We start from the raw sequence: 54,892 nt of genomic DNA on the forward strand, positions 1-54,892 counted from the left end.
CGCGCAGGGGATGGACAGACTTTGGGCTGATTTGCCCGTCGAGTTGATTTGTCGCACCCAAAGCATCCACGTCGTCATTGCGAGCCAGCGGGGCGCGCGTTCGCGCGACCCGCTGGCTCGCAATGACGGCGGCTGTCATGCCGGGGCGATGCGATAGCATCGAGCTATGATGTGCAATTGCACATCGGAGAATCCATTTTTCCGCTTGCGCAAGTGGACGAATGGATTCCGGGCTCGCGCTTCGCGCGCCCCGGAATGACGGTGGGATTTTGCGGCGAGGGAATGACGGATTACGCTGTTCGCGCGGGAGGACAAGCCAATCCGCCCTGCATCACTAGGCCACCGCCACCGTCAGGCTGGCGCCGTCGGCGCTGACAACCTTGACGCGGCTGCCGGCTGGGGCGTCGGGGCCGGCGACGCGCCAGATCGTGTCATCGATCCGCACCGTGCCTGAGCCGTCGATGATCGGCTTCTCGAGCGTGAACTCGCGGCCGATCAAGGCTTCGGTGCGCCGGTTGAGGAACGGACTGCTCGCACTTACCGAGGTCCCGCTCCTGGCAAAGTGCCGCCATGCCGGCACAGCAGCGACTGCGAACGCGGCGAACATCAGGAACTGCGTCTGCCAAAGCGGATTGATGACGAACGACACCAGTCCGACCATGAGCGCTGATAGCCCGAGCCAGAACAGGAACACGCCGGGCGCCGCCAATTCCAGCGCCATCAGGATGAAGCCGAAGATCAGCCAGTTCCAGGTACCCAGTGTCGAAAACATCTCGGTCATGACACGACCTCTAATTCCGCAGACGCAATGCTAGCACGCCCGCGCCCTCACCGCGCCGGCGCGATTGGCGGCGGCGTCGGGCCGGCCTGCGGCACCGAGGAGCGGCGCGCGGCGGCGGCTGCTGAAGCTGTGCTTTCGCCGAAGGTGGCGCGCGCGATCTCGCCGATGCCGGCAAGCGAGCCGAGCACGCTCGATGCCTCGATCGGCAGCATCACGATCTTCTGGTTCGGCGCTTCCGCCAACTGCCCGAACGCCTTGATGTACTTGTCGGCGATGAAGTAGTTCAGTGCGGCGACGTCGCCCCTCGCGATCGCTTCGGACACCATCTGCGTTGCCTTCGCCTCAGCCTCCGCCAGTCGCTCGCGCGCCTCGGCGTCGCGGAAGGCGGCTTCGCGGCGACCTTCGGCCTGCAAAATTTGTCCCTGCTTGGCGCCCTCGGCGCGCAAAATCTCCGATTGCCGCTGGCCTTCGGCCTGCAGGATGTCGGCGCGCTTGACGCGCTCGGCCTTCATCTGCCGGCCCATCGCCTCCACGAGATCCGCCGGCGGCACGATGTCCTTGATCTCGATGCGATTGACCTTGACGCCCCAGGGCGAGACCGCGGCGTCAACGACGCGGAGCAGCCGCTCGTTGATCTCATCGCGATGCGACAGCACCTGGTCGAGGTCCATCGAACCCATCACCGAGCGGATGTTGGTCATGGTCAGCACCGTGATCGCCTGGTGCAAATTGGCGACTTCGTAGCTCGCCTTCGCGGCGTCGAACACCTGGAAGAAGAAGGCAACGCCGTCAACGGTGACGGTGGCATTGTCCTTGGTGATCACCTCCTGCTCGGGGATGTCGATCACCTGCTCCATCATATTCATCTTGCGCCCGATGCGGTCGAAATAGGGCACGATGAGATTGAGGCCGGGGAGCAACGTGCGGGTGTATTTGCCGAAGCGCTCGATGGTCCAGCCATAGCCCTGCGGAACGGTCTTGACCCCGGCGAACAGCGTGACGATGACGAGCAGAACAAGGGCGATGGCGAAAATGTCGAAACCACTCATAAAGTCCTCCAAGACCGGCGAAAGCCGGCGCGGTCCTGCATTTGGTCTGCAAAACCGCAACGCCGGTTCAGCCGGCTGTTGGTTGACACATAGTTAAGGAGCGGTTTGCGAGGCTGCCAGATATAGCCTGCGAACGTAAATGATGTGTCAGGCGCTGCGCTCGACTTCGCCTCTCCCGCTTGCGGGAGAGGGAGCGTACCGTGGTCCCAACTCGGCTAAATCCAGCCCTGGAGTTCGCGCAGCACGAGTTGGCGGATCACGTCCATGCCGGGCTCGCTGTCGTTCAGGCAGGGAATCGCCGCAAACTGCTCGCCGCCATTTTGCTTGAAGATGTGCGCGTTCTCCTGCGCGATCTCTTCCAGAGTCTCCAGACAGTCGGCGGAGAAACCGGGCGTGACGACGGCAATTCGTCGCACGCCGTCCTTGGCGAGCTTTTCGACGGTCTTGTCGGTATAGGGCTGCAGCCAGACATCGTTGCCGAAGCGCGACTGGAAGGTCAGCATCAGCCTGGAGGCATCGAGCCCGAGGCGCTTGCGCAGGCTTTCCGTCGTGGCGACGCACTGGGCGAAATAGGGATCACCCTGATCGACATATTTCTGCGGCATGCCGTGGAAGGAGGCCAGGATCAATTCCGGCTCGAACGGCAGCGTCGCCAGGTGCGCGTTGATCGAAACCGAGAGCGCGTCGATATAGACAGGATCGTCATAGTATGGCGAGGACACCCGCAAGGTCGGCTGCGCACGCAAGCTGGAGAGCACCCGGAACGCCTCGTCGCAGACGGTCGCCGATGTCGCGGCGGAATATTGCGGATAGAGCGGCACCACCAACAGCCGGTTACAGCCCTGCGCCGTCAGCGCCTCGATCCCCGCCCGGATCGAGGGATTGCCGTAGCGCATCGCCCAATCGACCACGACATGATCTTCCCCGATCGCCGCCGCTAGCTTCTCGGCCTGCGAGCGCGTGATCGTCTTCAGCGGCGACTCGTCCTTCTCGGTATTCCAGATCTTCCGGTAGTCGAGAGCCTTGGTGCGCGGCCGCGTGCGCAGGATGATGCCGTTGAGGATCAGCTTCCACAGCAGCCCCTGATCCTCGATCACGCGCGGGTCGGAGAGGAATTCCCTCAAATAGACCCGCACGCCCGGGGCGTCGGCGGTGTCGGGCGTGCCGAGATTGACCAGCAGCACGCCGATGCGATCCGGCTGGGCTTGCGCTGCCGGCGTCGTGTTTCGGACTGGGACGGCCACGGTCATGACGGCCGTGGCTTCGCGCGTTGCCCCATTCTTGTCAAGACAACGCACCGTTAGCTAGGCTCCCCTCCGCAATGCGGGGGAGGAACCATGACGGTTGCCGAATGGTGCGTGTTCGGAACGTTGATGCTGTATTTGTTGACGCTCGCAGCCGCCAAGTGGACTGCGAGCGGCCGTTTCGACAATTCCAACCCGCGCGATCCCGCCTTCTACGACGACCCGATCCGGGCCCGCGCGCTCGGCGCCCACCAGAACGGGATCGAGGCGTTTCCGTTCTTCGCCTTCGCCGTGCTGCTCGCCGAATTCCGCGTGGGACCGTTCCGGCTGATCGATGAGCTCGCGGTGCTGTTCCTGATCGTGCGGATCGCTTACGTCTTCACCTATCTCGGCAACCGCCCAACCCTGCGCTCGATCCTCTGGACCATCGGTTTTACGATCAATGTCGCAATTTTTTTCCTGCCGATGATAAGGGGGTATTTGACGGTCTAAGTTCTCCCTCTCCCACTTGCGGGAGAGGGTCGGGGTGAGGGCTCTCTCCGCGAAAAGAACAGAGAGTGTCTTTGCGCGGAGAGAACCCTCACCCGGCGCTGCGCGCCGACCTCTCCCGCAAGCGGGAGAGGTGACTTTAGAGGCACGTGACGCGTTCGGCGGCGAGGTAGCCGAACAACAGGCCGAGCCCGAACAGCAGCACCAGACCGGCCGCAGCGAACTCAATGCCGCGCATGAAGAGCGTGCCGCCGCCGTCGCGACCGGCGCTCAGGCGCTGGGCCACGCCGCGGGCGGACACGGCGAGGATCGCGATGGTGGCCACCGTGATCGCGGTGCCGAGCCCCATCACGAAGGTTGCGGCGATGCCGGCCCAGAACAGGCCCTGCGCCAGCGCGAACACCAGCACCAGGATGGCGCCCGAGCAGGGCCGAATGCCAACGGTCACGATCGCGCTCAGGCCACGCCGCCAGCCGCCGGGACCGGCGAGCTCGCTCGGCTTGGGTCCGTGCGAATGGCCGCAATGCTCGTCATGGACATGCGCGTGCGCGTGGCCGTGCTGGTGGCCGTGGCCCTGATCGTGGTGATGATCATGGCCGTGGTCATGATGATGGTCCCGATGATGGTGACCGTGATCATGCCGACGAAGTGGGACGCCGGCGATGGCCGGTTCCGGCACATGCGTCTGCAGCGCGCGGAAGAATCCGCCGCCCTTGCTCCAGACCAGTCGCGCGCCGAACGCCGCGATCAGGGCGTAGCTGACGATCTCGATCACCCTCTCCGCGCCGCACATGGTCGTGGCGGTGGCATTGAGCAGCCAGGCGAAGATGCCGACGATCACCACCGCGACCAGCGACTGCATCAGGGCCGATGCAAACGACAGCGCAATGCCGCGCCGCGCGGTTTCCCGGTTGGCGACCAGATAGGAGGAGATCACCGCCTTGCCATGGCCGGGACCGGCGGCGTGGAAGATCCCGTAAGCGAAGGAGACGCCAAGCAACGTCCAGACTGCATAGCCATCGGTCTTGGCAGCACGGATGGACGCGGAAATCTCGCGGTAGAATTCCCCCTGCTTGGCGAGCAGCCAGCCGATGATACCGCCGACCTGCGGCTCGGCCGCCCGTCGCGGGGCGCCGAACGGGTTTTGCGCTGAGAGCGCATGCATCGCGGCATCGGCCAGTGCAAAGGCTGCGAGCGCCACGGCGGCAATCGCCAGGCTACGCGCGACGGATGATCCCTGCTTCATGGACACTCCACCACGATCTTGTTGGCGAACATCGCGCCGAAGTTGGAGCTTTCGCCGCTCAGGAAGTTCTGCTCCCCGAGCTGCTGCGCGCTCGCGGTGCCGTCATTCGGCCGCTGGAATTGCAGCTTGCAGTCGGCCGGTGCGCCGACCAGCTTGGCGGGGTCCTTGTCGGCATATTTGAAGTCGATGAAGAAGGCGGGGTCGAACACTTCGAGCGAAAGCTGCCTGGTCTTGAACGGCGTCTTCGCCGGCAGCGTGAAGTGCAGCGTCAATTCCGTGTTGTTGTATTCGAGGAAATAATCGACCGGCTCGGTGAATTTCTGCTTCTTGCCGTCGGCCTTGGCGAAGGTGAAGTAGGCGTATTCCTTCAGCGACTCGACATTGGTCTGGGCGAGCGGCGCCAGCTCCTCGCGGGTGTAGGCGCCCTTGGTCTTGGCCTCTATGCCCTGCAGCGCATAGGTCGAGAACATGTCGTCGAAGGTCCAGGCGTGGCGGACACCGGTGATGGTGCCGTCGGGCGCATAGATCACCTCGCTCCTCGCGGTGATCCAGACATGCGGATGGGCTTGTGCGGCGGCCGCGCCGAGCATCACGGCGCCGGCGGCCAGGAGGCCGAGCCAGTTGCGGGACATGCGCCTCACTTCAGGCGGCCTCGGCAGTCTCGAGCAGCCCGCGCCGGCGGAGCAGTGCATCCGGCTCCGGCTCGCGGCCGCGGAAGGCGACATAGGCCTCTTCCGGATCGCGCGAGCCGCCCGACGAATAGATGTCGTCGAGCAGGCGCTTTGCGGTCGCGGGATCGAAGATGTCGCCGGCCTCCTCGAAGGCGCCGAAGGCGTCCGCGTCCATTACCTCCGACCACATGTAGCTGTAATAACCGGCGGCATAGTGGTCGCCGGAGAAGATGTGGCCGAACTGGGTCGGCCGGTGCCGCAGCGCGATCTCGGCGGGCATGCCGATCTTCTCGAGCTCCTGCTTCTCGAAGGCCCTGACGTCGCGGCTGGCGGCCGCCGGCTGGGTGTGGAATTCGAGGTCGATCAGCGCCGAGGATACGAACTCCACGGTGGCAAAACCCTGGTTGAACTTCCGCGCGGCGAGGAAGCGCCGCAGGAGATCGTCCGGCAGCGGCTCGCCGGTCTCATAGTGCCTTGCGAAGCGCTGCAGCACCTCCGGCCGCTCCTGCCAGTGCTCGTAAAGCTGCGACGGCAGCTCGACGAAATCGGTGAACACGGAGGTGCCCGACAGCGAGGGATAGGTGACGTTGGACAGCATGCCGTGCAGGCCGTGGCCGAATTCGTGGAACAGGGTGCGGGCATCGTCCGGCGACAGCAGCGCGGGCTCGCCGCCCGCGCCCTTGGCGAAATTGCAGACATTGATGACGAGCGGGGCAACCGCGCCGTCGAGCTGCTGCTGATCGCGCAGCGAGGTCATCCAGGCACCGGAGCGCTTCGAGGGGCGGGCGTAATAGTCGCCGTAGAACAGCGCCTTGTGCTTGCCGTCGCGATCCCTGACTTCCCAGACCCGGACGTCGGGGTGCCAGGCCGGGATATCCTTGCGCTCCTCGAAGGTGACGCCGAACAGGCGGGTGGCGCAGTCGAAGGCGGCCCCGATCATGTGGTCGAGCACAAGATAGGGCTTGATCGCGGCGTCATCGAAATTGGCGCTGATCTGCCGGAGCTTCTCGGCGTAGTAGCGCCAGTCCCAGGCTGCCAGCGCAAAATTGCCGCCCTCCTCCGCGATCAGCGCCTGCATCGCGTCGCGGTCGGCGAGCGCCCGCGCCCTCGCCGGCTTCCAGACCCGCTCCAAGAGGCCGCGCACGGCGTCCGGCGTTTTCGCCATGGAATCCTCGAGCCGGTAGGAGGCGTAGTTCGGGAAGCCCATGATCTTGGCGGCTTCCTCGCGCAGCGCCAGGATCTCGACGATGGTCGCGTTGTTGTCGTGGGCGTTGCCATTGTCGCCACGCGCGGTGAAGGCCTTGAAGACCTTTTCGCGCAGGTCGCGGCGATCGGAGGTTTTCAGGAACGGCTCGACCGAGGAGCGCGACAGCGTCACGATCGCCTTGCCGGCCATCCCGCGCTCTTCCGCCGCGGCCTTGGCGGCGGCGACAAAGCTGTCCGACAGCCCGGCGCGGTCGTCCTCGCCGAGCTCCATGAACCAGTCCTGCTCGTCGCCGAGCAGATGGTGGCTGAAGCTGGTGCCGAGATGGGCGAGCCGCTCGTTGATCTCGGCCATCCGCGCCTTGGCGGCGTCGTCGAGGCCGGCGCCGGCGCGGCGGAAGCGCGTATAGGTGCGCTCCAGCAGCCTGAGCTGTTCGCCGCTCAGGCCGAGCGAGGCGCGGTTCTGGTGCAAGAGCGCGATGCGGCCGAACAGCACGGCGTTCATCAGGATCGGGTTCCAGTGACGCGCCATCCGCAAGGAGACTTCCTTGTCGATCTCCAGGATCTCCGGATTGGAGTGCGCCGACACCAGGTCATAGAACACCGCCGAGACCTTGGAGAGCAGCTTGCCGGAACGTTCCAGCGCAGTGATGGTGTTGTCGAAGTCCGGCGCCGCCGGATCATGAACGATCGCGCCGATCTCGGCGGAGTGATCGGCGAAGGCCTGCTCGAAGGCGGGCAGGAAATGCTCGGGCTTGATCTCGTCGAAGGGCGGCGTCTCGAACGGCGTCTGCCAGCCCTGCAGCAGCGGGTTGGCCAAACCTTGCGAACTTGCCGACATGCGAAATCCTATTTTTGTCCAAGATATTGCGGCAAACTATACCACACCGTGCGGCAATTTTGGGCCTTTTGCGCTTGATCGCAGGGCCCATTTCAGGGACATTGCGCCCCTCAAAAAGGACCTTCTTCCATGAGCCTGCAGCCCTCCTCCACCGGCAACCGCCAGATCGTCTGGCCGAGCGTGATCACCGTGATCAGCGCGGCGATCCTGATCGGCGCGGAAGTGTTCGGCGCTGCCTTTGCCGGCGGCTGGGCGCTCGCGATCCTGCTCGGGCTCGAGGACACCGCCGCGCACATCCTGCAAGCGGTGCTGTTCGCGCTCGGCGTCCTCGTGATGATCGCGTTCATCCGCGCGGCGCAGCGCATCGAGCCGTTCACGCGGCGCGCGTGAGGCGCGACTGCGAAAACACTGTGGCAGAAGGCTCCAAACGCGCAGCCGACTGCTAGCTTCTCTTAACGTCCATTCATATTCGACGCGGTGCGCGCGTGCAGCGACAAACAATCGCAAGCTCGCGTTAGGGAAATCTGCGCGCAGCCCAAAAAAATTCTTGCGCAGCTGAGTCAAAACACTTATTTCCAGCCTTGCCCAATTTCGCACGTGCCTGTGGTCGTGTGTCAGTCGGTAGGTATCCGGACAAGAGGCCGGACAGCCGCCAAGGGATGAAGAACCGAGGGTCGCCTCTGAAGCGGCCAGCATCTCTCTCAAGGGATGCCGATGAAGGTCTCTCCATCTCTTGCAACCGTGACTGGCAGCCGGAGGCGAACCGGCGCACCCCGCTCTCAACGGGGGACGCGACTTAAAGCAACGACGGAGCGGGCTTTTTTGGTCTCTACCGGCATTCCAACGCCGGCGCGGGCTACTGAAAAGGCTTGTCCTTCATTGCCAGGTGAGCGGGCGGGAAATCTCCCAACCAATCCACGGCAGCACAGTCTGGTTTGAGTTTTTTGGCTTCGTTGCGCCTCCATCGCGCAATTCGGCCAAGGCACTCTTATCCGACGTCACGTTTTTTGAATGCGGCCCCGTCGCTGGGGTCGTTGGGAGAGTGCCATGACCGAGCGCATCCAGGAATTCCTGCGTCACCGCCGCAGCGAGGGCCTCGACACCGAGCCGTGCCTCGTCGTCGACCTCGAAGTCGTGCGCGACAACTACCAGAGCTTCGCGAAGGCGTTGCCGGACAGCCGCGTGTTCTACGCGGTGAAGGCCAACCCGGCGCCGGAAGTGCTGTCGCTGCTCGCCTCGCTCGGCTCCTGCTTCGACACCGCGACCGTCGCCGAGATCGAGATGGCGCTGGCGGCAGGCGCGACGCCGGACCGCATCTCCTATGGCAACACGATCAAGAAGGAGCGCGATATCGCGCGTGCCTTCGCGCTCGGCATTCGCCTGTTCGCGGTCGACTGCGCCGCCGAGGTCGAGAAGGTCGCCCGTGCCGCCCCCGGCGCGAAGGTGTTCTGCCGCATCCTCTACGACTGCGCCGGCGCCGAATGGCCGCTGTCGCGCAAGTTCGGCTGCGACCCGGAGATGGCGGTCGACGTGCTCGACCTCGCCAAGCGGCTGGGGCTGGAGCCTGTCGGCATCTCCTTCCATGTCGGCTCGCAGCAGCGCAAGGTGAAGGCGTGGGACCGCGCGCTGGCGATGGCCTCGACCGTATTCCGTGACTGCGCCGAGCGCGGGATCAACCTGTCCATGGTCAACATGGGCGGCGGCTTCCCGACCAAGTACCTGAAGGACGTGCCGCCGGTGGTGCAGTACGGCCGCTCGATCTTCCGCGCGCTGCGCAAGCATTTCGGCAACCAGATCCCGGAGACGATCATCGAGCCGGGCCGCGGCATGGTCGGCAATGCCGGCATCATCGAGACCGAAGTCGTTCTGATCTCCAGGAAGAGCGACGAGGATGAGGTGCGCTGGGTCTATCTCGACATCGGCAAGTTCGGCGGTCTCGCCGAGACGATGGACGAGTCGATCCGCTACGCGATCCGCACCCCGCATGACGGCGCGGATATGACGCCGTGCGTGCTTGCTGGCCCGACCTGCGACTCGGCCGATGTGCTGTACGAGAAGCTGCCGTATCCGCTTCCGGTGACGCTCGAGATCGGCGACAAGCTGCTGATCGAGGGGACCGGCGCCTATACGTCGACCTACTCGTCGGTGGCCTTCAACGGCATCCCGCCGCTGAGGACCTACCACATCTGACGTCTCTTACCTCTCGCGCTTGCGGGAGAGGGAGAAGAAAACAGGGAGCCGGCCTGCCGGCTCCCTCCCCGACATTTTCGAATTTTCGAACGACGCTTTCACCGGTGTGCCCCGCCGCTGGAAGCGGGGACTGACGTGCCATGACTGCTTTGCGGAAGACCACCGTCGCCCTCACCCCGAGCGCCGCTCCGTTCGCGATCCGTGCGGAACGTTCCTCGGACGTCGAGGCGCGTGAAATGCTGCTGGATGCCTGCTTTGGCGAGAACCGCCATCAGCGCACATGCCAGCGCCTGCGCGACGGACGCGCGCCCGCCGAAGGCCTTGCGCTGTCGGCGGTCGCAAGCGGCCGGCTGGTCGGTACCGTTCGGTTGTGGCACGTCAGCGCCGGGGGCAACCCCGCGCTGATGCTGGGGCCGCTGGCGGTGGATTCCACCTGCCGCGGCCTCGGTGTCGGCGCCGCGCTGATGGGCCGCGCGATTTCGATCGCGCGGACGCGCGGCCATGGCGCGGTGATCCTGCTCGGCGATGCGCCCTATTACGCCCGCTTCGGCTTCTCGCCGGAGAGGATGAGCGAACTCGTGCTGCCTGGCCCGTTCGAGCGCGACCGGCTGCTCGGTCTCGAACTTGCCGAGGGCGCGCTCGACGGCGCCAGCGGCATGGTCACCGCGACCGGCGCATTGCTGCTCAACCGCAAGGCACGCGCATTGCGCGCCGTGCCGCAGGCCGCGTGACGGTTGCGATCATGGCCGAAAACCTTCCCGCAACCAGCGACGTTGCGCGCCCAGTTCTGCGCAGCATCATCACCACCATCGTCCTGATCCTGATCTCGGTCATGATCGTCAGGGACATCTTCGTGCGCCGCTGGAGTTCGCCGTCCGCTCCGGCAGCAGATACGACCCAGCACTCCCGCTGATCGCAAAACCGAAACCAAAGGTTGCGCGGGCGGGAAAATCCCGTAAACCCGCGCAAGTACCCGTATGTCCCGCAACGCTGAGAATAGGAGGTCCTGAATGTCCCGACGCCTGATTTCGACCGGCTCGCCTTTCGAGAAGACCGCCGGCTACAGCCGCGCCGTGATCGATGGCGATTTCGCCTTCGTCGCCGGAACCACCGGCTATGACTACACGACGATGACGATGCCTGAAGATGTCACGAGCCAGTCACGGAACTGTTTCAAGACCATCGAGGCCGCCCTGAAGGAAGGCGGCTTCGCGCTGGCCGACATCGTCCGCGCGACCTACTACCTGACGGATGCCAAGGACGCGGACGCCCACTTCGCGGTCTGCGGCGAGTTTCTCGGCGACATCCGCCCGGCCGCCACACTCTTGATCGTCGCGGGACTTTTGAAACCCGAGATGAAGGTCGAGATCGAAGTCACCGCGAAACGACGTACTGCCTGATCCATCAACGTCCACCAACCATCCACCCGCTCGAGCCATCTCCTGGAGAAAATGATGAGCCCCTCCTCGCAGATCCACGCCAAGATTTCCGGCCCCATTGTCATGATCGGCTTCGGCTCGATCGGCAAAGGCACGCTGCCTCTGATCGAGCGGCATTTCGACTATGACAAGTCGCGCTTCGTCATCATCGATCCGCATGAGGACGGCGAGCTCGCCAAGAAGCATGGCGTGCGCTTCATCAAGGATGGCGTCACCCGCGACAATTACCGAGAACTGCTGGTGCCGCTGCTCACCGCCGGCGGCGGCCAGGGCTTCTGCGTCAACCTCTCGGTCGACACCTCCTCGGTCGACATCATGACGCTGTGCCGCGAGATCGGCGCGCTCTACATCGACACCGTGATCGAGCCGTGGGCCGGCTTCTATTTCGACAAGAACATCGGCACCGAAGGGCGCTCGAACTACGCACTGCGCGAGACCCTGCTGGCCGCCAAGCGCAAGAACCCGGGCGGCACCACAGCGGTCTCGACCTGCGGCGCCAATCCCGGCATGGTATCCTGGTTCGTCAAGCAGGCGCTGCTCGACATCGCCCGCGACACCGGCGTCGAATTCAACGAGCCGAAGAGCCGCGAGGGCTGGGGCCAGCTCGCCCATAAGCTCGGCGTCAAGGGCATCCATATCGCCGAGCGCGACACCCAGCGTTCGAAGAAGCCGAAGCCGATGAACGTCTTCGTCAACACCTGGTCCGTCGAGGGCTTCGTCTCCGAGGGCCTGCAGCCGGCCGAGCTCGGCTGGGGCACCCATGAGAAGTGGATGCCGGAGAACGGCCGCACGCACGCGCATGGTTGCCAGGCCGCGATCTATCTGCTGCAGCCGGGCGCCAACACCCGCGTGCGCTCCTGGTGCCCGACTCCAGGCGCGCAATACGGCTTCCTCGTCACCCATAACGAGTCGATCTCGATCGCGGATTACTTCACCGTGCGCGACGGCGAGAAGGTGATCTATCGCCCGACCTGCCACTACGCCTATCACCCGGCCAACGACGCCGTGCTGTCGCTGCACGAGATGTTCGGCGCTGCGGGGCGGATGCAGCCGAAATGGCACATCCTGGACGAGAACGAGATCGAGGACGGCATCGACGAGCTCGGCGTGCTGCTCTATGGCCACGCCAAGAACGCCTATTGGTACGGCTCGCAGCTCTCGATCGAGGAGACCCGCCGGATCGCGCCCTATCAGAATGCGACCGGCATGCAAGTGTCCTCGGCGGTGCTCGCCGGCATGGTCTGGGCCTTGGAAAATCCGCAAGCCGGCATCGTCGAAGCCGACGAATTGGATTTCCACCGCTGCCTGGAAATCCAGCGGCCGTATCTCGGCCCGGTGAAGGGTTTCTACACCGACTGGACCCCGCTGAACGACAGGCCGGGCCTGTTTGCCGAAGACATCGACACGTCCGATCCCTGGCAGTTCCGGAACGTGCTGGTGCGCTGACGCGGGCTCTCGCCTCTCGTCATTCCGGGGCGCGCGTAAGCGCGAGCTATGATGTGCAATTGCACATCAGAGAATCCATCGGACCGCGGGCGCGGGCGGAGAAATGGATTCCGGGTTCGGCGCTGCGTGCCGCCCCGGAATGACGGAGGCTACTTTTGCAAGGCCGGGATTTATCTGCGGCCTTCATCCTCCTTCACGAAACGTCCGACCGGATTGTCCAAGAGGTCGATGACCGCCTCCGACGGCCTGCACAACCGCGCGCCCTTCGGCGTGACGACAATGGGACGGTTGATCAGGATGGGATGCGCCATCATGAAATCCAGCAATTCGTCGTCCGACCATTTGGGATCATCGAGGCCACGTTCCTTGTAGGGCGTGCCCTTCTCACGCAGCAGGGCGCGCGCCGGGATACCCATCGCAGCGATCAGCTCCTTGAGCTTCTCGCGCGACGGTGGCGTCTTGAGATATTCGACGATCGTGGGCTCGACGCCGCTCTGCCGGATCATGGCAAGCGTGTTGCGGGACGTGCCGCAAGCCGGGTTATGATAAATGGTGACGCTCATGTGGTTGTCTCCGCAATTGGGACCGGGCCGCGCGCCTGAGGTCGCCCGAGCAGCCAAATCATCAACAGCATGCCGGCGAACGCTCCGCACAGCTCGGCAAGTATGAAGCCGGGCAAATCTAGCGGGCGAATGCCTGCAAACGTGTATATATGACCAAGTCAACCCAATTCAGCATACCGGGATAGGCGGACTTATTTCGAATATTCTAGAAATATAGTTTGACAAGGAGACGGGTCGCGCTCATCTTGGTCTCCATGAAGCTCGACGAAGCAGCAGCCCGCCTCGAAGCGCTGGGCAACCCCACCAGGCTGAAAATCTATCGCGCGCTGGTCCGCGCAGGGCGTGCAGGCATGCCGGTCGGGCGCCTGCAGGAGCGGCTCAAGATTCCGGCGTCGACACTGTCGCACCACATCAAGGCGCTGGTCTCCGTCGGTCTGATCTCGCAGGTGCGCGAGGGCACGACACTGGCTTGCCACGCCGAATACGACACGATGCAGGGCTTGGTGGATTTCCTCGTTGCTGAATGCTGCATCGACGAGACCCAATGCAAAGACGCTCAGACGGCGGCCTGATTTTTTTGTCCGATAATTCGGTAATTCTAGAAGGTTGGGAGAAGCAAAATGAGCGCAGCAAAGACCGTCGCGATCATAGGAGCCGGACCCGTCGGCCTGGCGGCAGCCGCGCACGTGTTGGAGCGCGGCATGACGCCCGTCGTGCTCGAGTCCGGGCCAGAAGCGGGACATGCGGTCCGTCAATGGCAACACGTCCAGCTCTTTTCACCCTGGGAATACAACGTCGACCGGGCGGCCGCGCGGCTGCTCGCGCCAACAGGCTGGAATTCGCCGGACCCGCAGGTGTATCCGATCGGCGGCGAGCTCTTGGCACAGTACCTTGTCCCACTCGCGACGCGCACGCGCTTGAAGGACGTGATCCGCACGTCGAGCCGCGTCACCGCCGTTTCCCGTGTCGGCTTTGACAAGGCGAGGACGAAGGGCCGGGAGGCGGCTCCCTTCGAGATACGCTACCAGAACGGCAAAGGGCCCGAGACCCTGCGCGCCGATGCTGTCATCGACGCCTCCGGAACGTGGGCCTCGCCGAATCCCGCCGGCGCCAATGGCCTGCCGGCGATCGGCGAACGCGAAGCACAAGCGAGGATCGCCTACGGCATGCCGGATGTCCTCGGGAGAGACCGTGAGCGCTACGCGGGCAAGATTGTCGCCGTGCTGGGCGCCGGACACTCGGCGATCGGTACCCTGACCGACCTGGCGATGCTGGCCCGTCAGGTGCCGGACACCCGCCCGATCTGGCTGCTCCGGGGCAATGATCCGGCCAAGGCATTCGGGGGCGGCGCGAACGACAAGCTCGCTGCGCGCGGCGAACTCGGCACACACTTCGCATCGCTGGTCGCATCAGGTGAGGTGCAGGTTGAGGCCGAATTTTCCGTCTCGGCGATCTCGCCGAGCGACGGCCGGCTTCGGATCGCGACGTCGTCAGCCTGCTGCGGACGCAGCGTCGTCGCCGACGAGCTGGTCATCGCAACCGGCTTCCGTCCGGACCTCTCCTTCCTCGGCGAGATTCGGCTCCGGCTCGATCCTGCGATCGAGGCGCCCGTCGCGCTCGCACCGCTGATCGATCCCAACGAGCACTCCTGCGGCACCGTGCGCCCGCATGGCGCGCGCGAACTGCAGCAGGACGATCCGGGCTTCTACCTCGCCGGCATGAAATCCTACGGCCGGGCGCCAACCTTCCTCATGATCACCGGCTACGAACAGGTGCGCTCGATCGCTGCCGATATCGCCGGCGACAAGAAAGCTGCCGAGCGCGTCGAACTCGAGCTCCCCGAAACCGGCGTCTGCACACGCGGCGGCGTGGAGGGCGGTATCGCCGCATCCGGCTGCTGCGGAGGGCCGGCACCCGCCGGCATCGACGCCTGCTGTTCCGACGACGCTATCACGAAAGCCGCCGGCAAGCCCGGCTGCGGCTGCTAAGGCCGCCCGCGTGAACGGACAACGCTTGCGGGTGGTTGCCGCGCTGGGGACCGCCCAGACGCTGGCCTGGGGATCGAGCTACTATCTGCCGGCGATCCTGGCAGACCCCATTGCCCACGATCTCGGAATTTCGACCAACTGGTTCTTCGCCGCCTTCTCGGCCTCCCTGGTGATCTCCGGATTATTGGGGCCGCGCGTCGGCCGCCAGATCGACCGCGTCGGAGGGAGGCAGGTCCTCTGTATCTCGAATGTGGTTTTTGCAGGCGGGCTCGCATTGCTCGGCGCATCGGCCTCGGTGTGGATGATGTCGGTGGCCTGGCTCCTGCTGGGCATTGGCATGGGCCTCGGACTCTACGACGCGGCGTTCGGCGCGCTGGGGCGTATCTACGGCAGCGACGCGCGCGCCTCGATCACCGGCATCACGCTGATTGCCGGCTTTGCCAGCACGGTCGGCTGGCCGCTGAGTTCATTCGGGCTCGAGACGATCGGTTGGCGCGAAACCTGCTACGCTTGGGCGATCGCGCACATCGTGATCGGTCTACCCCTCAATCTCGCGCTGCCCAGCACGGCAAAGCCGGTCCGCTCAGAAGGACCCGTGGCGAAGCCACATATTACGATCGACCGCACCATGGTTCTGCTCTCATTCGCGTTCGCGGCCGCCTGGACGGTGACATCGGCGATGGCGGCGCATCTGCCGCGAATCGTCGAAGCATTCGGCGCGACGCCAGCGCAGGCGGTGTTTGCCGGTATGATGATCGGACCCGCGCAGGTCGCAGCCCGTGTGATGGAAGCGAGCCTTCTTAACCGTTTCCACCCGCTCGTCTCGACACGGCTTGCCTGTATTACTCATCCGATCGGAGCGTGCGTAATCGGTATTTTCGGCGGTGGTGCTGCCGGCGTCTTCGCTCTGCTACATGGGGCCGGCAATGGTATTCTGACCATTGCACGAGGAACGCTCCCATTGGCGATTTTCGGACCGGAGAACTACGCCTATCGACTTGGATTGATCGGCGCACCCTCCCGCATTTGCCAAGCATTGGCGCCCCTTGGGTTCGGGCTGCTCATAGACACTCTTGGCCGATCGATAGTGATCGTGTCGGCCGGACTGAGCCTTTCGGCACTGATAGCACTCTTGTCGCTGCGCCAATCTTCGGCGGTCAAAGCGTGATGATTTTTGTTCGAATCGGCGTGACCGCAGTCGTTCACCTCTCCCATAGGGAGAGGTCGGCGCGCAGCGCCGGGTGAGGGGTTACGGTTCCTCGATGAAGCTCATCCCCCTCACCCGGATCGCATCTCACGATGCGATCCGACCTCTCCCCGATGGGGAGAGGTAAGGCACTTCCAGCGTGGCGCCAACTCGACCTGATCTCATCACGCCTAAAGCGACAGCGCAGTCGCCCGTGGATAGCGCCGCCTGATCGGTGATCCGTGACGCATGCCGGGCCGGCGCTGCGGCCAACGAGGTCATGCGCGGCCTCGCGCCGCGCATGCACGCTTCGCCTCAGTTGGCCAAGACGTCGATGGCCGGGTCAAGCCCGGCCATGACGAAGCCGCGAGGGTCAGGCGCCGCCTCCGGTCATTTCGCCATGTAATCGAACGCCACCGTGCCGAGCCCGAGCGTCAGGTCCGCCTTGAAATGCAGGGCGGAGACGACCTCGCGGACCGGAAGCCGCGCGACGTCGCAGAGCGCGTGTGGAAACAGGCCGAGAGCGGCAGGGCCGGTCCAGGATTCCTTCAGCGTGATCTCTTCGAGATTGAAGCGCACGAGCTCGCAGATGCGCGGGCTGCCGTCGACATGCGGGATGATCTTCAGGATGAAGTTCGGCGCCTTCATGCCCTTCAGTACGGTATCATGATCGACCGGACGGTGTTTGTAGCCCATAGTAGCGGAAGCGCAGAGCACCGAGCCGTAATGCAGGGAGCCGACCAGCACGTCGCTCTCGACCTCGATCTTCGGCCTCGCCAGTTTCTTCGGGAATCCCCATAGCTCGCGGCCGCCGGCGATCGGCCCTTCGTCGTCCAGATACATCGCGTGGGTGTAAGCCCCCTCCTCCCCTTTGAAGCGAACCGGGATCACCTGGCCGGTCTCGGTGTAGTCGCCAAAGCCGGTGGAGTCGGGCATCCGGATGAATTCGTATTTCACCACGGGCTCGGCGACCTCGAGCGGCTCGGGCACCACGGCGGCGAGCGCTTCGGGATCGGTCCTGTAGGTGATGACGAAATATTCTCGGTTGAAGAAGCGATAGGGCCCCGGCGGAAACGCGGGGCTGGTGAGCGGCATCGAATAGGCACTTCGCCTGACATCGTCGATCTTCATCTGCTGACCCCAAAGGTTGTTGGCGTGTCGTTGGCAGATCGCGATTATGCGGCGACAGAGGGACGCAGGCGAGACCGTAAATTCGGCAGGATCCGTTCAGGCCGATCCCGGGGAATGAGAGGACATCACTTTTTCTGGACCGGCGGAGCGGTCTTCTCTGCGGGCGCCGGTGGCAGCGCGGGCTGTGCACCGGTCTTCTGCGCGTCCGGGTCGGGACGTGCGGGCTCGGGCGCCGGCGTGGTCGGCCGCTCGCCGCCTGGCTTTGACTCGGCTGGCTTCGTCTGCGGCTCGGGCGGGGAAGACTGCACTGGCGGCGTCGCCTGCGCCACCTCCTCAGATTGACGCGCTGCGATCTCCACCAGCGAAGCGGTCGAAATCACCAGTCCGCCCACAAACAGGGCGGATGCGATCAGAAGATCCTTCCGGTAGCTGCGCTGCCTGTCGGTCGCCATCTCGTTCTACCCGCGTCATTGTCCGCGGGTTCAACGATTCCAGCGAGACCTGGTTCCGCGCGCGGGGCAACGGGAACTGTACCGACCTGGGGCGTGTAGTCCTGGATCGAGGCGCTGCGAGAACGCGTTCGATGCCTGCTATTCCTCTGGCTGCGGCGCGAATGCGGGAATTGCTGGGGCGCGGGATTGCCCGGGATCGCTTAAGTCCACGATATTATCCGCAGCGCCAAGGACGGATCTTCGGTGCGTGATGGCCAGCACCGTGACATCGCGCACGAGGGTGCGAACGTGGTTCATGATGTCCCGCTCGGTTGCGTCATCGAGCGCAGAGCTCGCCTCGTCGAGGAAAAGAACGGTCGGGTTGCCATACAAAGCGCGGGCGATTGCGATGCGCTGGCGCTCTCCGCCCGACAGCTTCAGGCCGCGTTCGCCGACCTTGGTCTCGAAGCCCTCCGGGAGCGCATCGATGAAAGACAGGATAGCCGCCTTATCCGAGACGTCGCGAAGCCGGGCCTCATCGCGAGGGCGACCCAGAATGATGTTGTCTGCAAGGCTTTCGTTCAGCAGCGCGACGTCCTGAGGCACGACCGCTATGGCGCGGTACCAGTCGGCGCGCGCGATGCGCAGGAGGTCGATGTCGTCGACCAGAATGCGACCTGAATGCGGCTCGATGGATTTCAGCGCGAGCTTGAAGATGGTCGACTTTCCAGAGCCGGTCTCGCCTACGATAAAGGTGATGGAGCCGCGGCTTGCCGTGAAGCTGATGCCATCGACCCCACGACCATTGCCGTAATCGTACCTGATATCGTCGAAGGTGATGCGTCCCTCTCGGGGGACAAAGGTCTCTGCATGCGGCGATTCATTCTCTTCCGGAGCCCGCCACATGTCCGCGAGCGGAATGAGTTGCGCTCGGGAACGCGCGAAAACGTCCATCGTCTGGGCGATCATCTCGAACGGCAGGTTGAGCTGGAGCAACAGGGCGTTGAACAGCACGATATCGCCGACCGTCGTCGCTCCGGCCTGATGGCGGGGCAGCAACAGCAGGAAATTGACGGCGAATTGGATCGAGAGACCCAGGCCCAGCAGGGCCGACGAGCCGGCGCGACGGAATGTGTAAGCCCGCCAGCCATCCTTTACCGCGCGAGCCTTCTCGGTGAAGCGGCGGCTCATCCACGCATGACTGCCGAGATGACGCAACGTCTCCATCGCGTTCATCGCGTTGCCGACGAATCGAGCATTTTCCTGCGCAGCCGAGACGGCGGCGTCGAGAAGGGCCTGCGATCGACGCGTCGAGACGAATGTCACCGTGATCATGGCGGCGCCGTAAGCGGCGACGATCGCCACAACCTCGATGCTCAAGAGAGCGCCGAGGGTGACGAGCGTGAGCGCGATCTGCGTTGCGCCCGGAATGAACACGATCAGCGCGATGTGCATGATCGTCGTCAGCGCGCCACGCCCCTGGGCGCCGGCGGTCTGGATCTCGGCCGGGTTGTGCTCGACGAAGAAGTCGGACCTTTTCCTCAAGATGCGTTCGAAGAACCGCGTGCTCACGATGAAGCCGAGGTTTTCGGCCGTCATCACCGACAGGTGTTGCACCGCGCGCTGCAGCGCCGAGGCAACGCCCACCAGCGCGGCGTAGAGCAGGAACGCCTATAGAAGGTCCGAGACAACAGTCTCTTTGGTCAGCCGGTCCACAAGGCGGGAGAACAGGTACGGCGCAGCGATGCCGCTGGCGCTCGACAGGAAGACGACCGCCGCCACCAGCGACAGCGCCCGCCAGTCGGATTTCCAGTAGGCATGGAAGATTTCGGCGATAGGGGCGTTGCTCGCGGGCTTGGTCATAAGTTTCTGATTTGCAGCGATTCACGCAAATTGCGGTTGGCCAATTCTGTCTCAGAGGCCATGACCGATCAACGACAGCGGCGACGGCTTTGGGAAAAAACGTAAACCTTCTACTCAATGGGAGCATGGTCGGGTACCCCAGTCCGCACTGAACACCCGCGAACGGTGTGAAGCTGCTCACATTGCTCGTGTGAGTTTCCTGCTAAATTGACGATGATCCATCCGATACCGGAGGGCACGGCCATGCAAAGCACAGCTTGGTTGGAATGGATACAGCGTTGGCGTAAGCGGGGATCGCTTGTTGCTTTTGTCGCCTGCTGCAGCATCTGCCTGATCTCGGCCTCTGCCACCTGCGCTGCCCAGGCAACCTTCAAACCCGCCGATCAGCCTAACGGCACGCCATCGGAAGACCTGGCAGCAACCGCTGTCTTCATTGTCGACGCAAAAAAGTGCGAGAAGATGGCTTCCGACGCCTGGTCGGAACCTGAGGTATGGGCATGGCAACAAATCTGCCGGCATCTCAACGTCGATTTCGACGAGAAGGAAGCGAACGACTACGCGGACAGACAGGAGAAGAATTCACCCAAGCGCGATGCGGTGTACCGGCAGAAGCTTGAAGCTCTTCGAACGGAGAACAATGAGAACCCCGAGAAGCTGGCCACCGACGAATCGCGAACGCTGAGCGGCAAATTTCTGGCAATGATTTTCGGCGACCCTGAATTGAGGCGTCACACGTGGAACGTACCGCTCAGGTTGTTTGGGTTCAGTACCGACCGACTTGTTATCGACACCGCGGCGCTGAAATCGCTGGACATACGAAACGCATATGTCGAGAGGCTCGCAATCCAGAATACGACCATTGATGGCGATCTCAGGTTGGAGAACTCCCACTTGGCGAGCATCAAGATGCAATTGGTGGCGGCCAAGCATTTCCTGCTGAACAAGGTATCGGTTACCGCGAAGAAGGTCGGACCGGGCCATGCGGGTCCCAATCCGCCGCCATTGGATGCAGAGAAGCCGGATGGAGCACTGACGATTCATACGGCCCGGATCGACGACCGGATATCGATCCTGGAAGGGTCCTACGACGCGATCGACTTGAAGCGCGTGAAAGTTGGCGACTTGTTCATCGTTCAGCCTGACTGGAACCGCTCCAGGGACACCGATAGACCAGAGCTGAGCATCACCGAGTCCGTGGACCACGGGGTCTTCACCATTCAGACCAGCTCTACGGGGGCATCGCCTCAGCAGATCAAGCTCGACCAGTTCATCTTCGCCAATGCCTATTTCGGTCCGGACCCAATGCCGGTCATCCGCGCCATGGATGCATACGCCGGAATCCGCACTCACGGTCGTCCCGACCTGGAGCCATATACGCTGATCGCCAAGTCATACGCACAACGCGGCGAAACCCATAACTCAGACAAGATCCTGATTGCCAAGAACAACCAAGACTGGCACTGGGCGGACTTGGTATCGCTGGATTTTGTTGGCCTCACTTTCACATGGCTTGTCGCCGATTACGGCTTCCATCCGGAAGTGGGTTTCTTGTGGATCGCCGGATTCGTGCTGCTTGGCTGGGGAATCTTCTGGCACGCCTCCACTCGTCTGGCAGCAGGCTCGTACCAACCGAAGAGTCCTTTCCTGTTAGCTCTGGATTCAGTGATCCCGGGCATCCACTTGGACAAGAACCACCAAGATGTGCGCTATGATGGATGGCCTCAGGGCATGCTCTATCTGCTCCGGATTCTTGGCGCCGTGCTGGTCTTTGTTGCCTTCAGCTATCTGCAGAAGAAGGTGCTAGGCTGACCGCGGGAAGTCGCTTCTTCCGTTCAAATCCACGTCGTACATGCCTGCCTCGTTGGTGGCATGGAAGCACAGCCGTAGCCAAGCGAGACGCGCGCCTGCACGTATCGAAGCGCGATTGTTTAGTTGAATTCTCGTGGATGACGACAACTTCCAAAGAACGAACGAAAGTCGAAGGTCAGACGCAAACGCTGTTATCATATCGCGCCGTGCGCGGAGTTGTGTGCAGCCTTTCGCTTCTCAATCTGCGTGAAAAGCTAGATGGAATCTAAGCCCGCCGCATTGTGACCGCACCACGACCTCCTGTAGGTCGCGATCCCGGTAGCCGACAGAAGTCGGCTGGGGATTTTGGGGCGACTGATCTGATGACGTGCGGGACTACACTTCACAAGAAAACCCTTCTGGCTGCAGCGAGCGCACTTGCGTTGCTGATTGATGGCGGAGACGCAGCCGTTGCGCAGACGTCGCACGAGCTGCCGGCCGTGCAGGTGCATGCGCCAACGCCGCGCGCGGCGCGTCGTGTCGCACCGCGCCAAAATGCCGCAACTGCGCCGCGTGCAGCCTCGCGCCCTGTCGAGCCTCGTGCGCGGACGACACCGCCGACCGGTATGATCGGCAGCCTGCCGCCGTCCTACGCGGGCGGGCAGGTGGCTTCGGGCAGCCAGGTCGGCATGCTCGGCAATCGCAACGTGATGGACACGCCGTTCAACCAGACCAGCTACACCGCGCAGACGATCCAGGATCAGCAGGCGCGAAAGCTCGATGACGTGCTCGCCAACGATCCGTCGGTCCGCTCCAACGCGCCGCGCGCCTACGGCTTCGATTTCGTGTCCATCCGCGGCTTCGACGTGCCGAGTTCGGCCTACAGCATCAACGGACTGTACGGCGTCGCATCGGCTTTCTCGTTCTCGTCGCTGGCCGCGATCGAACGCGTCGAGGTGCTGAAGGGACCGGGCGCGCTGCTGAGCGGCATGCCGCCGGGGGGCCCGCCGGGCGGCGTCGGCGGCAGCATCAATCTCGTCACCAAGCGTGCCGGCGACGACCCGATCGCGCAGCTCACCAACACCTATGCGTCGCGCTCGCAGTTCGGCACGCATTTCGACGTCGGCCGCCGGTTCGGCGAAGCGAGCGAATTCGGCGTTCGGTTCAACGGCAGCTATCGCAACGGCGATACCGAACTCGCCAACCAGAGCCAGGAGCTCGGGACGGCAGCGCTCGGCCTCGACTACCGCGGCGAGCGCGTCCGCCTGTCCGCGGATGTCGGTTACGAGAAGAACAACGTCGACGCCATGACTCGCTTCGTGGTGTTAGGTCCGACGCTGACCGGCGTGCCGGTGCCGCCGGATGCACGCGCGAGCTTCATGCCAAGCTGGGGCTATTGGAACGGCGAAGGCAATTTCGGCCTCGTGCAGGGTGAGGTCGACATCACCGAGAACCTGACGGCCTATGCCCAGGCCGGCGTGGTGAAGGGCGAGACCAAGTATCTTTATTCGGATATCAGGGTCACCAACCTCAACGCCAATTTCGACGGTTCGCCACGACTGAACAGCCAGACCCGCGACCAGGCGGCGGTGCAGGCGGGCTTCCGTGCCTCGGTCGATACCGGGCCAATCCATCACGCGATCAATTTCAACGCGACGGGATCCGAAGGTGACGTCGGCATCATCAACACGACGGGCACGGCCTTCACGTCCAATCTCTATAGCCCGCGTCCGAGCCCGACGCCGCTGATCTCGGTTGGAGCACCGCCGAAAATCTCGGATACGCATCTGTCGAGCTTCGGCATTGCCGACACCATGTCGGTGGCAAACGGTCGCGTCCAGTTCACCGCGGGCGTGCGCCAGCAATATGTCGAGAGCCGCTCGTTCAGTGCGACGACCGGGCTGCAGACGTCCAGCTATGACACTTCGGCGACGACGCCGGCCTATGCGGTGGTGATCAAGCCGCTGGAGAACGTCTCCATCTATGCCAACTACATCGAAGGGCTCGAGGCCGGCACCGTGGTCGGCGCTCAGTATGCCAATGCCGGCCAGGTGCTGCCACCCTACCGGACCCGGCAGTATGAAGTCGGCGCCAAGGTCGATTGGGGCCGGATAACGACGACCGTCAGCGCCTTCGACATCAACCGGCCGCTGCAGCTCGTCGATTTCGTCACCAACACGCTGACGCAATCCGGCGAGAGCCGCAACCGCGGCGTCGAGCTGAATGTCTTCGGTGAGGTCACGCCAGGCGTGCGGCTGCTGGGCGGCGTGATGTTCATCGATGCGCGTCAGGACAAGACCGAGCGCGGGCAGTTTGACGGCTACCGGACTTTCAGCGTGCCCGACACACAGCTCAATCTCGGCGGTGAGTGGGATGTGCCGTTCCTGCACGGCCTGACGCTGACGGGACGCGCGATCTATACCGGCAGCTTCTTCGCCGATCAGGCCAATACGCTGCTGGTCTCGGACTGGACACGCTACGACGCCGGTGCGCGCTACACCTTTACGGCACCGTGGAACAACAAGCCGGTGGTGGTGCGCTTCCAGGTCGAGAACCTGTTCGACAAGAACTACTGGCAGGGCGCGAACACCAACAGATACGTCTATCTCGGCGCGCCAAGAACCTATCTGGTCTCGACAACTTTCAACTTCTAGCGATGGCTGAACCAATCATGTCTAACCGACGAACCGGAAAGCAGCTTGCCGTTGGTGCTCTGCTGATCGTCTTGCCAATGCTGTCTCATTGGGGAGCCGCGAGCGCGCAGACCGTCAACTCGTTCGAGGGCGACCGCGGACCAGGTCAGGCGGTGTGCAAATCGAACGGGGGGCCGATCCATTGTGATCGGGCGGAGATGGACGTTGCCGCGAGCGGCAAGCAGATCGTGCAGGTCACCTGGCAGAACGTCAACGTGTATGACACTACGGGCAAGCTGTTGAAATCCACGCCGCTGGCCGCACTGATCCGCAGTGCCGGGCTCGACCCGAACCCGGCGAAAGGCGGCGGACCGTTCGAGCCGCATATCGTCTACAACGAGTTCATCGAGCGCTGGATCATCACCGTGACCTGCGCCAACGACTGCACGCTTGTGAGCGCCAGCGCCGACGCGACGGATTCGTGGGGCGGCACCTACCTGTCCTGCCTGCAGGGCGGCCCCTGCCTCGACCGCAATCCCGGCATCAAGCTGGGCTACGACAAGAACGGTTTGTACATCTGCGGAGGCCACGTCGGCGACGACAATCCGAGCACGGTGCCGGGCGTGTCCTACGACTGCTTTGCAGTGCCGCCGGATGAGATCAAGGCGATCGCGCAAGGCACAGCGCCAACCCATATCAACCGTGGCCACAACCTGCCGCTCGACATCGTCCCTGCGGTTGACCACGATCGATCGAAGGCACCATCGGCTCCGGCGTTCTTTGCCAACAAGAGCTGCGACCACGCGGCGCAATACTCCTGCCAGCGCTCGACCAATTTCTCGTTTCACTGGATCGTGAACACCTTCAGGTGGAATGGCGCCACCGGCACCTACAATGCCGGCGGCGCCCAGCAGGTGATCAAGACCGATATCGGCTCGAAGGAGAACAAGTGGCTCTACAACACGCCGTGCTGCGGCCAGACCATGTCGATCCCGCAGGCCGGCAGCGACGTCACCCTTCGCGCCGCAACCAGCCACCGCCTGATGAATGTCGTCCAGCACGGCTCGCACCTGTATGGCGTCCTCGGGTCCGGGCCATGCACTGACTCCTGCGGGGCGCAGGGCGCTGATGCCAACAATTTGCTAATCTGGGTGGACCTGGATTGCTCGCAGCCGGCCGCCTGCGTGGTCAGCCAGACGGCAAAGATTGCCAGCCCTGACAATCACCTGGAGTTTGGCACGATTGGCGTGGACGATGCGGGGAACCTGGGCATCGTCGGCACGTCCTCAAGCGCGCGCGCAAACCTGTCGGTCCTGCTCTGGACCCGCCGCCAGGACGATCCGGCCAACACGTTCACCGGCCCGACGACGATCGTCGCGGGCACGCATCCCTACACCTGCCCGAATGAGAGGAACGTGAGCCCGATGGGGAATTCGGTCGGCATCCTGACCGCGCTCGACCCGGTGGACCGCAAGACATTGTGGGCGACCCAGCAGTGGGCCAATGATGCCACTCCCTGCGTCTGGAACACACGCATCGTCGGCTACAAGGTCGCGCCGGAGAAGCGCTGACGATCGCGGCCCCTATCGGCTGTGTTGACTTTCCAGATGGCGTGGCGCATCCCGCCAACTGGCGCTGCGGCTCCCATTGGAACTTTCTCCCGCGCGGCCGTTTTTAGTGGTCCGGCGTGGTGGGTTAGTGCGCATGGCACTAAGTGCACCTCGCCTCCGTCTCTGGGAAGGAGCTTTCCCGCGATGGAGCATGAGACCAGGATTGAAAATCGACTGCTGGCCGCGCTGCCGCAAGCGGACCTGGATTTGCTTGCGCCCCATTTCCGGAACGTGTCGCTCAAACGCGACGCCGTCCTGGCGCGATCGGGCGATCTGATTGAACAGATCTATTTCCCTTCCAGCGGGCTGGTCGCGCACGTTATGGACATGCCGAACGGACAAACGGTCACCACCGCGATCGTCGGCAAAGAGGGCGCGGTAAACATCCTCACGGCGCTCGGGCCGGCCCGCTCGCCGATGACGATGGTGGTTCGCATCGCCGGAACTGCTTTGCAGCTCTCTCCGGCACGCTTCCATGCGGCGCTCGAGCACAGCCACGCGCTCAAGGCCGCCGTCAATAGGCTCAACAGGGCCCTGATAGTGCAACTCCAGCATGTTGCCGCTTGCAATGCGCTGCACTCAGTCGAAGCCCGGTTGGCCCATTGGCTGCTGCACATCCACGACCGGACCGAAAGCGACATGCTGCCGCTTACGCAGGAGACGCTTTCGGAGTTGCTGGGCGTGCGACGAACGACGGTGACCCATGTCGTATCCAAGCTCCGCGCGTCGGGAGCGATCAGGTCCAATCGGCGAAGCTCGATCGAAATCGACAGGCCGCGGCTCGAAGCAGCGGCATGCGACTGCTATCAGATCATGCGCAGCAGGATCGAGCGTATCGTTTCGACAAACGAGATGACGCCGCGCGGTCACTCCTGGCCAGTGCATGAAAGGCCGCGCGCGCACACCCCGCTACCGACCGCCGAGAACGGAGCGCATCACCGCGCGCACGCCCACGGAGCGGCCGCTCACCGTGCAAGGCACCGTTGAGGAACGGTTAGCTAGTGGCCAGCCTTAGCACACGCTCCTCACTCTTTCGTCCGTCTCGTAAACCCACGCTTCCTTGGCAAACCATTCATGGTTGGTCTGGCAGATCGAGCAATAGGTGCGCGCGAAGAACACCGTACTGCATCGAAACTTCTCGCGATCGGCTTTCATGCCCGTAGGGATCGCGCGTCCCGTCTGCGGGCATTTGATCATGACGATACCCATCTTGGTCCTCCCTCAATGTCCCGAGTTGCTGCATCAGCAGCATTCCGCGGGCCATCGGCTGGACTCCGCCTCTTCTCGCGGGAGGCGCTTTTCGTCCAGCCGATTCTCGGTGGTGCGTAAGAGAAGTTCGATCTAGGGACCTGTCCGCAGCACCCTGGCAAGACTCTTCCTGATAGGCTCGGCAGTCTCCTTCGCCACTTCCTGAGTGAGCTCCCACAGTTCCTTGTTCTGAGCGGAGGTGACCTCAAAATTCTTGCGGCCATGCGTGGCCGATAGCTGGATGATCTCTGGCAGCGACTTCGTCCCCATCAGATGCGTGAGAAATTCGAGAGCGGAGCTGGTGTTCGTGCCCGAGATCTCGATCAACTTGGCCGCGTAGTCGGCGGCGCCTTTCGCGTTGGTTGAGCAGGCTTCCTTGAGGATGTCGGCGATCTCGCCAGAAGCGGCCTTCATCTTTTCGCAATTTTCCTTCGCCCGCAGCATGCTTTGCTCGGCGATGTTTTGATACACCCCCGGTATAGCGAACAGCGGCATGTCGAATCCGCGTTTCGCGTCAGCACCGGCAGTCGAATTGGCATTCATTTCATTCGAGTAAGCATCATTCACGGGTTGTAATCCTTTCAAGCGAGACTGGAACCAACGGCAGTTCGATACGCAATCCCGGCTCTCTCGAAGCGAGCGTGCCACGAACGAGCCGGGAAGGATTTCCCAGATGGTTGGATCGGACGGAGTTGTCGCGCCGTGCCGCCATCTACCGGACTATGCTCGACCAGCGCCGAGACTTCGGTTCGCTTTCTGACTCTCGAAACGTTTTTCGTAGGTAGCGCCCGCCTCGCTCCGTAGGTCCATACGGCGCAAGTCTCCGGCGTATGAAGCGCGCCGCCTGACGGGGATTGTGTTCACGGCAAAAGAGCGGCCGAGCAACCAGCCGCTCCCTCCTTTTTTGCGCCGGGTGACCCGGTGGTACGCAATCGCTGCTACCCGCCCCGAGCCCATCGCGCTTGTTCTCAGCGACTGACAGGTGCAGCCTAACCCACGGACCAATGTCCTTACTCGGGCATCCAATGATTGGATTCACACGGCCGCCGTGCGACGCCGGGGTCATCGAGGCGACACCGGCTTGTGACGCTGCCCTGTCACAGAGACGCAAGTGGCTGACGCTCGCGGCGGCCGTCATTGGGTCCAGCATGGCCCTCCTCGACGGTTCGGTCGTGAACATCGCGCTACCCGCGATCCAACAGGCGCTGAATGCAGATGCGGCGGCGACACAGTGGATCGTCAACGGCTACCTGCTGCTGCTCGGTGCGCTCGTGCTGATCGGAGGCTCAGCGGCCGATCTCTACGGCCGACGCCGGATTTTTGTTATCGGCATCGCGGTCTTCACCGCCGCCTCCATCGTCTGCGGGCTCTCACCGAATATCATGGTGCTTATCGTCAGCCGTGCGGTTCAAGGTCTTGGCGCCGCGCTGTTAACGCCGGCCAGTCTGGCGATGTTAGGAGCGACGTTCGGCAAGGATGAACGGATCCGGGCAATCGGGATATGGGCGGGCGCAGGTGCACTGATGATGGCGGCCGGTCCGATGTTGGGCGGCTGGCTGGTCGATCAGGTATCGTGGCGGGCGATCTTTCTCCTCAATGTCCCGCTCGCCATTGCCGCGGCCGGACTTGCGCTTCGCTTCGGCTGCGAAAGCAGCGATCCCCGGGCGAAGCAACTCGACTGGAGCGGCGCCGCCTCAGTCGCGATTGGCCTTGCTGCGATGACATGGTCCCTCAGCGCCATTCCGGCGTCGGGATTTCGCGACAAGACAGTGCTGGCTGCCCTGGGAGTGGGAGCCGCTCTGCTGATTTTGTTCGTCGTGATCGAAGCCCGTCTCCATGAGCGGGCGATGATGCCGTTGTCGCTCTATCGATCTCGCGATTTTTCAGCAACGAATGCGTTGACGCTGTTGCTCTACTTCGCGCTCGGAGGTGCGCTCTATTATCTGCCGTTCAGCCTGATCCGCGTCGGTGGCTACTCGGCGACCCAAGCCGGCGCGGCGTTGCTGCCTTTTGCCCTGATTATGGGATTCGGGGCGTCATTCGCCGGGACCATTGCTGACCGTTTGGGGCCGCGGCTGTTGCTCACTGTCGGGCCCATCGTCGCAGCCTGCGGATTTACGATACTTGCCTTTGTCGATCTCAGGCAGCCTTACTCGATCAGCGTATTTCCGTCGATGGTCCTGCTGGGCGTGGGGATGTCAATCACGGTTCCACCGCTGACGTCGACTGTGATGGCAGCCGCCGGCGAAGCCCATGCCGGGATTGCTTCGGGCATCAACAACGCGGTCGCTCGCGTTGGCGGCCTGCTCGCGGTTGCGGCACTCGGGGTGGTGTTCTTTGCAACCTTCTTGCATGATCTTGCCGGAGCAACGCCCGCGCAAGCCAACGAGGCCCTGAATGCCGTGATGTCCGGACAGACAGACGCTCATGCAGGGGCGATAGCCGCATTCGAGCGGGCGCTGAGCACGATCATGCTGGTGCCCGCAAGCTGCGCCGCACTTGCCGGCCTCGCCGGTTGGGTGTGGATCGCGCCGCGCCCCGAGCGTGCAGGCACCCGAGACAATATTCCACGCTAATCGGTTGTGTTGACTTCCCAGGTGGCATGGCGGACGCCCGCCTGGCGTTGCAGTTCCACCGCGACGGCATTGAGTTCGTTGGGATTGACTGACGTGCTCACCAGCGTCGCCACGATCTCCAGCAGATCGTCACCGATCTCCTGGAGCTCGACATCGGCAACCGGGTAGCTGGCGGCCTCGAGCTTCTCGACCAACTGGTCGCGCATGGCGGGCAAGGCGTCGCTGGAGACCGCGAGCTTGAAATAGTAGGTCGCCTCCGACGCCTGCTCGTCGAGCGGGATGCGGTTGATGGCATTCACCAGCGGCCGCAGCAGCGTGTTGCCGGCGAGGATGAAGAAGGTGAGCGCCGCGGCCTGTGCCTCCATGTCGGCGCCGGCACAGGAGCCGACCGCCGCAGACGTCCACAAGGTCGCCGCGGTGTTGAGCCCGCGCACGTCCATCCCTTGCTTCATGATGACGCCGGCGCCGAGGAAGCCGATGCCCGACACAACATAGGCGATCACGCGCACGGCGCCGTCCGCGCCCGACAGTCGCATCGCAAGATCGACGAACGCAGCCGCTCCGACCGCGACCAGCACATTGGTGCGCAAGCCCGCGGTGCGCTGGCGATATTGCCGCTCGGCGCCGATCAGCGTGCCCAGCACAAAAGCTGTGGTCAGGCTTATCAGCGTGTCGAAGAAATCAGCGAGTTGGAAGGTCGTCAGAAACCGCATAGCCCCTCAATACGGCTTGGACACAACAAGACGATGAGATCATGATCCGATTAGACGGAATCGGATCGTGATCTCATCTCTTTCTTGTTTGAGCATGATCTCCGCGCAAACGCTTCGCGTTTGTCGCGAGGGAAAACCGGTTTCCACTTTTCCGGATCATGCTCTAAAACGCCAGCAGCCCCCCGTCGCCGTCTTCGTCCGCGAATGCCAATAGCGTACCTTTGGCGTTCCAGGCCAGTGCGGAGACTGGCACGCCCTTGTTGCGACGGAGCAGTATCTCGGCCCCGTCCTCCATCCGCACCATCAGCACGGTGCCGTCGCTATAGCCGGCCGCCAGGATGTCGTCCTTCGGATGGCAGGCGACGACCGCGACGCGCGCCTGCAACGGCGCCAGCATCGCCGGCTGCTTGCCCATCGGGCCATCCTTGCTGTTGAAGGGCCAGATGATGACGGTGTCGGCCCCTGAGGTAGCAAGCCCCTTGCCGCCGGCGCTCCACGACATGGACCGCACCCGGCCGGGATAGCCGCTCATCCGCATGTGCCTGTTGTCGGCGAGCCGCCAGCCATGCAGCGCCGGCTCATGCATCGCGGTGACTAGGAATTTGTTGTCAGGGCTGAAGGTGACGGCGTGATGCGAGCCCGCCCATTCCAGGAATTCCGGCTTGGCCGCCATGTTGGGAAACCACAGCGTCGCGCCGCCATAATGGGCGATTGCGAGCCGGAGGCCCTTTGGCGCAAAGGCAAGACCGCCGACGGTGGACGGCGCATCGAAGGATTTTTCCTCGCCCTTGGCCGAACGCACGAACGCGGTCTTGCCCACCGACCACGCCACCGCGCCATCGGAATGCAGCGCCACGGCATCGATCCAGCGCCGCTTCGGGTCGGTCGCCAAGGTCGAGACCTCGCCTTTGGCATTGAGCGCGACCAGCTTGCCATCGTCACCGCCCATGACGATCCGCTCGCCATCCGAGACAGAGCAGAGGATCGCGCCGCCATGCACCGGCGTCTGCGAGACTTCGCCCTCCCCGCCGACGACGGCGACATTCTCCTCGGCGCCGATGAAGTGGGCGGTGTCGCCAAGGAAATGCACTGATGTGACGGCCATGCCGAGCGGCACTGGCTGTACCTGATCGGTCATCGAAGCGATGGAGGGCACTTCGCCCGGGTCGAACTCGCTCATCACGAGACGATGCAGCGCTCAAAGCCGTCGCGGATCGCCTGCTCCGGCAATTCGCGGCCGATGAAGACCAGCCGGCTCTCGCGCGGCTCGTCCTCCTTCCACTTCCGCTGATGGTCGCCTTCCAGCATCATGTGGACGCCCTGGAACACGTAACGGTCGTCGTCGCCGGCGAAGGCGAGGATGCCCTTGGAGCGCAGGATCTTCTGGCCCTCGGTCGCCACCAGGTTCTGCAGCCACGGCATGAATTTCGTGGGGTCGAGCGCCTTGTCGGTGCGCAGCGACAGCGATTGCATCTCCTCGTCGTGGTAGTGCTTCATGCCATGGCCGTGATCATGGTGGTGATGATGGTCGTGGCCATGGTGATGATGATCGTGATCATGGTCATGATCGTGATCGTCGGCTTCCAGGAAATCCGGCTCGATATCGAGGATGCGGTCGAGGTCGAAGGCGCCGCGCTCCAGCACGTCGGCCAGTTCCACCTTGCAGCGTTCGGTCCGATGCAGCTTGGCGTAAGGGTTGATACCGCGGATGCGGGCCTCGACCTCGGCGAGCTCGGGCTTTGAGACGAGGTCGGTCTTGTTCAGCACGATGACGTCGGCGAACGCGATCTGGTTCTTGGCCTCGGGCGCATCCTTCAGCCGGTCGCTGAGCCATTTGGCATCGGCCACGGTGACGACGGCATCGAGCCGGGCGTTCTTCTGCACGTCCTCGTCGACGAAGAAGGTCTGCGCCACCGGCGCCGGGTCGGCGAGGCCCGTGGTCTCGACGATGATGGCGTCGAATTTGCCTTTGCGCTTCATCAGGCCGTCCATGATGCGGACGAGGTCGCCGCGAACGGTGCAGCAGATGCAACCGTTGTTCATCTCGAACACTTCCTCGTCGGCCCCGATGATCAGGTCGTTGTCGATGCCGATCTCGCCGAATTCGTTGACGATGACGGCGTATTTCTTGCCGTGGTTCTCGGACAGGATGCGGTTGAGCAGCGTGGTTTTGCCGGCGCCGAGATAGCCCGTCAGCACGGTCACAGGGATCTTTTGCGAAGAAGGTTCTGGCATGGCGACTCCGGGGGCGGAACTAAAGATCGCGCTGCCCGGGCCGGCAGGGAGGGCCCCTGCCCTAGTGGCCGAGCGCGCTGGTCAGGGCCTTTATATTGTGCCTTACCATGGCAATGTAAGTGGGGGCCTCGCCCTTTTCGGCAGTGAGACTGTCCGAATAGAGGGTCCCGCCGATCCTGGCCCCGGTCTCCTCAGCGATCCGCTGGATCAGGCGGGGATCGCTGACATTTTCGAGAAAAATCGCCGGAATTTTCGCCTTTTTGATCTGGGTGATGATCCCTGCGATATCGCGGGCGCTGGGCTCGGATTCGGTCGAGACCCCTACGGGGGCAATGAACTCGATACCGTAGGCGGCCGCAAAATAGCCGAAGGCGCGGTGGGTCGAGATCACCTTGCGGCGCGCCTCCGGGATGGTGGCGACCGCCTGCCGCGCTTCTCTGTCCAGCGCGTCGAGCTCTGCCAGGTAGCTTTCCGCATTGGTGCGGAAGGCGGCGGCGTTCGCAGGCGCAGCGGCCGCGAGCGCGTCGCGGATATTGGCGACATAGATCTTTGCATTGGCAACGGACTGCCAGGCATGAGGATCGGGCGCCGAGCCGAGCTTGAGCGGCGCAATGCCGTCCGTCACGGTGATGATGGTCGCTTTGCCGCCGGCGGATTGCACCAGCCGCGGCAGCCAGCCCTCCATCCCGAGCCCGTTGATGAAGAGCAGCTTCGCTTCCGCGACCTTTCTGGCGTCCGCCGGCGTCGGCCGGTACACGTGGGCATCGCCCTCGGGGCCAACCAGCGCCGCGACATTGACCTTGTCGCCTCCAACGTTGCGGACCAAGTCGGCGAGGATCGAGAAGCTGGCGACCACGTTGAGGCGCTCTTGCGCGCGCGCCGGACCTACAAGCGTGACGAGCGCGAGCAGCGCAAGCCAGAACCACCGTCGCATCGCCGCTAGGCCTCCAGATGCCGGCCGGGGAACATCTGGCGGACCAGTCCGCCGACATTGCCGAACAGGAGCGAGACCAGATAGAGCCCGGCCGCGACCAGAATGATCGCGGGGCCCGAGGGAATCCGCGTCTGGAACGACAACACCAGCCCGGCATAGCCCGAAAGGGTCGCGCTTGCGACCGCGATGCAGATCATGCCGGTGATGTCGCGCGACCAGAACCGCGCGATGCCGGCCGGCAGGATCATCAATCCGACGCCGAGCAACGTGCCGAGCGCATGAAAGCCGTTGACGAGGTTGACCACGACCAGCGCCAGGAACGCCAGATGCGCCGGCGCGCCGGCGCGGCTGACCGTGCGCAGGAACACCGGATCGACGCATTCGATCACCAGCGGCCGGTAGATCACCGCGAGCACGAGCAGCGTGATGGTGGCGTTGAAGGTGATGACCAGCAGCGTCTGGTTGTCCATCGCGAGAATGTCGCCGAACAGCACATGCAGGAGGTCGATATTGGTGCCCTTGATCGAAACAATGGTGACGCCGAGCGCCAGCGAGACCAGGTAGAAGGTGGCGAGCGAGGCGTCCTCCTTCAGCTCCGTGTTGCGGGCGACGAGGCCGGCGAGCAGCGCCACCGTAAATCCCGCGGCCAGGCCGCCAACCGTCATCGCGAACAGATTGAGCCCGGAGAGCAGGAAGCCGATCGCCGCCCCCGGCAGGATCGCATGTGCCATCGCGTCGCCGACCAGGCTCATCCGCCGCAGCATCAGGAACACGCCGATCGGCGCCGCGCCGAGCGACAGCGCGACCACGGCGGCAAGCGCGCGGCGCATGAACTCGAACTCGGTGAAGGGCGCGATCAGCGCGTCAGTGAGCATGGCTTCAGGCGGCGCGCGAGGTGTCCACGGCACAGGCGGCGGCGCGGTCGTCGAAGGCTTCGCACATCCGCATCGCCACCGTGAGATTATCAGGCGTCAGCACTTCGGCGGTCGGCCCCCACGCCACCGGCCCGCGCGCGAGCAGCAGCGTTTCCGGGAAATTGGCGCGCACCATGTCGAGGTCGTGCAGCGCCGCCAGCACCGTGCGTCCCTCGCCGTGCCAGCGCTTGACCAATGCCAGCAGGTCCGCAGTGGTCTTGGCGTCGATGGCGTTGAAGGGCTCGTCCAGCACGATCAAGCGCGCATTCTGTAGCAGCACCCGTGCGAACAGCATGCGTTGCATCTGGCCGCCGGAGAGCGTGCCGATCGGACGGTTCTCGAACCCGTTGAGCCCGACCGCGGCGATTGCGGCGAGGATCTTCTCGCGCGCGTCCTTGCCGATGCCGCCGAACAGGCCGATGCCGCGCCACAGGCCGGTGCCGACAAAATCAAACACCGAGATCGGGAAGCCGCGGTCGATCTCGGCCGACTGCGGCAGATAGGCGATATCCCTGTGGTCGAGGCCGCCGAGGTCGATCGCACCGGAGAGCGGCTTGAGAATGCCGGTGATGCCGCGCAAGAGCGTCGACTTGCCGGCTCCGTTCGGGCCGATCATTGCGAGCAGCGCGCCGGCGGCCACCTCGCCGTTGAGGTGATGCACCGCCGGATGGCGGTCATAGCCGAGCGTGACGTTGCGGAATTGCAGTTGCGCGGGCATCGCTCACCTCATCGCCAGCAGCACGAAGGCCCACAGGCCGGCACAGACCGCGAGCGCCGCGGCAAGGCGCGCGGCGACCGTCATGCGCAGGATCGACCAGGTCGCCGCCTGCGCCGGATGCGGCGTTGCCGGACCATGGCTGTGGACGACATGGTCGTGGCCGTGTCCGTGGACGTGGTCGTGGGTATGGGGATGTGCGTGAGCCATTTCGCGGGAACGTTACATTATAACATTACGCGAGTCCACCTGATCGATGGTTCACGGTTTGCCGATCGCCATCGCGATGGCGGCGGCCAGGAAGGGAAACGGCACCGAGACCGCGGCGCGGAACCAGACGAAGCGGGCCGGCATGAATGGGATCTCCCACAGGATCACCCTTTGGAAGGCGAACAGCGCCCAGGCGACGACATAGGCGATCACCTGGGGTGGCCCGCCGCCGGCCTTCAGCGCCACCGCGCCGATGGAAAAACCGACCACCGGGCCGCCCGGCGTCGCTGCGCCCGCGATGACGGCAGTCGCGACGCCGAGCCAGCCGCTGTCGGGCCCGAGCCAGCCGGTGATGATCTCCTGCGGGATCACGGCGGCGATATAGCCGGACCCGACCACGCCGATCGCGATCCGCGGCATGATATTGGCGAATTCGAGCGAGCCTTCGCGCAAGGAAGACACCAGCACCGTGCGTCCGCGCCGCCAGGCGATGAAGCCGACGCCGGCGACCGAGCCCCACAGCAGGATGTCGATCAGGAGCGCGGCGCTCATTCCGGTGCGCCGTTCGGATAGACGCGGGCATAGACGAAGCGGCCGAGCGCGCCGGCGAGCACCGGCAGCGGCAGCGAGATCACGATCCGCCACAGCGTGAACTCGGTGCCCATGATCGGCAATTCCCAAGCCACCGCGCGGCCGTAACCGATCAGGGTCCAGCTCACCACCATCGCGATCGTCGCGCCGAAATCGGCGCCGACGGTCAGCAGCGCCGCCGCCACCGGATAGGCGGTGAAGGGACCGCCCGGCAGGATCGCGCCGAAGGCGGTGCCGATCAGAAGGCCCTTCAGTCCGGACTTTGGTCCGAGCGAGCGCGAGACCTTTTCGTGCGGCAGAATTTCCGCGATGAACGCGCCGAGCAGGCAGCCCGCGAGCACGCGCGGCAGGATCCCGCCGAACAGCGAGAGGTCGTGGGTGAGGATCTCGATCACGCCGTCAGCGCCGTCGCGCCGATAGACCAGGCCGGCGCAGATGAGGACCAGCACAAGGATTGAGATCATCGACCAGCCGATCGGCTTGCGCACACGGCCGGGAGGCGACTCGGCCTCCGCGGCGTCATCGGCCGGCGGCGGATCCTTTAGCGGTGCATCTGACAAGGCAATGGGGCCAGGGCGGGGTGAGAATGTCCATCCTGCTTAGTCCCGTCACAAAGGCGACGCAAACGGAAGCTGGCCACGTATCCATGCGCGCGCAGGCTATGGCCATGCGCGGTTGCGGCGCCCTCTCCATTTGTCATTCCGGGGCGATGCCAACGGGTCCGCGCAAAGCGCGGCCCGATGACTGGCTCCGCATCGAGCCCGGAATCCATTTCACAGCCTGTGCATGTGGCCCGTGGATTCCGGGTTCGCGCTTCGCGCGCCCCGGAATGACGGAGAGATCATGTGAGGTGGCGAACGATGGCGAGGCCGGCGAACAGGCCGGCGATCGACAGCACGACCGAGCCGAGCACGTAGAATGCCGCGAGCCCGAGTTCGCCGCGTTCGTAGAGCAGCGCGGCGTCTAGCGAGAAGGCGGAGAAGGTGGTGTAGCCGCCGAGGATGCCGGTCATCAGGAACAGCCGCCAGGCCTGCGATGCCTCGCCCTTGAAGGCGAGATAACCCGCGATCAGGCCCATCACGGTCGAACCGGTGATGTTGATGATGAAGGTGCCGTAGGGAAAATCGGTGCCGAGGCTGCGCGCGCAGGCGAGATTGATGAAATGGCGCAGCATTGCGCCGAGGCCGCCGCCGAAGAAGACCAGAAAATAGCTTGCTGCCGTTCCCACCACTGCCCCGCTGGTGTGCCGTCGAGAGGGACGATCACCTCTCCTTGAACGATGTGCGCATTCACAGCCTCTCCCTTGAGACGGTGCCCGCGTGGAGAGATGACCTCTCCCCGGTTCGCATTGCGCTTCGCTACATGCGAACCGACCCTCCCCTTTCGGGGGAGGGTCGGGAAAGTCGCATCCGGAACGACGGCCTAAACCGTCACACCTTGCCGAACAGCTCGTCGACGTAGTCCCAGTTGACGAGGCTGTCGACGAACGCCTTCAGATAGTCCGGACGGCGATTGCGATAGTCGATGTAGTAGGAGTGCTCCCAGACGTCGACGCCCAGGATCGGCACCGCGCCATGGACCAGCGGGTTCTCGCCGTTCGGCGTCTTGGAGATTTCGAGCTTGCCGCCCTTGACCTGCAGCCAGGCCCAGCCGGAGCCGAACTGGCCGACGCCGGCGGCGGCGAAATCGGCCTTGAACTTCTCGAAGCCGCCGAGGTCCTCGTTGATCTTCTTCTCGAGACGGCCCGGCAGCTTGCTGCCGCCGCCATTCGGCTTCATCCACTTCCAGAAGTGAATGTGGTTGTAGTGCTGGCCGGCATTGTTGAAGACGGCCGCGTTCTTGTTGTACGAGCCCTTCACGATCTCCTCGAGGGACTTGCCCTCGAATTCGGTGCCTTTGATCGCGTTGTTGCCGTTGGTCACGTAAGCCTGGTGATGCTTGTCGTGATGGTACTCCAGCGTTTCCTTCGACATGTAGGGCGCGAGGGCATCGTGGGCGTAGGGGAGGTCGGGTAGCGTGAAAGTCATGGTGTGATGTCCAACATGAGGGGAGACGACACTAACGGAAACCTCTTATAGAAGGTTCCATCACACTTAAACACCGCATTTTCGGCGCAGGCATGCAGGCCGTGCAGGCGATTCGCAGAACGTCAGCGCAACGAACCAACTGCAAAATAGTGTTGGGAATGAAACGCTTAAGATCAACTCCGAGCGGCAGGGCGCGGACGGAGGTGCGTTTTCCCGTTTGTGCGAGTAAGATCGCGCCAATGGAATGCGAGGACCCACTCAAGTGAGCATCGAGATCGAAGTCCTCAACGGCGATGCTTCCTGGAAGACGGTCGAGCCGCTGTTTCGGGCGGTCTGGCCGCGCGAGGTGGTCGCGAAATTGCCTTGGGGCCATATCAAGTGGGCCGGTGCCGACCTGCGCGTCTTGCTCGAAGTGCCCGAGGGCGGCGTCGGCTGCCACGTCGGCATCCATTTCCGCACCATCACCTGGAACGGACACCGGATCCATATTGGCGGCATCGGCGGGGTTGCGACCCGCGAGGACTGCCGGCGCCGCGGCTATGCCTCGATCGCGCTCAATGCCGCGATCGAGACCGTGCGTGCCAATGAAGCGGCGCGCTTCATGCTGCTGTTCTGTGAGCCGCACAATTTCGCGTTCTACCAGGCGCGCGGCTGGCGGCCCTTCACCGGCGAGGTCTATTGCGAGCAGCCGGGCGGACGCGTCCGCTTCGAGGCGATGACACCGTTCGTGTTCGACATCAAGCGCGCGCCTGATACGGGGACCATCGACCTGTGCGGCCTGCCGTGGTGATCTCTGTATAGGTTAGCCTGGCCTGCGCCGTCCGTAAGATGCGGGGCATCATCTTCACACAATCTTCAGGGCGAGACGCAGTGACAGATGCGCATCACTGGGGCAAATGATCGCGCGCCGACGCGCGGAAGTGAGATTGCACAAAGCCGATTTGTTGCTATGCAGGCGTGCCTTTTTGGGGAACGAATCATGGCTTGCAGATCAGCTCTCATCGCAGCGGTGCTGGCGGTATTACTGGCCGCACCGACGGCGCGCGCGCAAAACGCGGCCGATCCATCCGGCGTCTGGCAGACGCAGGCGGGCGACGCCCGCGTCAAGGTCAGCAAATGCGGCGGCGGGATTTGCGGCGTGATCGTCTCCCTGCGCGAGCCGATCGATCCCGCAACCGGCAAGCCACAGGTTGACAACAAGAATCCGAATCCGTCGCTCACCACCCGTCCGATCATCGGGCTGCCGCTGTTCTCGGGCATGCGGCCGGCCGGCGGCAAGTGGACCGGTCAGATCTACAACGCCGACGACGGCGGCACCTATGCGAGCAGCATTTCGCTCGCCGGCCCCGATACGCTACGGGTCGAGGGCTGCGTCGGCGCGCTCTGCGGCGGCGAAAGCTGGACGCGGTGGGACGCTAACTCTTCAGATCTGCATCGCCTTCATGGCTGACGCGGCGGAGGCGTAGCCGCCGCGGGCGCCGTCGATGAAGTGCACGTGGTCGCTGCGCATCGCCGACGGCGTGAAGCAGGTCATCATCGCGGCATCCTGCCGGTGCAGGCCGTAACGCACGACGCCGTTGGCCGCGGCCTGCGCGAGACGTTCGGCGAGCGCCTGCGCCAACTCCTCGCTGCAGTCGAGGATCATCCGCAATCCGTCGTCATATTTGCGGAAGTCGGAATTGTCGACCACCTGCTGCATATAGTCCTTCGCCGCGAACTTGCCGATTTTGAGCCCGAAGCGGATGACGGTGTAGACCCACAACGTGCTGACGAACACCAGGGCGCGCCGCGCGAACAGCGGACCGCCGCGCTTGGTGCGTGCCTCGAAGTCGAGGCCCTGCGGCGGCCAGCGCAGCGCCGGCCCGCCCGACGGCACCGGACGGCCAGCATCCGGGCTCTGCTCGGCGAGAGCGATGACGTCCTCGATCACCTTGCGGAACGCGTGGGGATCGCCGCCCTTCGCCGGCACCACCAGCACGGACAGGATGACGCCGCGGGCGGAAGGGATCTCCTCGAAGCGGCAGGAGAGCCCGCTGAGATCGGGCTGAGTGCCCGGCGGCGCCGGAGCGACAGCAAATTCACCCCGCTTCATCGCGGCTTCCGCGAAGCCAAGCCCGCCACCGGAGAACATCGCGTAGGAAAGATTGGTCGACGGTCCGAAGCGCGCGACGCGCACATCAAGTCCTTGCGCACGGATTGCTTCGATCGGCACCAGCGCCACGCGCATGATGAGGTCGAGATCGTTCCTCACCCAGGTCGCGGTCGCCGCCAGCGCCTCGCGCGCGGCGTCGACATCGGCGGGCGCGACCGCAAAGCTCGCGCCATCGCCGCCGAACACGAAGGGGAATTCGCGGCCACCGAGTGCATTGGTGACGGCGGCGATGACGGCCGCGCCCGCCATGTTGACGGCCTTGTAGCGCTTTGCGGCAATCGCCTTGGTCGATTCCACGATGTCGGCGACGCCGATGGTCCAATCATCAGGCAAAGGCGAATACAGCGACGGCTCCATCAGGCGGCCAAAGCCGCGGAACACCGGAATGCCGCCGTAGAAGATCTCGCTGCCGCCTGCCGCCGCCATGGACCGCTCCGCTTTCGGCGCCTGTCTAGCAGATACGGCCGGTCTTGGGATCGGTTGCGTAGAACCGGACGCCGTCATGGCCGGGCTTGTCCCACGCAAGAGCCGCCTCCCGGAAGGGAAGACGTGGATGCCCGGGACGAGCCCGGGCGACGGAGCAACAGTGCGCGTTACGCTTTCGCCAATCCGCGCAGCACGAGCTGGTTGAGACGGCCGGCAAAGGCGGCCGGGTCTTCCGGCAGTTCGCCTTCGAGAATCTGCGCCTGCTCGAGCAGAAGCAGCGACAAATCCCTCGCCGCGTCCTTTTCGCGCGTGATCGCGGCGACCAACGGATGGCGCAGATTGACCTCGAGGATCGGCTTGGTCACCGAACCGCGGTTCTGCTGCGCGAGGAGGCGCTCCAGCATGCGGTCGCGACCGCCGCCGACCAGGCACGAAGCGCTCGAGGTGAGCCGCTGCGATGCGCGGACGTCGGCAACGCGCTCGCCGAGCGCTTCCTTGATCGCGGCGATCGTCGTCGCCTCATCTGCCGCCGGCTCGTCCTTCTTCTCGTCCGCCTTGTCGTCGACGAACGGGATCAGGCTGAAATCGACGTCGCCCTGGCTCAGCGACTTCAGCGGCTTGCCGCCGAAATCGATCGGCGCCGAGGTCCAGAACGCATCCACGGGATCGGTGAGCAGGAGCACCTCGACGCCGCGTGCTTGCGCGGCCTCCAGCTTCGGGTTCGACTTCAACCGCTCGATGCTTTCGCCGGTGAGGTAGTAGATGTCGGTCTGGTTCGGCCTGATGGCTTCAACATATTGCTTGAGCGAACGGTTCTCGCCCGCGGTGGTTGTGAAGCGCGACAGGCCGAGCAGTTTCTCGCGCCGCTCGTAATCCTCCCACAGGCCCTCCTTGAGGACCGGACCGAACGCGTCCCAGATCTTGGCGAACGCGTCCTGCTCCTTATCCGCCAATCGCTCGAGTTCGCCGATGACGCGGCCGGTCACGGCATTGCGGATTTGCCCGAGTTGCGGGTTGTTCTGCAGCATCTCGCGGGAGATGTTGAGCGGCAGATCCTCGCTGTCGATCACGCCGCGAATGAAGCGCAGGTAAGCGGGCAGAAGATCGGCATCGTCGGCGATGAAGACGCGGCGGACATAGAGCTTCACCCTGCCCTTGCGCGCCGGCTCGAACAGGTCGAACGGCTTTGTCGACGGCGCAAACAGCAGCACGGCATAGGACTGCCGGCCCTCGGCGCGATAATGCAGCGTCATCGCCGGCTCGTCGAATGCGCCGGCGATCGATTTGTAGGCTTCCTTGTAATCCTCCGCCGACAGCTCCGATTTCGACCGCTGCCACAGCGCGCTCGCGGAATTGATCTGGCTTGGCTCGCCCTCCTCCGGCACCAGTTCGATCGGGAACTGGATGTTATCAGAATAGGCGCGGACGATGCGCTCGATCTCGTAGGTCTCGAGATATTTCGCGGCGTCCTTCTTCAGGTGCAGCACGATCTCGGTGCCGCGGGTGACGCGCTTGGCATCCTCCTCGCTGGCGGGCGCGATCTCGAAGCCGCTGCCGCCCGACGAGGTCCAGGTCCAGACCTCATCGCTCCCGGCGCGGCGGCTGATCACGACGATCCTGTCGGCGACCATAAAGGCGGCATAGAAGCCGACGCCGAACTGGCCGATCAAATTGCCGCCGTCCTTGGCCTCGGTGAGCCGCGCCAGGAACGACTTGGTGCCGGAGCGCGCGATGGTGCCGAGATTGTCGATCAGCTCCTGCCGATCCATGCCGATGCCGCTGTCGATCACGGACAACGTATCGGCCTTCTTGTCCGGCCTGATCCAGATTTTCGGCGGCGCACCATCGGCGATCAGGTCCGGCGCGGCAATCGCCTCATAACGCAGCTTGTCGCAGGCATCGGAGGCGTTGGAGATCAATTCGCGCAGGAAGATATCGGTTTCCGAATAGACCGAGTGCACCATCAGGTGCAGGAGCTCGGCTACCTCGGCCTGGAACGGCTGGGATTCGGGGGAGGTCGTGGTGGCAGTCATTGCTGGGCTCAGGTGAAACCAATAGGGGGTAGGAAACTCCAGATATAGCGCAGCCATCTCCGCCCGCAAGATTTGCCGCGACGGCAGCGGGATGATCCGACCGCGGCATTGCGCTATGTCGTTGAACCTACTATAAATATGACCACTGTAGTCACACGAGGCAACATGCGCAAGATTCAGTTGAAAGACGCAAAGGCGAAATTGTCCGCCGTCGTCGATCAGGCCACGCGGGGCAAGCCGTCCGTCATTACCCGCCACGGGCGACCGGAGGCGGTCATCCTCGGCTTTGAGGATTGGGAACGGCTGTCGCGCGTACCCTCCTTCGGCCGTCTCTTGATGTCCGCGCCGATCGAAGCCGGTGACTTGCCCGAGCGTAACCAGGCGCCCTCCCGCGACGCCGGCCTGTGACGCGCTATCTGGTCGATACCAATATCATTTCGGCTGTGGCACCCACGTCGGCGGTGACGCCGCAGCAGCTTGTTGCCTGGATGGATTCTCATTCGCTTGCTTTGTTTCTGTCGGCCGTCACTGTGGCCGAGATCGCCGAGGGCATCGCCAAGGCCAAGCGCGAGGGTGCCAAGCGGAAGGCCTCCAGGCTCTCGGATTGGTTGCGAACCGTGCTGCATCTCTATGGTGATCGGGTGCTCCCGTTTGATACGCCGACGGCAGAGATCGCTGGTCAACTGACTGATCTTGCACGCAGCCGTGGGCATGCTCCAGGCTTTGCAGATGTCGCGATTGCCGCAACAGCTCATTGGCACAAACTGACGCTCCTAACCCGGAATGTTTGCCATTTTGTGCCTATGGACGTCACCGTCATCGATCCATTCCAGGAGCTGCCTCCAGCCAAATAGATCGCTATCAATTTCCCAGGCGAGAGCCCTCCCTTTCACGCCTCACCCAGTAATCGCCGCAAGATAGCGCGCGACCGACACATCGAACGCCGCCTTCGCATCGTGCTCAATGTTACGTCCCCACCAGGCGCCATAAATGCGATCGAACGCAAGTGGCGCGATCGCCTCAGCGATACGGCGCACGGCGACAGCATTCAGCGGCGTGTAGTTCGGATAGGAGTACATGAAGCTGACGTGACGGCGATCCATCGCCACCTGCGCGACATCGCCGGCCAGGAGCGCGCCGCTGCCGTCTGCCCCCGTGCGCCAATGCAGCACGGTGGCGCCGGTGAAATGCCCGCCGGCGCGGACCAGCCGAAGATCGTCCGATATCGCGAGTTCCTCCCCCCGCCACGGCACGATCGACGGATGCGGCCGCGTGATCCATTGCGCATCGTCCCCATGCAGATAGACCGGCGCATTGCCGAAAGCCTCGCTCCAGTCGGCCACTGCCCCATAGAAATGCGGATGCGATACCGCGATCGCCTTCAGCCCGCCGCGCGATTTGACATAGTCGATCGCCTCCCGCGTCGCGAGCGGGATGCAGTCCCACATCACAAGGCCGTCGCCATCGGGGACCAGCACCGCACGCTGGCCGATCGCCAAGCGCGGCTCGACCGCGATGCCAACGAGCCCAAGATCGTCGCGCCAGACGACATGATGGCGTTTGGCCAGTTCCTCGCGGCTGAGCCAGACCTGTCCGTTCCAGTTCACGAACTGCCGCTCGTCCTCGCAGATCCGGCAAGACGGCGGCGGATTGGCGCTGTCGGAAAACTGCGCGCCGCATTGTTCGCAAGTCCAGGTTGGCATGAGGGTCACTCCATTTGGAGGCCCAAGATAGCATGCAATGCGGCGGTTCTATCTCGCCTATATCGGCTTCCGCTGCGTCTATCCGCCTGAACCCAAAGCACCGTGATGAGTGCTGCAAAACAAAAGCCCGCCAGAGGCGGGCTTTCACGATGGTCAATCAGAAACGATCAGTGCTTGGAGCCAAGACTGACGATGACGCCGGTCGGTTCAGGCTCGTGCGGCATCAAATTCGTCAGGGTGTCGTCGCTCCAATGGGCGAGGTTCACGATCTTGCCGATCTGTGTGTCCGTCTCCGCGGACTCGCTCGGCTCGAGTACGTTGAGCCCGTTGGTGTCAAGGAAGTAGGTGTGATCACCGAACAAGCGGTTCAACTGGGCGACCGCCGGATGATCGTCGGGAAGGCAGTGAGCATCGAATTGGCTCAAGGCCCGCTCGACCTGCGTTGAGTTCAGTCTCATGTTCCTCGCTCCTCTGGATTGGAGGGTTGCACCGCGCAACGGCCTAAGCCGGACGCGGCCGCCTGCATTCGCGGGACAGCCATCCCGCCAACACGACGACGCACTGGAGCTTCACTTGTGCCGCCGCTGGATGATTTTCTTCGAATTGCCATCCTGTCGCCGGCTCTTCGCCAAATACGGTCCGTTTCGACCGCGTTTCAACGAACGTGAAGTGCGGGACATTGGGTCCGAGCCCGCCTATTCAACCCCGCGCTCGCATTAAATTCGTGGGTTCCCCAAGGTTCATTCCTCGGGAACAGGATGCAACCTCGCCAATTCGTCGAGCGAAAGCGCGGCTTCGCGTTCCGTCAACGTAAAGCGCACGATCACATCCTGACGGGTGACCTGCCCCCAAAGTCCCTCCGTAGACCACTTTTGCGGCACGGGCCCACGCGGACCTTCGATCCAGACGAAGTACCACTGTGTCATGACAAGCGCCTCGCCTTAAGCGATGCGCAATTATAGCGCGTTCCGCTGCAAGGATCGAACCCGGCCACCAAGCTCAAGCGGCCACCGGACTCACATGAACAAGCGCGCGAGGTAGCTCAGACCGACGACGAGCCCGATCAGCCCGATGGTGATGCAGATCACGATCAGCCCGGCTTGCTCAAACACACGGTCGCGCATGGGCGCAAAGCTCCTGCTCAATGCGAAACCCGCAACACAGTCAGCGCTCGCGTTCGGCGATCCGGCGTTTGAAATTCGATGGTCTGGCCGACCGATAGGCCGATCAGCGCGGCACCGACCGGAGTCAGCACCGAAATGCGCTTGCGCGAGATGTCGGCTTCGTGCGGATAGACCAGCACCACCTCCCTCGCCGCACCGGTGCTGTCGTCACGATAGTCGACCTGCGAGCCCATGCGGACGACGTTTCGCAAATCGGCATCGTCAGGCGCGATACTCGCTCGCTCCATCTCGCGCGCAAGGAAATAGGCCACGCGCGGAAAAAGCTCCATGCTTGAGTTGGCAAGTCCGCTCAGCCGCTGCTTCTCCTCCGTTGTCACCCGGATCGGCGGCAGATTGGGTTCGGTATTCTTACTCATTGTTGTCACCTTTCTTCAGGCAGCCGTTGGCCCTGGGTCGTCGTCGATCGCGCCATCTTTTTTTCGGACCACAGGCGCACGGAACAGCGGCACGACATTCGACTCGGCTTGCTTCACACTTTCGCGCGTGCGCTCGAGGCGGCGATCATCGGATGCGGTGTGGACGGTCTCTGACGGAGGCGGCACGGCACGTTCCTTCTGTTCAAAGTAAATCGGGCTCCTGCACGGAAGCCACGAACTCGAGATATCGATGAGAACAGAACCCGGACGGCTCGATCGGCCGTCCGGCTAAGTGCCTGCGTGCAGGCGGCCGGCGTGCAGACAGAAGCGCGCGATGCGCGGATCGATGTCGACAACGTATGTCATAATCCACCCACATGGCACCGTCGCCATTGCGGCGAAAGCGCGCACCTTGCCCGACGACGGCAATTGCTTGCCTTTGCGCGCGATCGAAACCTCTCAGGGGACCGCCGATCGCAGTATCGCTAACGCCGCTCGCTGGGTCTTTCCGTTCGTGGTGTCTCTGCTGCTGCCCGCTGCGCCGTTTCCGAGGCAATCGCCTGCGCCATCCGCAAATGACCCAGGACGGTTGGCAGAAGGTCTGACGCAAGATCCTTCAGTTCAGCGTCCTCCCCTGAACCGATCTCGTACTCCAGAAGCTGCGCAGTCTTCTGATGGTCGATGATTTGTCCTTCGATGTAGGCGCGATCGAATTGAGGACCGCTGAGCTGCTCCAACTTCGCACGCATGGCTTTGTGTTCTTCGTCGAGTTTGTCGGGCGCTACAATCCCGTTCGCTTTTGCAAGTGCTGAAAGCCGATCATTGGCGGCACTGTGATCGCGAACCATGCGTTGTGCAAATTCCGTCACGGCGCGGCTCGCCCCTTGCTGCGCCGCGGATCTGCCAAGATCCACTTCGGCCAATCCTCCGGTTGCTGCGGCATTGATGAACGCGCGATCCGCTTGATTGGCTTGGCGCGGCGCCGGCACACCCGCAGCAGATTGTCTCGTTCCCGGCGGCATGCCGCCGGGGTTACCCGGCGCCGGGCTCACGGGATTGGTCGACTGGCCGAAAGCCGCCGGAGAAAGAAATGCAATCGCGATCGCTAAGAGCGTTGGAAGACGCATCACTCAATCTCCTTTTGCGACTCGCTGGGATAACTGCCGGCACCCGACTGGCATCACAGCGTCAGCATGTACGCCACCAGCGAATCCTTCTCCTCCTGCGTCAGCTTCAAGCCGAGCACTAGATTGAAGAACTCGACGGTGTCGGCGAGCGTTAGCAAGCGCCCGTCGTGCATATAGGGCGGTGAGTCCTTGATGCCGCGCAGGGTGAAGGTCTTGATTGGTCCATCAGCCAATGCGACGAGACCATTGACGGTCTGACCGACATTGTAGAAGCGCTCGAGCTTCAGGTCGTGCATATTGTTGTCAAGGAATGACGTCTGCGGCACGTGGCACTGTGCGCATTGTCCCTTGCCCAGAAATACCCTTTCTCCCTCGAGTTCCTGCTGTGTCGCCTTGCTGGGATCGAGCCGGCTCAGTGGATCGAGCTTTGGCGCAGGCGGGAAATCGATGATGTTCTGCATCTGCGCCATCATCGGGACCTGATCGAATCGGTCGGGCAGGTGCACGCCTTTCCGCTGCGCGCTGACGTGATCGCCGTTGAAATAGGCCGTCCGCTGCTCGAACTGCGTGAAGTCCTCGATCGAGCGCAGCGACCGTTTCGAACCATGAATTTGCTGGTTGAACATGCCGCGAAGGCTGACCGTATCGAGGCGGAAGCGGGCCGCCTGAGGGCGCACGTCGGGCGTCTGGTGGAAGGCCGCGTTAGTGTGGAAATTCGCATGACAGTCGAGGCAGGTGACGCCAAGGCTTTGGTCTGCGCTCTTGCGATCTTCTGTCTGGTTGAACTCTTCCTGCGGGAACGGCGTCAGCAACAGGCGCATTCCCTCCATCTGCACGGGCGTGATGATGCCGATCATCAGTTGATAGTAGTTCTTTATCGTCAGGAGCTGGCCGTGTGAGACATCACCCAGTTCCGGATGGCTGGTCAGAAAGATCGGCGGCGGAAACTCCGGCGTGAATTGGTCGGGGAGATCGAAATCAACATCGAAGCGCCTGATGTTCCGCGATTCCTGCCGGTTGATTTCGTCGATTTGCTGGTTCGGGAAAACCTGGCCGCCGGTCGCCTGCTTGACATGCGGCAGCGGCATGAAAGCAGCCGGCAATAATCCACGCTGCCTTATCTCGTCCGGACTCATCGCCGACAGACTGTCCCAGGTTACTCCTGCCGGCAGCCTGACCCGCACTCCGTCCTGCACGGGCTTTCGGCCGCCCGACATCATCACATTCGCGATCGGCCGGTTCGAGAGGTCGTAGCGCTGCTCCAACAGGGCCTGCTGGCGCTGCATGACCTGCGATTTCTGCGCCTCATCTAGCGCCTTCACCACATCAAGCGGCTGCGTCGGAAGCGGCCTGTAGGTCGCGTCTGGGGGCAGAGGATCGGCCAATGCAGCGACTGCAATCAAGCTCGCTACGGCCAGTGCGGCCGCAATTTTCGGGTATTTCGACATGAGCGACCTCCGGTTCGGAGCACGCACCAGAAGTGCCGATGCAGGACCTACGCAGATGCGGAGCGCAACGCGATCGAATCTGCTTCGTTCCTACATTCCCTGATGTTTGATCATTCCGGGAGCTCAAGCCGCGGCGGTCAGGCGTGGCCTCTTGGTCAGGTTGTTGGGTCACTTGGCGTCAGTTGATGATCTGGCCGCTTCAACCGACTCGCATTGCGCCAACACTGCACACGTTACCGTCGGTGCAGCTTGACAATCGAAAACGGCTCAGATTATGTAATGTTATAACATTACATATGGGTGCCCCGATGCCCTCTGCCGGGCGAAAATTCCTCGAGCTGCAAAGGCTGTTCGATCTCCATGCAAAAACTGCCCGTCACCGTCTTGTCCGGCTTCCTCGGGACTGGAAAGACAACTTTGCTGAACCACGTGCTCAACAACCGACACGGCCTGAAGGTGGCCGTGATTGTGAACGATATGAGCGAGGTAAACATCGATGCGGACCTCATCCGCGATGGCAGTGCGAATCTTTCCCGGACGAACGAGAAGCTGGTTGAGATGACCAACGGGTGCATCTGCTGCACCCTGCGCGACGACCTGCTCAGGGAAGTGCGCGCGCTGGCTGAAGGCGGAAGGTTCGATTACCTGCTGATCGAATCGACCGGCATCTCCGAGCCGCTGCCGATTGCGGCCACATTCGATTTCCGGACCGAGCACGGCGAGAGCCTGTCCGACGTCGCGCGGCTCGACACGATGGTCACGGTCGTCGATGCCGTGAACCTGCTGAGGGACTATTCCTCCACCGATTTCCTTAGCGAGCGCGGCGAGGCCCTCGACAACGACCAGCGCACGCTGGTCGATTTGCTTGTCGAGCAGATCGAATTTGCCGATGTCGTCGTGCTGAACAAGGTGGATGACGCAACACCCGTGCAGCGCGATGCTGCACGCAAGATCATCCGGGCGCTCAATCCTGAAGCCGAGATCCTGGAAGCCAATCACAGCAAGGTCCCATTCGACCAGATCCTCGATACCGGCCGCTTCGATTTTCAGAAGGCGCAACAGCATCCGCTGTGGTTCAAGGAATTATACGGCTTTGCCGACCATGTGCCGGAGAGCGAGGAATACGGCATCAAGAGCTTCGTCTATCGTGCGCGGCGGCCGTTTGATCCGACGAAATTTCATCACTTCCTTCATGACGCCTGGCCAGGCGTCATTCGCGCCAAGGGGCATTTCTGGATTGCCACGCGTCCGCAGTGGGTCGGTGAGATGAGCCAGGCCGGCGCCATCACCAAGACCGAGGCCTTGGGATTCTGGTGGGCGGCGATACCGCGCGAACGCTGGCCACGAGATCCCGAGTGGCAGCGAATATTGAAGAAGAGCTGGAACGATCTCTATGGAGATCGCCGGCAAGAACTCGTCTTCATCGGCACCGCTATGGATGAAGCCGCGATCCGTGCACGCCTCGATGCGTGCCTCGTGAAAGGAAAGCCCGGGATGGATACGCAGGCCTGGGCCGGCCTGCCCGATCCGTTTCCGGTGTGGAAACGCGCCAACGAGGCGGCCTGACGCGCCAGAGCCCTTCATAGAGTTCAGGATGCGCCGGAAATCGAAAAACGACAGCACAAGATCGCGTCTACCGCGCCGCTAGGTCGCGTCGTGAAAAATAATCCCGACGGTGTGCCGCATGCCGGAACGCACGCGACTCACGCCGTGACGAAGGTTCACGCGGTAATTGCCCTTCGATCCCTGCACCGGCCGGTTATGGACCGCGAAGGCCACTGCGTCGCCCTGCCGGAGCGGCACGACTTCGACGCGACTTTGCATGCGCGGCCGCTGCTCGGTCAGAACGAACTCGCCACCTGCGAAGTCCGCGCCGGGTTGCGAGAGCAGAATCGCGACCTGGATCGGGAATGCGAGCTCGCCGTAGAGATCCTGATGGAGGCAGTTGAAATCACCAGGGACGTATTGCAGCAGAAGCGGCGTCGGGCGCGTCTGGCCGGCGTCGTGGCATTGCTTGAGGAACGAGGCGTGGTCGGCTGGATAGCGCTCGCTTAGTCCCATCCGGGCGTTCCATTCGTTGGCAACGCCTGCAAGGCGCGGGTAGAGCACGGTTCGCAAGGAGCCGATGAGGTCGGGCAGCGGGTATTTGAAGTAGCGATACTCGCCCTTGCCGAAGCCGTGCCGCGCCATGTGGATATGACTTCGGAAATGGCTCTCGTCGGGATAGAGGCTTGCGATGGTGCGGCATTCCTCAGGTGAAAGCAGCTTGGGCAAGACGGCGCAGCCGTAATTGTCCAGCTCACCTGCGAGCACCTGCCAGTCGTAAGCGGCAACCCGTGCCTCTGCGGACGCAACCGCGGGGACACGGGTGATGGTGGACGAACGGACTGTCATGAGATCGTTCCTTCCTGATCAGTATCTGCGCTTATGATCGAAAATGCTCCGTCAGCTCACGCGATGCGGATGATTGTCGTCTTCGCGAGAAGATAGGTTTCGCCGCTGCGAAAGCGGAGCCGGATATCTCCGTTCTCGAGCACCTGCCACTCTGCATGGCCGTCGGCGACGAGCCGGCGGAAATAGGCCATCACGCGCCCTTTTGCCGGATCGGCGTAAACGAGACCTGCGGTCGCATCGGGCATTGTCCTGGTGCGGCGGCGATTCTCGCGCTTTATTCTTGCGTCCAATGCACTCCGAGGAAACATCGTCTGAAGCGTTCCTTCCGCCAGTCGATCGGCGTCGGCGATCACCAGCGACTTCAACAGGCATGCATCGATCACCTGAATGATCGAGCAAAATGCACGGGAATGCGACCAGAGCACTCCGAATATTGCTTTCAAACTCGCGATGTTCTTGTACCGTGCGTGCATTCCCGATCGAGCAGCGCGCGCTTGCGTTCGATGCCCCAGGCGTAGCCGGAGAGCGAGCCATCTTTCCGAACGACGCGATGGCAGGGAATGGCGATGGCAAGCTTGTTCGCCGCGCAAGCACCGGCCACCGCGCGCACCGCCTTGGGGGAGCCGATACGCTGTGCTATTTCGGCATAGGACACCGATTCGCCGACTGGGATCTCCTGCAGAGCCCGCCACACCCGCTGCTGGAAGGCGGTGCCGCGGACGTCGAGGGGAAGGTTCAGGCCGATCGCCGGCGCTTCGACAAAGCCGACGACCCGGGCAACCAGCGCTTCATAGTCGTGATCACCGCCAATGAGATGCGCTTTCGGAAAACGATCCTGGAGATTGCGGACGAGTTCGTCCGGATCGTCGCCCAGGAGGATCGCAGCCACGCCCTTCGTGCTCGAGGCAACGAGGATCGCGCCGAGAGATGTCTGCCCGACAGCGAACTTGATCTCCTCGTTGGTGCCCCCGGCGCGATACTGCGACGGCGTCATGCCGAGCATGTCCGTCGACTTCTCGTAGAAGCGTCCGCTCGAATTGAAGCCAGCGTCGTAGATCGCCTCGGTGACGGAGTTGCCCGAGGCCAATCCCCGGCGAACCTTCCCGGCACGATGGCCGGCGGCGTATTCCTTCGGCGTCAGCCCGGTCATGGCCTTGAACACGCGATGGAAATAGCTCGGACTCCGGCCGATCGCCGCGGCCAATTGCTCCAGCGAAGGTTCTTCCTCGCTCTCCTCGATGATCCGGCACACCTTCGCCACCAGGGCCGCGTTCTCGGCTTCGGTCGAAAGGCCTTCCGGATTGCAACGCTGGCAAGGCCGGAAACCTGTCGCCCTGGCGCTTTCCAGACTGTCGTGGAGTTGCACGTTCCTGGGATTGGGAACGCGCGAAGGGCAGGACGGCCGGCAATAGACGCCTGTCGTTGCGACCGAGTACCAGAGATGGCCATCGGCCGTCTTGTCACTCGCGACAATGCGTGCCCATCGCGGATCATCCACCACCGAGGTGGGCGTTGACTTCGGGGTCCTGGCAGGGGTCGCAGTCATCTTCTTTCTCATATGGTGTTGGATCGATGATGCCGCCAATTCCCCGCCGACGCACTCCGGCTCTTGCGCTCGAATTCGATTGCCGGCGGCGGGCGAGTGCCCGCATTGTCCGATGGTCGGCGACGATGGGGGACAACGCCACCCGATTTCCGACCGCGTGCAAATGAGGCCCGCCCGGGCGCGTGCGGACCTCGTTCGACGGCCGAGGGTGAGCCGCCATTGTGGCGGAACCGCTTCGATCAGGCCGCCTTGAGCAGCCCGAGCTGGGTGAGCGCGGTCACGCCGTCGTCGAGACCGATTTCCTCGACGATCTTGCCGTCGATCACCTTCAGCACCGTGGTGCCGGTGAAATGCATCTTGCGGCCCGTTGCAGCCGGCAGGCCGCCGACCAGGAAATCGTTGAAGGCCGGCCCCTTATGGGTGCCGCCACCTTCCCATTGGCCGACGACGTAATCGCCTTCGGCGATCAGGTCCGCAGTGCCCCAGAAATTGAGATCGGGGAATGCAGCACGGAAATCGGTCATGAACGCCTTGATATCGGCGCGGCCGCGGCGAGGCTCATGCAGCGAATATTTGAGCAGCATGTCGGGCGCAGCGATCTCGTCGATAACAGCAAGATTGACGTCCTTGCCCCAGAACTCCGTGAACCAGCGGCCGACCACGGCCTTGTTATCCTCTTCCTTGCTCATTGGAATGGCTCCTTGTGTCTCGTGACGATCACCGACGTCGGGTGGTGATCTGAACGAGGCTTACGCTTGACCAAAGGAAGCCGAACTCCGGTTCTTGCGCTGAAATCGAAACGGCGGAGCCGCCGGCGCGATGCGGGCCGAGATCACGGCCGGCACAGATCAACCGTTCCGCCTTCGCAGTCCGGCAAGCTGGGATGGAAGAAGACCGTAGGTCTTGCGATATATCTCAGCAAAGCGCCCCATATGCGTGAAGCCCCATTTCAGGGCGACTTCGGAGACAGGCAGGATGTTGTCCGAAGATGTAAGCTCCAGATGTGCGGCTTCCAGCCTGATGCGACGCAAGTAGGTAACCGGCGTTGCACCGTAGTGCGCCTGGAAAGCGGTCTGCAACGTCCGTACGCTGATACCCGCTGCGGCTGCGGCGTCGCTCATGGTAAAGGGCCGATGAATGTTGGAATGCATGTAATCGACCGCCCGCCGAAGGTGGCGCATGGTTGATTCAGAGGGCTCCCGCAATTTGCCCGATGTCAGTCTCTCAAGCACCAGCAGGAGCAAGGATTCGCTCAGCAGCGCCATTGCGATGGGGGAGCGCCCCTGAAGATCCTCATCAAGAACGGCGGACACGACCGCTTGCGCGGAGTGATAAAGTGATTGCGTCGTCGTCTCCGTCAGATGATGGAGCATCAGAGGCGTAAGATCCTGAACAGAGAGCTTTTCATCGAATGTGGAAAGCGCCCGCATCAATTCCGGGCGTTCGAACCGCAGCCCTCTCGTTGCATGAGCCCCCTTGGTGGAGATTCGGCTTGGCGCGTCTGTCAGATGTGTAAACAGAGATCCTGGGAGCGCTCGGCAGGCACCGTACCTGCCAATTGCAGCAACAGCGCCAATGACAGGCTGCGAGACCTGCAAGGTCTCCGCTGACTCGTTGAGGGTTATTTCGTAGCCGTGGCTGCCCTGCACTCGCCAGCAGGTCAGGCCGTTGACCGCAGCGAAGTTGGCTCGCCACGAAAATTGTCGCCCGGCCTTCTCCGGCTCCGCCGAAACGTTCGGCAGGAATATCGAGAGACAGTCAAGGTACTTATCGAAACCAACCCCGCGCTTGTCTTGGGACGCAACACGCAAAAACGAACTCATAATTCCGAGCAGGCCATACCGTAATTGTTTCGCGATTAATCGAAATTCTCCGGTTAAGCAACGCGGTGGCACGAGGCGTCAATGTTAACGGTGGCTATCCAATTCGCGCGAGATATGGCCAAAAGGCGAATCGCCCGCGCGTCGGTAACACCTCATTCAGCAACGCTGCATACGCATGAGTACGTGGCAGATGACGTGAACAGCGCTCCTGCTTATGTCCGCCTACATCCCGGGAAATGTTGGCAACATCACGATCACAAGCGCGCGGATGCAGCTTGGACAGGGACGCGACTCTCTCTGTTCATCTCAAGCCGACAAGCCATCAAACGAATGATGGTGGCAGCAGGAGGAATGAGGTGGATGTTCGCAACATTGCAAGCTCCGTTGCCTCCCCGTCGCTCGCGCAGGTACCAGCGCACCAAAAGACAGCCGCGATAATTTACGAACAGGCGAGACCGCCAGGAAAGTGAATCGCATGATCGAGGCCGCCACGACAGTCCGACAACTTCATATCGCCCTCATAACCGAGACGCCGGAACGGACAAGACCGCTGGCATCCATACTCAGTCAAACCTGCGACGTTCATTTGCTGCCGCCGGCGATTGACCCTCTTGTCATCGATGATTTCGCTTCTTGCGTCGTTCTTGACGTTGATCTTTCGTCAACGCAGGTGATCCGAGCGCTTCGTCCCACTCGTCAGGCAATCCTGGCACGTTCGCTGCCCAGCCTCATCGTTATCGACAAG

The 54,892-nt window shown here is 63.1% G+C and carries 58 protein-coding genes and 1 pseudogene (1 of these 59 cut by a window edge); 21 read left to right on the plus strand and 38 right to left on the minus strand.

What is annotated here, in order from left to right:
- Window positions 1-334: 334 nt before the first annotated feature.
- The 3 genes from ACZXDY_RS19345 to hemH all read right to left on the minus strand — a co-directional run bounded on the left by ACZXDY_RS19345 (window position 335) and on the right by hemH (window position 3,080).
- Complete coding sequence (locus ACZXDY_RS19345; RefSeq protein WP_464346579.1) at window positions 335-781, minus strand: NfeD family protein; 447 nt, start codon at window positions 779-781, stop codon at window positions 335-337.
- A gap of 47 nt (window positions 782-828) precedes the next feature.
- The gene (locus ACZXDY_RS19350) at window positions 829-1,830 is read right to left on the minus strand and encodes an SPFH domain-containing protein (RefSeq protein ID WP_464346580.1); all 1,002 of its coding nucleotides are present in this window, start codon (window positions 1,828-1,830) and stop codon (window positions 829-831) included.
- Between the two features lie 215 nt (window positions 1,831-2,045).
- A complete protein-coding gene (gene hemH, locus ACZXDY_RS19355; protein WP_028162982.1) occupies window positions 2,046-3,080 on the minus strand; it encodes a ferrochelatase in 1,035 nt (344 codons plus the stop codon).
- Between the two features lie 87 nt (window positions 3,081-3,167).
- On the opposite strand from hemH, the gene ACZXDY_RS19360 reads away from it, so the two are divergent.
- The gene (locus ACZXDY_RS19360; RefSeq protein WP_464346581.1) at window positions 3,168-3,566 is read left to right on the plus strand and encodes an MAPEG family protein; all 399 of its coding nucleotides are present in this window, start codon (window positions 3,168-3,170) and stop codon (window positions 3,564-3,566) included.
- A 136-nt stretch (window positions 3,567-3,702) separates the two neighbouring features.
- Here the strand turns inward: ACZXDY_RS19360 and ACZXDY_RS19365 are convergent, their stop codons facing one another.
- The 3 genes from ACZXDY_RS19365 to ACZXDY_RS19375 are packed head-to-tail and all read right to left on the minus strand — an operon-like array spanning window position 3,703 to window position 7,524.
- Entirely contained in the window at window positions 3,703-4,809 is a 1,107-nt protein-coding gene (locus ACZXDY_RS19365) for a nickel/cobalt transporter (protein WP_464346582.1), read from the minus strand.
- Entirely contained in the window at window positions 4,806-5,441 is a 636-nt protein-coding gene (locus ACZXDY_RS19370; RefSeq protein ID WP_464346583.1) for a DUF1007 family protein, read from the minus strand. The genes ACZXDY_RS19365 and ACZXDY_RS19370 overlap by 4 nt, the downstream gene beginning before the upstream one ends.
- A 10-nt stretch (window positions 5,442-5,451) precedes the next feature.
- Window positions 5,452-7,524: a M3 family metallopeptidase gene (locus tag ACZXDY_RS19375; protein WP_464346584.1), complete on the minus strand. Its 2,073-nt coding sequence runs from the start codon at window positions 7,522-7,524 to the stop codon at window positions 5,452-5,454.
- 129 nt (window positions 7,525-7,653) lie between these two features.
- Between ACZXDY_RS19375 and ACZXDY_RS19380 the strand changes: the two genes are divergently transcribed.
- The 6 genes from ACZXDY_RS19380 to ACZXDY_RS19405 all read left to right on the plus strand — a co-directional run bounded on the left by ACZXDY_RS19380 (window position 7,654) and on the right by ACZXDY_RS19405 (window position 12,599).
- Entirely contained in the window at window positions 7,654-7,914 is a 261-nt protein-coding gene (locus ACZXDY_RS19380) for a hypothetical protein (protein WP_028162987.1), read from the plus strand.
- A 657-nt stretch (window positions 7,915-8,571) separates the two neighbouring features.
- Window positions 8,572-9,714 carry a type III PLP-dependent enzyme gene (locus ACZXDY_RS19385; protein WP_028162988.1) on the plus strand — a complete coding sequence of 381 codons (1,143 nt, stop codon included), beginning with the start codon at window positions 8,572-8,574 and terminating at the stop codon, window positions 9,712-9,714.
- 140 nt (window positions 9,715-9,854) lie between these two features.
- Window positions 9,855-10,445, plus strand: a complete 591-nt coding sequence (locus ACZXDY_RS19390; RefSeq protein WP_464346585.1) for a GNAT family N-acetyltransferase — start codon at window positions 9,855-9,857, stop codon at window positions 10,443-10,445.
- 11 nt (window positions 10,446-10,456) lie between these two features.
- Window positions 10,457-10,627, plus strand: a complete 171-nt coding sequence (locus ACZXDY_RS19395; RefSeq protein WP_208823941.1) for a hypothetical protein — start codon at window positions 10,457-10,459, stop codon at window positions 10,625-10,627.
- 97 nt (window positions 10,628-10,724) lie between these two features.
- A complete protein-coding gene (locus tag ACZXDY_RS19400; RefSeq protein WP_456643259.1) occupies window positions 10,725-11,114 on the plus strand; it encodes a RidA family protein in 390 nt (129 codons plus the stop codon).
- Between the two features lie 54 nt (window positions 11,115-11,168).
- Window positions 11,169-12,599, plus strand: coding sequence for a homospermidine synthase (locus ACZXDY_RS19405; RefSeq protein WP_464346586.1), 1,431 nt, complete (start codon window positions 11,169-11,171; stop codon window positions 12,597-12,599).
- 170 nt (window positions 12,600-12,769) lie between these two features.
- On the opposite strand, the gene arsC is transcribed toward ACZXDY_RS19405, so the two are convergent.
- Both arsC and ACZXDY_RS19415 read right to left on the minus strand, forming a co-directional pair.
- Window positions 12,770-13,162 carry an arsenate reductase (glutaredoxin) gene (gene arsC, locus ACZXDY_RS19410; protein ID WP_464346587.1) on the minus strand — a complete coding sequence of 131 codons (393 nt, stop codon included), beginning with the start codon at window positions 13,160-13,162 and terminating at the stop codon, window positions 12,770-12,772.
- Window positions 13,159-13,305 (minus strand): annotated as a pseudogene (locus ACZXDY_RS19415) (aquaporin family protein); the annotation flags it as partial. The pseudogene ACZXDY_RS19415 and the gene arsC, both read right to left, overlap by 4 nt.
- Before the next feature lie 111 nt (window positions 13,306-13,416).
- Here ACZXDY_RS19415 and ACZXDY_RS19420 point away from each other — a divergent pair.
- From ACZXDY_RS19420 to ACZXDY_RS19430, 3 genes are read left to right on the plus strand one after another with little or no spacing between them, the layout of a single operon-like run.
- Window positions 13,417-13,734 carry an ArsR/SmtB family transcription factor gene (locus ACZXDY_RS19420; protein WP_028162996.1) on the plus strand — a complete coding sequence of 106 codons (318 nt, stop codon included), beginning with the start codon at window positions 13,417-13,419 and terminating at the stop codon, window positions 13,732-13,734.
- 48 nt (window positions 13,735-13,782) lie between these two features.
- Window positions 13,783-15,150: an NAD(P)-binding domain-containing protein gene (locus ACZXDY_RS19425; RefSeq protein ID WP_464346588.1), complete on the plus strand. Its 1,368-nt coding sequence runs from the start codon at window positions 13,783-13,785 to the stop codon at window positions 15,148-15,150.
- 10 nt (window positions 15,151-15,160) lie between these two features.
- Window positions 15,161-16,318 (plus strand): MFS transporter, encoded by a 1,158-nt coding sequence (locus ACZXDY_RS19430; protein ID WP_464346589.1) that lies wholly within the window; start codon window positions 15,161-15,163, stop codon window positions 16,316-16,318.
- Window positions 16,319-16,726: 408 nt separating this feature from the next.
- Here the strand turns inward: ACZXDY_RS19430 and ACZXDY_RS19435 are convergent, their stop codons facing one another.
- The 4 genes from ACZXDY_RS19435 to ACZXDY_RS19450 form a co-directional block, all read right to left on the minus strand.
- The gene (locus ACZXDY_RS19435; RefSeq protein ID WP_028162999.1) at window positions 16,727-17,467 is read right to left on the minus strand and encodes an acetoacetate decarboxylase; all 741 of its coding nucleotides are present in this window, start codon (window positions 17,465-17,467) and stop codon (window positions 16,727-16,729) included.
- Window positions 17,468-17,592: 125 nt separating this feature from the next.
- Window positions 17,593-17,919 (minus strand): hypothetical protein, encoded by a 327-nt coding sequence (locus ACZXDY_RS19440; protein WP_028163000.1) that lies wholly within the window; start codon window positions 17,917-17,919, stop codon window positions 17,593-17,595.
- A gap of 138 nt (window positions 17,920-18,057) precedes the next feature.
- Complete coding sequence (locus ACZXDY_RS19445) at window positions 18,058-19,563, minus strand: ABC transporter ATP-binding protein (RefSeq protein ID WP_464346635.1); 1,506 nt, start codon at window positions 19,561-19,563, stop codon at window positions 18,058-18,060.
- A gap of 6 nt (window positions 19,564-19,569) precedes the next feature.
- Window positions 19,570-19,761, minus strand: coding sequence for a hypothetical protein (locus ACZXDY_RS19450; RefSeq protein WP_464346590.1), 192 nt, complete (start codon window positions 19,759-19,761; stop codon window positions 19,570-19,572).
- 243 nt (window positions 19,762-20,004) lie between these two features.
- Between ACZXDY_RS19450 and ACZXDY_RS19455 the strand changes: the two genes are divergently transcribed.
- The 4 genes from ACZXDY_RS19455 (at window position 20,005) to ACZXDY_RS19470 (ending at window position 26,779) form a co-directional block, all read left to right on the plus strand.
- The gene (locus tag ACZXDY_RS19455; RefSeq protein WP_464346591.1) at window positions 20,005-21,570 is read left to right on the plus strand and encodes a hypothetical protein; all 1,566 of its coding nucleotides are present in this window, start codon (window positions 20,005-20,007) and stop codon (window positions 21,568-21,570) included.
- Between the two features lie 362 nt (window positions 21,571-21,932).
- A complete protein-coding gene (locus ACZXDY_RS19460) occupies window positions 21,933-24,203 on the plus strand; it encodes a TonB-dependent receptor (RefSeq protein ID WP_464346592.1) in 2,271 nt (756 codons plus the stop codon).
- A 17-nt stretch (window positions 24,204-24,220) separates the two neighbouring features.
- Window positions 24,221-25,753 (plus strand): hypothetical protein, encoded by a 1,533-nt coding sequence (locus ACZXDY_RS19465; RefSeq protein ID WP_464346593.1) that lies wholly within the window; start codon window positions 24,221-24,223, stop codon window positions 25,751-25,753.
- Window positions 25,754-25,789: 36 nt separating this feature from the next.
- Window positions 25,790-26,779 carry a Crp/Fnr family transcriptional regulator gene (locus ACZXDY_RS19470; protein WP_464346594.1) on the plus strand — a complete coding sequence of 330 codons (990 nt, stop codon included), beginning with the start codon at window positions 25,790-25,792 and terminating at the stop codon, window positions 26,777-26,779.
- Between the two features lie 24 nt (window positions 26,780-26,803).
- Here ACZXDY_RS19470 and ACZXDY_RS19475 read toward each other — a convergent pair whose 3' ends face one another.
- The gene (locus ACZXDY_RS19475) at window positions 26,804-27,001 is read right to left on the minus strand and encodes a hypothetical protein (protein WP_028163005.1); all 198 of its coding nucleotides are present in this window, start codon (window positions 26,999-27,001) and stop codon (window positions 26,804-26,806) included.
- Window positions 27,002-27,133: 132 nt separating this feature from the next.
- Window positions 27,134-27,535 carry a phasin gene (locus ACZXDY_RS19480; protein WP_464346595.1) on the minus strand — a complete coding sequence of 134 codons (402 nt, stop codon included), beginning with the start codon at window positions 27,533-27,535 and terminating at the stop codon, window positions 27,134-27,136.
- 530 nt (window positions 27,536-28,065) lie between these two features.
- Between ACZXDY_RS19480 and ACZXDY_RS19485 the strand changes: the two genes are divergently transcribed.
- Window positions 28,066-29,616 carry an MFS transporter gene (locus ACZXDY_RS19485; protein ID WP_464346596.1) on the plus strand — a complete coding sequence of 517 codons (1,551 nt, stop codon included), beginning with the start codon at window positions 28,066-28,068 and terminating at the stop codon, window positions 29,614-29,616.
- Here ACZXDY_RS19485 and ACZXDY_RS19490 read toward each other — a convergent pair.
- The 11 genes from ACZXDY_RS19490 to ACZXDY_RS19540 form a co-directional block, all read right to left on the minus strand.
- Window positions 29,613-30,329, minus strand: coding sequence for an MgtC/SapB family protein (locus tag ACZXDY_RS19490; RefSeq protein ID WP_464346597.1), 717 nt, complete (start codon window positions 30,327-30,329; stop codon window positions 29,613-29,615). The genes ACZXDY_RS19485 and ACZXDY_RS19490 overlap by 4 nt on opposite strands.
- Before the next feature lie 163 nt (window positions 30,330-30,492).
- On the minus strand, window positions 30,493-31,509 hold the full coding sequence (locus tag ACZXDY_RS19495; RefSeq protein ID WP_464346598.1) for a WD40 repeat domain-containing protein: 1,017 nt from the start codon (window positions 31,507-31,509) through the stop codon (window positions 30,493-30,495).
- Window positions 31,509-32,564: a CobW family GTP-binding protein gene (locus ACZXDY_RS19500; protein WP_464346599.1), complete on the minus strand. Its 1,056-nt coding sequence runs from the start codon at window positions 32,562-32,564 to the stop codon at window positions 31,509-31,511. The genes ACZXDY_RS19495 and ACZXDY_RS19500 overlap by 1 nt, the downstream gene beginning before the upstream one ends.
- A 61-nt stretch (window positions 32,565-32,625) precedes the next feature.
- Entirely contained in the window at window positions 32,626-33,498 is an 873-nt protein-coding gene (locus ACZXDY_RS19505; protein ID WP_464346600.1) for a metal ABC transporter substrate-binding protein, read from the minus strand.
- A gap of 5 nt (window positions 33,499-33,503) precedes the next feature.
- Window positions 33,504-34,373, minus strand: a complete 870-nt coding sequence (locus ACZXDY_RS19510) for a metal ABC transporter permease (RefSeq protein WP_464346601.1) — start codon at window positions 34,371-34,373, stop codon at window positions 33,504-33,506.
- A 4-nt stretch (window positions 34,374-34,377) separates the two neighbouring features.
- Window positions 34,378-35,130, minus strand: coding sequence for a metal ABC transporter ATP-binding protein (locus ACZXDY_RS19515; RefSeq protein ID WP_464346602.1), 753 nt, complete (start codon window positions 35,128-35,130; stop codon window positions 34,378-34,380).
- Window positions 35,131-35,133: 3 nt separating this feature from the next.
- On the minus strand, window positions 35,134-35,337 hold the full coding sequence (locus ACZXDY_RS19520; protein WP_028163014.1) for a hypothetical protein: 204 nt from the start codon (window positions 35,335-35,337) through the stop codon (window positions 35,134-35,136).
- A 51-nt stretch (window positions 35,338-35,388) separates the two neighbouring features.
- Window positions 35,389-35,889, minus strand: coding sequence for a hypothetical protein (locus ACZXDY_RS19525; RefSeq protein WP_208823980.1), 501 nt, complete (start codon window positions 35,887-35,889; stop codon window positions 35,389-35,391).
- Window positions 35,886-36,488, minus strand: a complete 603-nt coding sequence (locus tag ACZXDY_RS19530) for a permease (protein WP_464346603.1) — start codon at window positions 36,486-36,488, stop codon at window positions 35,886-35,888. The genes ACZXDY_RS19525 and ACZXDY_RS19530 overlap by 4 nt, the downstream gene beginning before the upstream one ends.
- Before the next feature lie 281 nt (window positions 36,489-36,769).
- Complete coding sequence (gene crcB / locus ACZXDY_RS19535; RefSeq protein WP_028163017.1) at window positions 36,770-37,156, minus strand: fluoride efflux transporter CrcB; 387 nt, start codon at window positions 37,154-37,156, stop codon at window positions 36,770-36,772.
- 202 nt (window positions 37,157-37,358) lie between these two features.
- Entirely contained in the window at window positions 37,359-37,955 is a 597-nt protein-coding gene (locus ACZXDY_RS19540) for a superoxide dismutase (RefSeq protein WP_464346604.1), read from the minus strand.
- 262 nt (window positions 37,956-38,217) lie between these two features.
- Here ACZXDY_RS19540 and ACZXDY_RS19545 point away from each other — a divergent pair, with 262 nt between their 5' ends.
- Both ACZXDY_RS19545 and ACZXDY_RS19550 read left to right on the plus strand, forming a co-directional pair.
- The gene (locus ACZXDY_RS19545; protein WP_464346605.1) at window positions 38,218-38,745 is read left to right on the plus strand and encodes a GNAT family N-acetyltransferase; all 528 of its coding nucleotides are present in this window, start codon (window positions 38,218-38,220) and stop codon (window positions 38,743-38,745) included.
- A gap of 189 nt (window positions 38,746-38,934) precedes the next feature.
- On the plus strand, window positions 38,935-39,405 hold the full coding sequence (locus tag ACZXDY_RS19550; RefSeq protein ID WP_464346606.1) for a DUF2147 domain-containing protein: 471 nt from the start codon (window positions 38,935-38,937) through the stop codon (window positions 39,403-39,405).
- Here the strand turns inward: ACZXDY_RS19550 and ACZXDY_RS19555 are convergent.
- Both ACZXDY_RS19555 and htpG read right to left on the minus strand, forming a co-directional pair.
- Window positions 39,379-40,533 (minus strand): DUF3095 domain-containing protein, encoded by a 1,155-nt coding sequence (locus ACZXDY_RS19555; RefSeq protein ID WP_464346607.1) that lies wholly within the window; start codon window positions 40,531-40,533, stop codon window positions 39,379-39,381. The two genes, ACZXDY_RS19550 and ACZXDY_RS19555, sit on opposite strands and share 27 nt — an antisense overlap.
- Before the next feature lie 167 nt (window positions 40,534-40,700).
- The gene (gene htpG / locus ACZXDY_RS19560) at window positions 40,701-42,566 is read right to left on the minus strand and encodes a molecular chaperone HtpG (RefSeq protein ID WP_464346608.1); all 1,866 of its coding nucleotides are present in this window, start codon (window positions 42,564-42,566) and stop codon (window positions 40,701-40,703) included.
- A 165-nt stretch (window positions 42,567-42,731) separates the two neighbouring features.
- Here htpG and ACZXDY_RS19565 point away from each other — a divergent pair, with 165 nt between their 5' ends.
- Window positions 42,732-42,974: a type II toxin-antitoxin system Phd/YefM family antitoxin gene (locus ACZXDY_RS19565; protein ID WP_028163023.1), complete on the plus strand. Its 243-nt coding sequence runs from the start codon at window positions 42,732-42,734 to the stop codon at window positions 42,972-42,974.
- Window positions 42,971-43,420 (plus strand): PIN domain-containing protein, encoded by a 450-nt coding sequence (locus ACZXDY_RS19570; RefSeq protein WP_464346609.1) that lies wholly within the window; start codon window positions 42,971-42,973, stop codon window positions 43,418-43,420. The genes ACZXDY_RS19565 and ACZXDY_RS19570 overlap by 4 nt, the downstream gene beginning before the upstream one ends.
- A 42-nt stretch (window positions 43,421-43,462) precedes the next feature.
- On the opposite strand, the gene ACZXDY_RS19575 is transcribed toward ACZXDY_RS19570, so the two are convergent.
- The 6 genes from ACZXDY_RS19575 to ACZXDY_RS19600 all read right to left on the minus strand — a co-directional run bounded on the left by ACZXDY_RS19575 (window position 43,463) and on the right by ACZXDY_RS19600 (window position 48,384).
- The gene (locus ACZXDY_RS19575; RefSeq protein ID WP_464346610.1) at window positions 43,463-44,269 is read right to left on the minus strand and encodes an MBL fold metallo-hydrolase; all 807 of its coding nucleotides are present in this window, start codon (window positions 44,267-44,269) and stop codon (window positions 43,463-43,465) included.
- A gap of 167 nt (window positions 44,270-44,436) precedes the next feature.
- A complete protein-coding gene (locus tag ACZXDY_RS19580; protein WP_028163026.1) occupies window positions 44,437-44,727 on the minus strand; it encodes a hypothetical protein in 291 nt (96 codons plus the stop codon).
- A gap of 282 nt (window positions 44,728-45,009) precedes the next feature.
- Window positions 45,010-45,195: a hypothetical protein gene (locus ACZXDY_RS19585; protein ID WP_130225404.1), complete on the minus strand. Its 186-nt coding sequence runs from the start codon at window positions 45,193-45,195 to the stop codon at window positions 45,010-45,012.
- A 215-nt stretch (window positions 45,196-45,410) separates the two neighbouring features.
- On the minus strand, window positions 45,411-45,809 hold the full coding sequence (gene rnk / locus ACZXDY_RS19590) for a nucleoside diphosphate kinase regulator (protein ID WP_028163028.1): 399 nt from the start codon (window positions 45,807-45,809) through the stop codon (window positions 45,411-45,413).
- A 485-nt stretch (window positions 45,810-46,294) separates the two neighbouring features.
- Window positions 46,295-46,936 (minus strand): DUF4142 domain-containing protein, encoded by a 642-nt coding sequence (locus ACZXDY_RS19595; RefSeq protein ID WP_464346611.1) that lies wholly within the window; start codon window positions 46,934-46,936, stop codon window positions 46,295-46,297.
- A 53-nt stretch (window positions 46,937-46,989) separates the two neighbouring features.
- A complete protein-coding gene (locus ACZXDY_RS19600; protein ID WP_028163030.1) occupies window positions 46,990-48,384 on the minus strand; it encodes a cytochrome b6 in 1,395 nt (464 codons plus the stop codon).
- A gap of 360 nt (window positions 48,385-48,744) precedes the next feature.
- Between ACZXDY_RS19600 and zigA the strand changes: the two genes are divergently transcribed.
- On the plus strand, window positions 48,745-49,950 hold the full coding sequence (gene zigA / locus ACZXDY_RS19605; protein WP_464346612.1) for a zinc metallochaperone GTPase ZigA: 1,206 nt from the start codon (window positions 48,745-48,747) through the stop codon (window positions 49,948-49,950).
- 78 nt (window positions 49,951-50,028) lie between these two features.
- Here zigA and ACZXDY_RS19610 read toward each other — a convergent pair whose 3' ends face one another.
- From ACZXDY_RS19610 to ACZXDY_RS19630, 5 genes are all read right to left on the minus strand, one after another.
- A complete protein-coding gene (locus ACZXDY_RS19610; protein ID WP_464346613.1) occupies window positions 50,029-50,778 on the minus strand; it encodes a 2OG-Fe(II) oxygenase in 750 nt (249 codons plus the stop codon).
- Between the two features lie 56 nt (window positions 50,779-50,834).
- Window positions 50,835-51,161 (minus strand): hypothetical protein, encoded by a 327-nt coding sequence (locus ACZXDY_RS19615; protein WP_464346614.1) that lies wholly within the window; start codon window positions 51,159-51,161, stop codon window positions 50,835-50,837.
- A 56-nt stretch (window positions 51,162-51,217) separates the two neighbouring features.
- Window positions 51,218-52,324 carry a bifunctional DNA-binding transcriptional regulator/O6-methylguanine-DNA methyltransferase Ada gene (ada, locus tag ACZXDY_RS19620; protein ID WP_464346615.1) on the minus strand — a complete coding sequence of 369 codons (1,107 nt, stop codon included), beginning with the start codon at window positions 52,322-52,324 and terminating at the stop codon, window positions 51,218-51,220.
- A 239-nt stretch (window positions 52,325-52,563) separates the two neighbouring features.
- A complete protein-coding gene (locus ACZXDY_RS19625) occupies window positions 52,564-53,013 on the minus strand; it encodes an ester cyclase (RefSeq protein WP_028163034.1) in 450 nt (149 codons plus the stop codon).
- A gap of 159 nt (window positions 53,014-53,172) precedes the next feature.
- Complete coding sequence (locus ACZXDY_RS19630) at window positions 53,173-54,135, minus strand: helix-turn-helix domain-containing protein (protein WP_464346616.1); 963 nt, start codon at window positions 54,133-54,135, stop codon at window positions 53,173-53,175.
- Window positions 54,136-54,622: 487 nt separating this feature from the next.
- Between ACZXDY_RS19630 and ACZXDY_RS19635 the strand changes: the two genes are divergently transcribed.
- Window positions 54,623-54,892, plus strand: partial view of an HD-GYP domain-containing protein gene (locus ACZXDY_RS19635; protein WP_464346617.1) — the beginning only. The gene runs 891 nt beyond the window's last position; 270 of the gene's 1,161 nt are visible here — the first part of the coding sequence; the start codon lies at window positions 54,623-54,625; the stop codon falls past the right edge of the window.

This window comes from Bradyrhizobium sp. LeoB3, assembly GCF_055456055.1.

What these genes read in the sequence shown, in the direction of transcription:
- ACZXDY_RS19400 (WP_456643259.1), top strand. Translation starts at nt 10,725, where the DNA reads ATGTCCCGACGCCTGATTTCGACCGGCTCGCCTTTCGAGAAGACCGCC.
- ACZXDY_RS19405 (WP_464346586.1), top strand. Translation starts at nt 11,169, where the DNA reads ATGAGCCCCTCCTCGCAGATCCACGCCAAGATTTCCGGCCCCATTGTC.
- ACZXDY_RS19600 (WP_028163030.1), bottom strand. Translation starts at nt 48,384, where the DNA reads ATGTCGAAATACCCGAAAATTGCGGCCGCACTGGCCGTAGCGAGCTTG.
- ACZXDY_RS19380 (WP_028162987.1), top strand. Translation starts at nt 7,654, where the DNA reads ATGAGCCTGCAGCCCTCCTCCACCGGCAACCGCCAGATCGTCTGGCCG.
- ACZXDY_RS19490 (WP_464346597.1), bottom strand. Translation starts at nt 30,329, where the DNA reads ATGCGGTTTCTGACGACCTTCCAACTCGCTGATTTCTTCGACACGCTG.
- ACZXDY_RS19580 (WP_028163026.1), bottom strand. Translation starts at nt 44,727, where the DNA reads ATGAGACTGAACTCAACGCAGGTCGAGCGGGCCTTGAGCCAATTCGAT.
- ACZXDY_RS19485 (WP_464346596.1), top strand. Translation starts at nt 28,066, where the DNA reads ATGATTGGATTCACACGGCCGCCGTGCGACGCCGGGGTCATCGAGGCG.
- ACZXDY_RS19520 (WP_028163014.1), bottom strand. Translation starts at nt 35,337, where the DNA reads ATGGCTCACGCACATCCCCATACCCACGACCACGTCCACGGACACGGC.
- ACZXDY_RS19395 (WP_208823941.1), top strand. Translation starts at nt 10,457, where the DNA reads ATGGCCGAAAACCTTCCCGCAACCAGCGACGTTGCGCGCCCAGTTCTG.
- ACZXDY_RS19550 (WP_464346606.1), top strand. Translation starts at nt 38,935, where the DNA reads ATGGCTTGCAGATCAGCTCTCATCGCAGCGGTGCTGGCGGTATTACTG.
- ACZXDY_RS19625 (WP_028163034.1), bottom strand. Translation starts at nt 53,013, where the DNA reads ATGAGCAAGGAAGAGGATAACAAGGCCGTGGTCGGCCGCTGGTTCACG.
- ACZXDY_RS19370 (WP_464346583.1), bottom strand. Translation starts at nt 5,441, where the DNA reads ATGTCCCGCAACTGGCTCGGCCTCCTGGCCGCCGGCGCCGTGATGCTC.
- ACZXDY_RS19465 (WP_464346593.1), top strand. Translation starts at nt 24,221, where the DNA reads ATGTCTAACCGACGAACCGGAAAGCAGCTTGCCGTTGGTGCTCTGCTG.
- ada (WP_464346615.1), bottom strand. Translation starts at nt 52,324, where the DNA reads ATGACTGCGACCCCTGCCAGGACCCCGAAGTCAACGCCCACCTCGGTG.
- zigA (WP_464346612.1), top strand. Translation starts at nt 48,745, where the DNA reads ATGCAAAAACTGCCCGTCACCGTCTTGTCCGGCTTCCTCGGGACTGGA.
- ACZXDY_RS19575 (WP_464346610.1), bottom strand. Translation starts at nt 44,269, where the DNA reads ATGCCAACCTGGACTTGCGAACAATGCGGCGCGCAGTTTTCCGACAGC.
- ACZXDY_RS19540 (WP_464346604.1), bottom strand. Translation starts at nt 37,955, where the DNA reads ATGACTTTCACGCTACCCGACCTCCCCTACGCCCACGATGCCCTCGCG.
- ACZXDY_RS19595 (WP_464346611.1), bottom strand. Translation starts at nt 46,936, where the DNA reads ATGCGTCTTCCAACGCTCTTAGCGATCGCGATTGCATTTCTTTCTCCG.
- ACZXDY_RS19515 (WP_464346602.1), bottom strand. Translation starts at nt 35,130, where the DNA reads ATGCCCGCGCAACTGCAATTCCGCAACGTCACGCTCGGCTATGACCGC.
- ACZXDY_RS19375 (WP_464346584.1), bottom strand. Translation starts at nt 7,524, where the DNA reads ATGTCGGCAAGTTCGCAAGGTTTGGCCAACCCGCTGCTGCAGGGCTGG.
- ACZXDY_RS19345 (WP_464346579.1), bottom strand. Translation starts at nt 781, where the DNA reads ATGACCGAGATGTTTTCGACACTGGGTACCTGGAACTGGCTGATCTTC.
- ACZXDY_RS19420 (WP_028162996.1), top strand. Translation starts at nt 13,417, where the DNA reads ATGAAGCTCGACGAAGCAGCAGCCCGCCTCGAAGCGCTGGGCAACCCC.
- ACZXDY_RS19610 (WP_464346613.1), bottom strand. Translation starts at nt 50,778, where the DNA reads ATGACAGTCCGTTCGTCCACCATCACCCGTGTCCCCGCGGTTGCGTCC.
- ACZXDY_RS19505 (WP_464346600.1), bottom strand. Translation starts at nt 33,498, where the DNA reads ATGCGACGGTGGTTCTGGCTTGCGCTGCTCGCGCTCGTCACGCTTGTA.
- ACZXDY_RS19390 (WP_464346585.1), top strand. Translation starts at nt 9,855, where the DNA reads ATGACTGCTTTGCGGAAGACCACCGTCGCCCTCACCCCGAGCGCCGCT.
- htpG (WP_464346608.1), bottom strand. Translation starts at nt 42,566, where the DNA reads ATGACTGCCACCACGACCTCCCCCGAATCCCAGCCGTTCCAGGCCGAG.
- ACZXDY_RS19555 (WP_464346607.1), bottom strand. Translation starts at nt 40,533, where the DNA reads ATGGCGGCGGCAGGCGGCAGCGAGATCTTCTACGGCGGCATTCCGGTG.
- ACZXDY_RS19565 (WP_028163023.1), top strand. Translation starts at nt 42,732, where the DNA reads ATGCGCAAGATTCAGTTGAAAGACGCAAAGGCGAAATTGTCCGCCGTC.
- rnk (WP_028163028.1), bottom strand. Translation starts at nt 45,809, where the DNA reads ATGAGTAAGAATACCGAACCCAATCTGCCGCCGATCCGGGTGACAACG.
- arsC (WP_464346587.1), bottom strand. Translation starts at nt 13,162, where the DNA reads ATGAGCGTCACCATTTATCATAACCCGGCTTGCGGCACGTCCCGCAAC.
- ACZXDY_RS19525 (WP_208823980.1), bottom strand. Translation starts at nt 35,889, where the DNA reads ATGAGCGCCGCGCTCCTGATCGACATCCTGCTGTGGGGCTCGGTCGCC.
- ACZXDY_RS19480 (WP_464346595.1), bottom strand. Translation starts at nt 27,535, where the DNA reads ATGCCGCTGTTCGCTATACCGGGGGTGTATCAAAACATCGCCGAGCAA.
- ACZXDY_RS19500 (WP_464346599.1), bottom strand. Translation starts at nt 32,564, where the DNA reads ATGCCAGAACCTTCTTCGCAAAAGATCCCTGTGACCGTGCTGACGGGC.
- ACZXDY_RS19585 (WP_130225404.1), bottom strand. Translation starts at nt 45,195, where the DNA reads ATGACACAGTGGTACTTCGTCTGGATCGAAGGTCCGCGTGGGCCCGTG.
- ACZXDY_RS19450 (WP_464346590.1), bottom strand. Translation starts at nt 19,761, where the DNA reads ATGACCAAGCCCGCGAGCAACGCCCCTATCGCCGAAATCTTCCATGCC.
- ACZXDY_RS19360 (WP_464346581.1), top strand. Translation starts at nt 3,168, where the DNA reads ATGACGGTTGCCGAATGGTGCGTGTTCGGAACGTTGATGCTGTATTTG.
- ACZXDY_RS19425 (WP_464346588.1), top strand. Translation starts at nt 13,783, where the DNA reads ATGAGCGCAGCAAAGACCGTCGCGATCATAGGAGCCGGACCCGTCGGC.
- ACZXDY_RS19365 (WP_464346582.1), bottom strand. Translation starts at nt 4,809, where the DNA reads ATGAAGCAGGGATCATCCGTCGCGCGTAGCCTGGCGATTGCCGCCGTG.
- ACZXDY_RS19455 (WP_464346591.1), top strand. Translation starts at nt 20,005, where the DNA reads ATGCAAAGCACAGCTTGGTTGGAATGGATACAGCGTTGGCGTAAGCGG.
- ACZXDY_RS19460 (WP_464346592.1), top strand. Translation starts at nt 21,933, where the DNA reads ATGACGTGCGGGACTACACTTCACAAGAAAACCCTTCTGGCTGCAGCG.
- hemH (WP_028162982.1), bottom strand. Translation starts at nt 3,080, where the DNA reads ATGACCGTGGCCGTCCCAGTCCGAAACACGACGCCGGCAGCGCAAGCC.
- ACZXDY_RS19435 (WP_028162999.1), bottom strand. Translation starts at nt 17,467, where the DNA reads ATGAAGATCGACGATGTCAGGCGAAGTGCCTATTCGATGCCGCTCACC.
- ACZXDY_RS19510 (WP_464346601.1), bottom strand. Translation starts at nt 34,373, where the DNA reads ATGCTCACTGACGCGCTGATCGCGCCCTTCACCGAGTTCGAGTTCATG.
- ACZXDY_RS19475 (WP_028163005.1), bottom strand. Translation starts at nt 27,001, where the DNA reads ATGGGTATCGTCATGATCAAATGCCCGCAGACGGGACGCGCGATCCCT.
- ACZXDY_RS19495 (WP_464346598.1), bottom strand. Translation starts at nt 31,509, where the DNA reads ATGAGCGAGTTCGACCCGGGCGAAGTGCCCTCCATCGCTTCGATGACC.
- ACZXDY_RS19440 (WP_028163000.1), bottom strand. Translation starts at nt 17,919, where the DNA reads ATGGCGACCGACAGGCAGCGCAGCTACCGGAAGGATCTTCTGATCGCA.
- ACZXDY_RS19350 (WP_464346580.1), bottom strand. Translation starts at nt 1,830, where the DNA reads ATGAGTGGTTTCGACATTTTCGCCATCGCCCTTGTTCTGCTCGTCATC.
- ACZXDY_RS19385 (WP_028162988.1), top strand. Translation starts at nt 8,572, where the DNA reads ATGACCGAGCGCATCCAGGAATTCCTGCGTCACCGCCGCAGCGAGGGC.
- ACZXDY_RS19470 (WP_464346594.1), top strand. Translation starts at nt 25,790, where the DNA reads ATGGCGTGGCGCATCCCGCCAACTGGCGCTGCGGCTCCCATTGGAACT.